The organism is Luteimonas salinisoli (assembly GCF_013425525.1).
In the GTDB taxonomy this organism is placed as follows: domain Bacteria; phylum Pseudomonadota; class Gammaproteobacteria; order Xanthomonadales; family Xanthomonadaceae; genus Luteimonas; species Luteimonas salinisoli.
The window spans coordinates 1-57,671 of the sequence record NZ_JACCKA010000085.1; the positions used below are offsets into that span (position 1 = coordinate 1).

The 57,671-nt window shown below is 63.4% G+C and carries 54 protein-coding genes and 1 pseudogene (1 of these 55 running past the window's edge); 3 read left to right on the forward strand and 52 right to left on the reverse strand.

Annotated features, from left to right (window positions below):
* Window positions 1-64 precede the first annotated feature (64 nt).
* Window positions 65-1,033: an IS5 family transposase gene (locus tag H0E84_RS15010; RefSeq protein ID WP_180677693.1), complete on the forward strand. Its 969-nt coding sequence runs from the start codon at window positions 65-67 to the stop codon at window positions 1,031-1,033.
* Between the two features lie 523 nt (window positions 1,034-1,556).
* On the opposite strand, the gene H0E84_RS15015 is transcribed toward H0E84_RS15010, so the two are convergent.
* Window positions 1,557-1,988: a tetratricopeptide repeat protein gene (locus H0E84_RS15015; RefSeq protein ID WP_180679459.1), complete on the reverse strand. Its 432-nt coding sequence runs from the start codon at window positions 1,986-1,988 to the stop codon at window positions 1,557-1,559.
* A 269-nt stretch (window positions 1,989-2,257) separates the two neighbouring features.
* Between H0E84_RS15015 and H0E84_RS15020 the strand changes: the two genes are divergently transcribed.
* Entirely contained in the window at window positions 2,258-2,434 is a 177-nt protein-coding gene (locus tag H0E84_RS15020; protein ID WP_180679460.1) for a hypothetical protein, read from the forward strand.
* 69 nt (window positions 2,435-2,503) lie between these two features.
* On the opposite strand, the gene H0E84_RS15025 is transcribed toward H0E84_RS15020, so the two are convergent.
* Complete coding sequence (locus H0E84_RS15025) at window positions 2,504-2,920, reverse strand: DMP19 family protein (RefSeq protein WP_180679461.1); 417 nt, start codon at window positions 2,918-2,920, stop codon at window positions 2,504-2,506.
* Between the two features lie 722 nt (window positions 2,921-3,642).
* Here H0E84_RS15025 and H0E84_RS15030 point away from each other — a divergent pair.
* Window positions 3,643-3,909, forward strand: coding sequence for a hypothetical protein (locus tag H0E84_RS15030; protein WP_219339768.1), 267 nt, complete (start codon window positions 3,643-3,645; stop codon window positions 3,907-3,909).
* A gap of 437 nt (window positions 3,910-4,346) precedes the next feature.
* Here the strand turns inward: H0E84_RS15030 and H0E84_RS15035 are convergent, their stop codons facing one another.
* From H0E84_RS15035 to H0E84_RS15285, 50 genes and pseudogenes are all read right to left on the reverse strand, one after another.
* The gene (locus H0E84_RS15035) at window positions 4,347-5,054 is read right to left on the reverse strand and encodes a M24 family metallopeptidase (protein ID WP_219339769.1); all 708 of its coding nucleotides are present in this window, start codon (window positions 5,052-5,054) and stop codon (window positions 4,347-4,349) included.
* Between the two features lie 782 nt (window positions 5,055-5,836).
* Complete coding sequence (locus H0E84_RS15040; protein WP_180679463.1) at window positions 5,837-6,538, reverse strand: hypothetical protein; 702 nt, start codon at window positions 6,536-6,538, stop codon at window positions 5,837-5,839.
* Window positions 6,539-7,446: 908 nt separating this feature from the next.
* On the reverse strand, window positions 7,447-7,839 hold the full coding sequence (locus H0E84_RS15045; protein WP_180679464.1) for a hypothetical protein: 393 nt from the start codon (window positions 7,837-7,839) through the stop codon (window positions 7,447-7,449).
* A gap of 141 nt (window positions 7,840-7,980) precedes the next feature.
* A complete protein-coding gene (locus tag H0E84_RS15050) occupies window positions 7,981-8,175 on the reverse strand; it encodes a hypothetical protein (RefSeq protein ID WP_180679465.1) in 195 nt (64 codons plus the stop codon).
* A 490-nt stretch (window positions 8,176-8,665) separates the two neighbouring features.
* Window positions 8,666-9,031, reverse strand: a complete 366-nt coding sequence (locus H0E84_RS15055; RefSeq protein WP_180679466.1) for a hypothetical protein — start codon at window positions 9,029-9,031, stop codon at window positions 8,666-8,668.
* A gap of 104 nt (window positions 9,032-9,135) precedes the next feature.
* Entirely contained in the window at window positions 9,136-9,507 is a 372-nt protein-coding gene (locus H0E84_RS15060; protein WP_257644240.1) for a hypothetical protein, read from the reverse strand.
* Window positions 9,508-9,773: 266 nt separating this feature from the next.
* A complete protein-coding gene (locus H0E84_RS15065; protein WP_180679467.1) occupies window positions 9,774-10,157 on the reverse strand; it encodes a YchJ family protein in 384 nt (127 codons plus the stop codon).
* Between the two features lie 21 nt (window positions 10,158-10,178).
* Window positions 10,179-10,625 (reverse strand): Hsp70 family protein, encoded by a 447-nt coding sequence (locus H0E84_RS15070; protein WP_180679468.1) that lies wholly within the window; start codon window positions 10,623-10,625, stop codon window positions 10,179-10,181.
* 1,051 nt (window positions 10,626-11,676) lie between these two features.
* Window positions 11,677-12,339 carry a hypothetical protein gene (locus H0E84_RS15075; RefSeq protein WP_180679469.1) on the reverse strand — a complete coding sequence of 221 codons (663 nt, stop codon included), beginning with the start codon at window positions 12,337-12,339 and terminating at the stop codon, window positions 11,677-11,679.
* Window positions 12,340-12,475: 136 nt separating this feature from the next.
* On the reverse strand, window positions 12,476-14,287 hold the full coding sequence (locus H0E84_RS15080) for a HEAT repeat domain-containing protein (protein ID WP_180679470.1): 1,812 nt from the start codon (window positions 14,285-14,287) through the stop codon (window positions 12,476-12,478).
* 16 nt (window positions 14,288-14,303) lie between these two features.
* Window positions 14,304-14,729, reverse strand: a complete 426-nt coding sequence (locus H0E84_RS15085; protein WP_180679471.1) for a hypothetical protein — start codon at window positions 14,727-14,729, stop codon at window positions 14,304-14,306.
* A 29-nt stretch (window positions 14,730-14,758) separates the two neighbouring features.
* Entirely contained in the window at window positions 14,759-15,127 is a 369-nt protein-coding gene (locus H0E84_RS15090) for a hypothetical protein (protein WP_180679472.1), read from the reverse strand.
* A gap of 69 nt (window positions 15,128-15,196) precedes the next feature.
* Entirely contained in the window at window positions 15,197-15,613 is a 417-nt protein-coding gene (locus H0E84_RS15095) for a hypothetical protein (protein WP_180679473.1), read from the reverse strand.
* Window positions 15,614-15,817: 204 nt separating this feature from the next.
* The gene (locus H0E84_RS15100; protein ID WP_180679474.1) at window positions 15,818-16,237 is read right to left on the reverse strand and encodes a hypothetical protein; all 420 of its coding nucleotides are present in this window, start codon (window positions 16,235-16,237) and stop codon (window positions 15,818-15,820) included.
* Window positions 16,234-16,632, reverse strand: coding sequence for a hypothetical protein (locus H0E84_RS15105; protein ID WP_180679475.1), 399 nt, complete (start codon window positions 16,630-16,632; stop codon window positions 16,234-16,236). Before H0E84_RS15105 ends, H0E84_RS15100 begins: the two co-directional genes overlap by 4 nt.
* Complete coding sequence (locus H0E84_RS15110; protein ID WP_180679476.1) at window positions 16,629-16,895, reverse strand: type II toxin-antitoxin system Phd/YefM family antitoxin; 267 nt, start codon at window positions 16,893-16,895, stop codon at window positions 16,629-16,631. Before H0E84_RS15110 ends, H0E84_RS15105 begins: the two co-directional genes overlap by 4 nt.
* Window positions 16,896-16,907: 12 nt before the next feature.
* On the reverse strand, window positions 16,908-17,195 hold the full coding sequence (locus tag H0E84_RS15115) for a HigA family addiction module antitoxin (RefSeq protein ID WP_257644241.1): 288 nt from the start codon (window positions 17,193-17,195) through the stop codon (window positions 16,908-16,910).
* Between the two features lie 381 nt (window positions 17,196-17,576).
* On the reverse strand, window positions 17,577-18,050 hold the full coding sequence (locus tag H0E84_RS15120) for a RipA family octameric membrane protein (protein ID WP_180679478.1): 474 nt from the start codon (window positions 18,048-18,050) through the stop codon (window positions 17,577-17,579).
* A 13-nt stretch (window positions 18,051-18,063) separates the two neighbouring features.
* Window positions 18,064-18,522: a DUF1851 domain-containing protein gene (locus tag H0E84_RS15125; RefSeq protein ID WP_219339770.1), complete on the reverse strand. Its 459-nt coding sequence runs from the start codon at window positions 18,520-18,522 to the stop codon at window positions 18,064-18,066.
* Between the two features lie 271 nt (window positions 18,523-18,793).
* A complete protein-coding gene (locus tag H0E84_RS15130; RefSeq protein ID WP_180679479.1) occupies window positions 18,794-18,979 on the reverse strand; it encodes a hypothetical protein in 186 nt (61 codons plus the stop codon).
* Between the two features lie 445 nt (window positions 18,980-19,424).
* Window positions 19,425-19,832 carry a hypothetical protein gene (locus H0E84_RS15135; protein WP_180679480.1) on the reverse strand — a complete coding sequence of 136 codons (408 nt, stop codon included), beginning with the start codon at window positions 19,830-19,832 and terminating at the stop codon, window positions 19,425-19,427.
* A 917-nt stretch (window positions 19,833-20,749) separates the two neighbouring features.
* Complete coding sequence (locus H0E84_RS15140) at window positions 20,750-22,858, reverse strand: Atxe2 family lasso peptide isopeptidase (protein ID WP_180679481.1); 2,109 nt, start codon at window positions 22,856-22,858, stop codon at window positions 20,750-20,752.
* Between the two features lie 282 nt (window positions 22,859-23,140).
* Window positions 23,141-26,044, reverse strand: coding sequence for a TonB-dependent receptor (locus H0E84_RS15145; RefSeq protein ID WP_180679482.1), 2,904 nt, complete (start codon window positions 26,042-26,044; stop codon window positions 23,141-23,143).
* A gap of 71 nt (window positions 26,045-26,115) precedes the next feature.
* Window positions 26,116-26,493 (reverse strand): STN domain-containing protein, encoded by a 378-nt coding sequence (locus H0E84_RS15150; protein WP_180679483.1) that lies wholly within the window; start codon window positions 26,491-26,493, stop codon window positions 26,116-26,118.
* Between the two features lie 182 nt (window positions 26,494-26,675).
* Window positions 26,676-27,755 (reverse strand): FecR family protein, encoded by a 1,080-nt coding sequence (locus H0E84_RS15155; RefSeq protein WP_180679484.1) that lies wholly within the window; start codon window positions 27,753-27,755, stop codon window positions 26,676-26,678.
* Window positions 27,752-28,387, reverse strand: a complete 636-nt coding sequence (locus H0E84_RS15160; RefSeq protein WP_180679485.1) for a sigma-70 family RNA polymerase sigma factor — start codon at window positions 28,385-28,387, stop codon at window positions 27,752-27,754. Before H0E84_RS15160 ends, H0E84_RS15155 begins: the two co-directional genes overlap by 4 nt.
* Window positions 28,388-28,551: 164 nt before the next feature.
* Window positions 28,552-28,764, reverse strand: coding sequence for a hypothetical protein (locus tag H0E84_RS15165; protein ID WP_180679486.1), 213 nt, complete (start codon window positions 28,762-28,764; stop codon window positions 28,552-28,554).
* A gap of 220 nt (window positions 28,765-28,984) precedes the next feature.
* Window positions 28,985-29,284 (reverse strand): YrhB domain-containing protein, encoded by a 300-nt coding sequence (locus H0E84_RS15170; RefSeq protein ID WP_180679487.1) that lies wholly within the window; start codon window positions 29,282-29,284, stop codon window positions 28,985-28,987.
* Between the two features lie 62 nt (window positions 29,285-29,346).
* Entirely contained in the window at window positions 29,347-29,682 is a 336-nt protein-coding gene (locus H0E84_RS15175) for a hypothetical protein (RefSeq protein ID WP_180679488.1), read from the reverse strand.
* A gap of 207 nt (window positions 29,683-29,889) precedes the next feature.
* Window positions 29,890-30,210 carry a type II toxin-antitoxin system RelE/ParE family toxin gene (locus tag H0E84_RS15180; RefSeq protein WP_180679489.1) on the reverse strand — a complete coding sequence of 107 codons (321 nt, stop codon included), beginning with the start codon at window positions 30,208-30,210 and terminating at the stop codon, window positions 29,890-29,892.
* Window positions 30,198-30,455 (reverse strand): type II toxin-antitoxin system prevent-host-death family antitoxin, encoded by a 258-nt coding sequence (locus H0E84_RS15185; protein WP_180679490.1) that lies wholly within the window; start codon window positions 30,453-30,455, stop codon window positions 30,198-30,200. The genes H0E84_RS15180 and H0E84_RS15185 overlap by 13 nt, the downstream gene beginning before the upstream one ends.
* Window positions 30,456-30,528: 73 nt before the next feature.
* Complete coding sequence (locus H0E84_RS20530) at window positions 30,529-31,059, reverse strand: hypothetical protein (protein WP_257644242.1); 531 nt, start codon at window positions 31,057-31,059, stop codon at window positions 30,529-30,531.
* Between the two features lie 86 nt (window positions 31,060-31,145).
* Window positions 31,146-31,325: a hypothetical protein gene (locus H0E84_RS15195; RefSeq protein ID WP_180679491.1), complete on the reverse strand. Its 180-nt coding sequence runs from the start codon at window positions 31,323-31,325 to the stop codon at window positions 31,146-31,148.
* Between the two features lie 28 nt (window positions 31,326-31,353).
* Entirely contained in the window at window positions 31,354-32,502 is a 1,149-nt protein-coding gene (locus H0E84_RS15200) for a hypothetical protein (protein ID WP_180679492.1), read from the reverse strand.
* Window positions 32,503-32,516: 14 nt separating this feature from the next.
* Window positions 32,517-33,383 (reverse strand): hypothetical protein, encoded by an 867-nt coding sequence (locus H0E84_RS15205; RefSeq protein WP_180679493.1) that lies wholly within the window; start codon window positions 33,381-33,383, stop codon window positions 32,517-32,519.
* 2 nt (window positions 33,384-33,385) lie between these two features.
* Window positions 33,386-34,585, reverse strand: a complete 1,200-nt coding sequence (locus H0E84_RS15210; RefSeq protein WP_180679494.1) for a hypothetical protein — start codon at window positions 34,583-34,585, stop codon at window positions 33,386-33,388.
* Window positions 34,563-35,954 (reverse strand): ATP-binding protein, encoded by a 1,392-nt coding sequence (locus tag H0E84_RS15215; protein WP_180679495.1) that lies wholly within the window; start codon window positions 35,952-35,954, stop codon window positions 34,563-34,565. Before H0E84_RS15215 ends, H0E84_RS15210 begins: the two co-directional genes overlap by 23 nt.
* Entirely contained in the window at window positions 35,938-37,797 is a 1,860-nt protein-coding gene (locus tag H0E84_RS15220) for an ATP-binding cassette domain-containing protein (protein ID WP_180679496.1), read from the reverse strand. Before H0E84_RS15220 ends, H0E84_RS15215 begins: the two co-directional genes overlap by 17 nt.
* 54 nt (window positions 37,798-37,851) lie before the next feature.
* Window positions 37,852-38,697, reverse strand: a complete 846-nt coding sequence (locus tag H0E84_RS15225) for a transposase (protein WP_257644243.1) — start codon at window positions 38,695-38,697, stop codon at window positions 37,852-37,854.
* A 125-nt stretch (window positions 38,698-38,822) separates the two neighbouring features.
* Window positions 38,823-39,592: pseudogene (locus H0E84_RS20535) on the reverse strand (ATP-binding domain-containing protein); the annotation flags it as partial.
* Window positions 39,593-39,720: 128 nt separating this feature from the next.
* Window positions 39,721-40,959 carry a sensor histidine kinase gene (locus H0E84_RS20770; RefSeq protein WP_219339771.1) on the reverse strand — a complete coding sequence of 413 codons (1,239 nt, stop codon included), beginning with the start codon at window positions 40,957-40,959 and terminating at the stop codon, window positions 39,721-39,723.
* Window positions 40,959-41,636 (reverse strand): response regulator, encoded by a 678-nt coding sequence (locus H0E84_RS15245; protein WP_180679519.1) that lies wholly within the window; start codon window positions 41,634-41,636, stop codon window positions 40,959-40,961. The genes H0E84_RS20770 and H0E84_RS15245 overlap by 1 nt, the downstream gene beginning before the upstream one ends.
* Window positions 41,637-41,677: 41 nt before the next feature.
* Window positions 41,678-44,062, reverse strand: coding sequence for a TonB-dependent receptor (locus H0E84_RS15250; RefSeq protein WP_180679499.1), 2,385 nt, complete (start codon window positions 44,060-44,062; stop codon window positions 41,678-41,680).
* Window positions 44,063-44,168: 106 nt separating this feature from the next.
* Entirely contained in the window at window positions 44,169-44,312 is a 144-nt protein-coding gene (locus tag H0E84_RS15255) for a hypothetical protein (RefSeq protein WP_180679500.1), read from the reverse strand.
* A gap of 52 nt (window positions 44,313-44,364) precedes the next feature.
* Complete coding sequence (locus H0E84_RS15260) at window positions 44,365-45,861, reverse strand: sulfatase family protein (RefSeq protein ID WP_180679501.1); 1,497 nt, start codon at window positions 45,859-45,861, stop codon at window positions 44,365-44,367.
* 201 nt (window positions 45,862-46,062) lie between these two features.
* Window positions 46,063-46,314 carry a virulence RhuM family protein gene (locus tag H0E84_RS20235; RefSeq protein WP_219339773.1) on the reverse strand — a complete coding sequence of 84 codons (252 nt, stop codon included), beginning with the start codon at window positions 46,312-46,314 and terminating at the stop codon, window positions 46,063-46,065.
* Between the two features lie 28 nt (window positions 46,315-46,342).
* Window positions 46,343-48,253, reverse strand: a complete 1,911-nt coding sequence (gene recD, locus H0E84_RS15270) for an exodeoxyribonuclease V subunit alpha (RefSeq protein ID WP_180679502.1) — start codon at window positions 48,251-48,253, stop codon at window positions 46,343-46,345.
* On the reverse strand, window positions 48,250-51,882 hold the full coding sequence (gene recB / locus H0E84_RS15275) for an exodeoxyribonuclease V subunit beta (RefSeq protein ID WP_180679503.1): 3,633 nt from the start codon (window positions 51,880-51,882) through the stop codon (window positions 48,250-48,252). Before recB ends, recD begins: the two co-directional genes overlap by 4 nt.
* The gene (gene recC, locus H0E84_RS15280; protein WP_180679504.1) at window positions 51,879-55,463 is read right to left on the reverse strand and encodes an exodeoxyribonuclease V subunit gamma; all 3,585 of its coding nucleotides are present in this window, start codon (window positions 55,461-55,463) and stop codon (window positions 51,879-51,881) included. Before recC ends, recB begins: the two co-directional genes overlap by 4 nt.
* 77 nt (window positions 55,464-55,540) lie before the next feature.
* On the reverse strand, window positions 55,541-57,671 hold the 3' end of the coding sequence (locus H0E84_RS15285) for a putative Ig domain-containing protein (RefSeq protein WP_180679505.1). It continues 3,602 nt past the right edge of the window; 2,131 of the gene's 5,733 nt are visible here — the last part of the coding sequence; its start codon lies off the right edge, out of view; the stop codon is at window positions 55,541-55,543.

Below are 57,671 nucleotides of genomic sequence, written 5' to 3' on the forward strand. Positions count from 1 at the left end.
GGAAGGTCTGAACAACTCGTCCGTTCCGCGCGACAATAGCGCAACTTGATTGGGACAGCGATCGATGCAGCTGACGTTCGGTGACGCCGAGGGCTTGGGCAAGGGCAAGCGGACCCGCAAGGAGATCTTCCTGGCGGAGATGGACCAGGTGGTGCCGTGGAAGGCGCTGCTGGCGCTGATCGAGCCGCACTACCCGAAGACGGGCCGCCCCGGCCGCCAACCGTACCCACTTGCCACAATGCTGCGCGTCCACTTCCTGCAGCAGTGGTACGCGTTGAGCGACCCGGCGATGGAAGAGGCCTTGTACGACACTCCGGTGATGCGCCGGTTCGCCGGGCTCGGTGGGCTGGACGGCATCCCGGACGAGACGACAATCCTCAACTTCCGGCGATTGCTCGAGACGCACGACCTGGGCAGGCAGATCTTCGAGCAGGTCAATGCGCATCTGTCGCGTAAGGGCCAGAGCTTGCGCGCGGGCACGATCGTGGATGCGACGATCATCGCGGCCCCGAGCTCGACGAAGAACCAGGATGGCGAGCGGGATCCGGAAATGCACCAGACGAAGAAGGGCAACCAGTGGTACTTCGGGATGAAGGCGCACATCGGCGTGGACGAGGAGTCCGGGCTGGTGCACCACGTGGAATGCACGGCGGCGAACGCGGCCGACATCAGCCAGGTCCACAAGCTGCTGCACGGCAAGGAAGGCACGGTACGCGGCGACAGCGGCTACGCCGGCATGGACAAGCGCGAAGAACTGCAGGAGGTCCGGGCGGCTTTCGTGGTGGCGGAGAAGCCTTCGAAGATCCGCGCGATGAAGAACAAGCGCGACCGCCGGTACGCGGAGCGTTGGGAGCAGTACAAGGCGAGCCTGCGGGCGAAGGTCGAGCACCCGTTCCGGGTGGTGAAGCAGCAGTTCCGCCACATCAAGGTGCGCTACCGCGGATTGATGAAGAACACCGGCCAGATGCTGACGTTGTTCGCGTTGTCGAATCTGTGGATGGCGCGCCGGCACTTGCTGCCGGCGACGGGATAGGTGTGTCCCCCGGGCGGGGAACCCCGCCCAAATGCGCCGAAAACGGCGCAACGAGCGTCGCAGAGCTTGTTGACCCCGAACACTGGAATCACTGCGTCAAGCCACGTTGTTCAGATGATCCCTAGACGGGGCGTAGCCCAAACTCTGCGCTGCGTTCCTTGGGTCGTCAAATGAAGTTCGGACAGACGCTTGGGCCACGGCCCTCCATGGCCGATCGTGGTGCCGAGGCCGTAGCCAGCGACGGGCGAGCTTGCGGTCGCAGGACCGTGGCTATTGCCAGCGCCTGGCGGTCCGGAGTGGTACCCCGATCGGACGAATGCACCTTGGCTTGCCGCCCTCGCCGGCCCGTCGCTGCCCGCTTGGCCTACCGGCCGGAGCTTGCCTCCTCCGGCTCCACGGCGAATCTGGTCTCCAGCCCCTCGATTACCCCGCCCAGCATCTCCGCGACGGCCTGGCAGCCGACCGCGAGGTGCGGGAGGCAGCACACCGACCAGATGCCCACCGACCGGAACTGGACTCCATCTCACGACACCGGCTTGGGGCGTCGCTCCGAGAACTTCGAATCCAGCAACTCAAGCCAAGCATCCACGCGATAGTGCTCCTCCGGAGCGAATTTGAGCATTCCCTTGAGCACTTGCTTCGCTTCCGACAGCTCACCCAGCTGGTAGTGGGCTTTGGCTAGTGCCCAGTGCGCCTCCGGACTGAGCGGCTGAGCCGTCACCCACTCCAGTGCAGTGAACTTGGCGGCCTTGCTTTCCCCCGATGCGAGCATCTCGTCAAGCTCGGACCTTCTGTTGTTGCTCCGGTTGATACTCCGCCCTTCTTTCACCGCGCCCAGTAGATTGACCGCGATTACGAAGAAGATGACCAGCATGCCGAGCACGCCGAGCGCAATGGCGATCAAAAGCCACTTGATCGCCACGAGCTGGCTCAGTAACAGTGCAAAGGATTCCACCGAACTCTCCATTGCGGCCTAGCGTTTGACATGAGCGGCGGCTGAAAGCAAGAGAAGCTTGCTGGAGGACGTTCGCTCGATGGAAGGGCCAGACATCTGGTTCTGGTTGGGGATTGAGTGCTTCATGTGCTTCACACGGATGTGCTCTACAACCATTGCAGGGACTAGCGACTTCGCTCTCAGCGAACCTCGACTTCAGTACAGATACCGCTCTGGAACCAAACTTCGGCAACTAGCCGCCCTGCTCGCCATTGGGCAACATCTCGACCATGATCCATGCCGCCAAAGAACGTGCACGGCCCTGCTTTGCTGACAACGTACTTGAAATCCCTCCCGATGAGGTCTCTGCCTGGCTCAAACAAAGCGCGAAGAGCCAATTCGGCCTTCTGGCGGCGCCTGCGACGGCGGACTACCAAAGCGCCAAGCACCAGCGCGAGAAGAACTGAGATGGCGTACATGATGGCTAGCGTCTAAATTAAGCCGAGCCGCGAAGCGGCTTCGGCTTGAATGAATTGTCAGGCATCGTACCCGTGCAGCCTGAGGTACGCAGACAGCAATTTCGAGATGTCGTCCGGGTAGGCATAGAAGGCTCTATCTAGCTCATCCCAAGTAGAAAACCGGTTTGTCAGTGCGAAGAGCTGCTCTTCGCGCGCAAATCTGTCCGGGGAGGGGCCGCTGGGCCCAAAGAGGGCGTTGGCTCTTTTGACTATATTGCCCATTTGTGTTGCACCGATAAGATCGAGCGCGGTTGGCGCGTACCTAGCAAGATCTCCAGAGCTATTGAAGTAGTACTGGTCAAAACCGCCGTTATTTACGTCGCCCTCCAAGCCCCAAATTGTGGCGAGCACACGATCTGGCTCACTTAGCGAGTTGAAGCCAGATTCGCTCAGTCTCGTGAGAGCTTTATCGAAGAGAGGCTGGAGTGTGTCCATCGATGCCTAATTACGGTTAGACCCCTAGATGGGGCAAAGTACGAACTCTGCGTCGCGTTCCTTGGGTCGTCAAATCGAGGGCGAACGGGCGGTTGAGCGCCTTCCAGGCAGAACGTATAGGCAACCTGGCGCGTGCTCCAGGGGCCGGCGTCGGTTCACGCCACTGGCCGGGTCATGGTGGAGGAGGTCGTCCGTCGCCGGCGACTCCAACCGCGGCACCAGGCGGTGGTTCCGCATCACCTGCCGCCAGCTGCCGGCGGGCTGCGCAGGCACCGCCACCAGCATGCGCGGATTAGTGCCGAAGCGCGCGGGCCGCATTGCTAGGGTGGGCAATCGGCCGTCTCCATGCTGCCGTCGGCCCCGAGCTGGATTGCCCCGCCGCCGATGATCGAGATCACCAGCCCGTTCGACGTGTAGGACGACGTCGCGGGCGCGCCCGGCAGCACGCGCCACGAACTCGCTTGCCATCGACCGTCGGGTCGGCGCTCCAGCGCATGGCCATCACTGGTAGTCCTCGTAACGCAGAACGCAGGCGTTCCTATCCTGGAATTCGAACGTCAGCCTCCGCTAGCCCTTGGCCTTGATCGCCACCAGGTCGTGCTCCGACGCGAAGCGATGTTCGACCCCAGCCACCCGAGTGCTCCGCTAACGATTGAAATGGTCACAAGCTCAACTGGTAGCGAGATTGCAGTCGGTCGTTGAGCGACTGCAGAGCCGTGAAGATGAAGCTGAAAGATCGCCCACACACCGACGAAAAGAAGGACGGTTGCGGTGTTCAACCGCCTGCCGCCCAGAAAGCATGTCAGGAAGGCGAGTGGAGCGGTGGAGATGGCGGCCGCCAACGACGCTGCGAACAGGAACGCCAGGAGCGAGCCTGTGGCGCTGATGGCTTTGGCCCCCAACCCGGCGCCAAGGAAGGCCATTGCATAGACGAAGGCAAAGGCATGCGCGACGGCGACAAGCACGACCACCAGCAGTCCGAGAAGTGACGGCCTCATTCTGCTAGCACCCCCGCCTGGGGCGAACGCCGCAGCGGACTGGTCCTGGACGAGCTGCCGTCACCCAACGGCCAAGGCGCGAGCCATCCGTGCAGCGCCATGGCTGGCAGCAGGATCAGATAGGCCGGCATGCCGACCTTGAGGATACTCAAGGCGAAATGGAGTACGCGCCTCACTGGTACGTCGAACTGCGATTCGGCCCCGATGGGCCCCCGCCGGCACTCTGCGCCTCGTGCTCCGGGTCGTCAAATCCGGCCGCGCGGTCAGCCTTCCGCTTCCAGGTGCGGGTACGTCCACGGCCGCAGTGAATTGCCAGCCGGCGCCCGACGCAACTGGCGCCTCGTTGCGGTGAGCATTGCGTGCCGCCTGGCGCTCAGGTTCAGGGGACGGTTTCGACAAGGGCGACGAGGTCCCACTGCAATCTGTTGTCAGAGTTCGACTGCCTGACCATCCGGATCGAAGTAGTAGATGTTCTCATGCTTGAAGCCCCAGGCACCTCCGGTCTTCCGGATGTGCGGCTCAAAGGTGAATAGACCGACCTCCCCCAGGCGAGCGTCGTTACCCTTTTCGATGTAACGACGATGCTCACGGGCTGACTCGATGCTATGCCCGACGTTCCCGAGGAAGTCCAGATTCTCGAAGCCCTCAGCACTGATCATTGCGTTGGCGAATTCGAACAGCTCCATAAAGCGCATGCCTGGCTTCACTGCGGCAAGCATACGTGCATGAAGCTCCTGTTCGAACGCAATGCCCTCCTGAAACTCCAGCAGGCTGGGGCTTGCAGTACATCGACCGTTCTCCACCACGAAGCTTCGCGCACAGTCGCCCCAGACACCGTCTATCGACGGACTTAGATCGACCGTGACGAGATTCAGCTGACCCACAACCTCGCTGCTCGGTTGGTACTCGCGACCAGATACTGAGAGGCAGCTCCGAGAGCCCAGTAAGACAAGCGCGGGGCAATTGTAGTACCAAGTGTCATTAGCGCCACGTCTGGCCATCATTTGCGTGGCTCTCTGAACGATGCTCGCCTCTGTGTCGCCGGGAGTGATCGTACTCGCCAGTTCCGCCAGCACGTTCTTTGCAATGACTTGTGCTGCCTGATGCGCGTGAATGCTCGACACGAGATCTAGCACCTAGATTGGGCCGCGCCGCGAAGCGACGTCGGCTTGGACGAGCTGTTGGGCGCGCTACGTGTCCAGTGACACATGAGACGGGCGGCCGCCAACGAAGTAGCAGGTGAAGATATGCCCCGTGTTGTCAGTGAGGCATTCGAAGGAGATGTCCCATGGATGGGACTCGACTCCGTGAAGCGGGACGCCTACGCCACAGAGTTGAAGCGCCAAGCGCCACTGCCCCGGAAACGTGCGCCCGAAGTGCTGCTCGTATCTAGGGATAATTAGCTCAGCTGCCTGTGCAAAGGCCCTGTCTGGATCGAGTACGATCTTGTTGAAGAACTCGGCTTGGGACACCGTGGGAGGGGCTTCACCGAGAGTGTCGATTGATACGGCGAGCTCATTCTCTGCGCATGCGTCATGCATCCAGTAGGGGCCGTCCCTGCCCTTCTCCAGAGTGATATGCCCGAATACCGGATCCTCGATGCTGATTGGTTTCCGCCAAAGGAAGTCTAGAAATGACATGCGCGCCCATCGCTTGAGTTGAGGCGTGCCGCGAAGCGGCATCGGCTTGACGAACTGCCACTAGAACCACCGCAGCCATGCAACCAGTCCTATACGTAGGTTACGAGGCCCAACGGTACCCGCGACCAGGGACACAACTGCGACTCCGCCACCGCGCCAAAAAGCAAGAGCAAGCACGACGCAGGTCACACGCGGAAATGTCGATATGAGGCGTTTGAGCTGAGCCGACTCGAGCGAAGTTGGGCGCCACTGCTTCGCCAAGCGGGTGCAACTGCTGATCAAAGGCGCTGCTCAAGTTGGTCCCAAGGTATTGGACAAGGGCACTCCGCATCAGGCCACTCGGCAGGCTGGGCCGTTAGCTCCAAAGGCGGACCGACGCTCAGCTCGGCACCAGACGGCTGGCTCTTCAGTACACGGCCACTGCTTGGCGCCCGCACTACCAGAAGCTCCGTCTGCGGCCTATAGCTGCTCAGTAGAGGATCTTTGTCATCTACCCCCAATTCTTGGCTCTCGTAGTCGTAGACGGTGAAGACCTCGTTCTCCGTACTGCGCAGGAAGTAGATGAGACCACCGTGCTCTGGTTCCTGAAAGCGCTTGGCTTCCGAGAACACGTAGCGTTCCTCGTTGACCTCGGCGCGCGTGAGATCGTCTCGCAACTGGGAGCGATAGTCGGGCCAACTGCGAACCCACCTGATGCTGGATAGAAGTGCGATGCCTGCACAGACAGGCGTGGCTACTGCGACCAACCAAACTGTCGTGGAACTTTGCAGGCCCAGATTCAGGTTGAACGCTTTGCCGAGCACCCAACCCACTACGAGCCAGGCCACTACGACGAATAGCAAGCTCGCGGCCCACAGCACAAGGGCATTACCTGCGCCGCGCATCAATCGCTTGAGCGTATTCGGGGCCTCTGTAAGAAGCTTCCGCAGGGATTCGACTTCGTCCGGAGTCGCCTTGCGACGAGAGGTGCTTGTGGGCACAACTGAATCCTGTGGCGCCTAACGGCTTGAGCTAGGCCGCGCAGAAGGCGTCGGCATGATTGACTAGCTGGCCAGATGATGCCACGACAACTTCTGCCAGCACGACTACTACTTGAACTCGTTGCCATCCCTGATGATCCCCATGACCGCATCGTGGCAAGACGTGCATACGAAGCCACGCTCCAAGCCAGACTTCGGGTCCGTATTCTCGTGCACGCGGACAGTTGGACCAAAGCTAAACCGGCTTTGAAGCGCGATCACGTCTAGCGCCTTGTCGAAGTACACCCACTCTCTGCAGTTGATCGACCATGCTTGGCCGCGGTACGTTACGGATGCGCCGCTCCCGATCAGCGCTTCTTCCAGAGGAGCCAGGTGTTTGCAGACCATACTTTCCGCCCAACGCTTTAGTTAAGCCGCGCCGCGAAGCGGCGTCGGCTTGAATGACTGCTAGGCCGCATGCGCATGACTATCATCATGCCCAGCTAAGGCCAAGAAGCCCGCCCCCGATGTAGCCTACAAATACCGCGGAGAGAACTGCTACTGCCAATGTGCTTCTACGCCGAGCCAGTATTGGAAGGTAGACCAGAACTGGGGCAAGTAATACGTAGTGGATCGTCCAAGAGCGAGATAGCCAAAGGCCAATGGCGAGTGCACCTGCGAATCCCAGAGTGACGCCTATGAGGAAGGGAATGGCTTTGGCGGAAATCATTTCTGCGGCCTAACGCCTAGATTGAGCCGACCCGCGAAGCGAGTTCGGCTTGAATGAATTGTTGTGCGCCAACAGACTTGCCATGGCGCCCAGCCTCTAACTTGCTGCCGCAATGTAGGTCCGCTGGTCTACCTACCGGCACTTGCGCCCTCCGGGATGACGTCGGGCCGCGCCCCCGGGCAGGACACGTCGACGTTCGTCAGGCACCGCGCCGCTGCTCTGGAATTGATACCAGGCGAACCCCGGCAAGAAGTCCCACGCCGATACATCCCGGAAAGACCCAAGCCCAGTCACCTTGCTCTTGAAGAAGACTGGCCAACAGTAGTGCAGCCGCGCCCGCCACGAAGGACCAGCCGGACAGGTGGAACCCTTCGAGCGGCCTGCCAATGTCGAAGGGATTTGCACGCCAGCTCGGGGCTACCCATTCCTTGTCCGTACGGAAAACTGACAGGGCAACCACCGAGAACGTCGAGAACCCGATGAAAATGAGCGGGAAGTCCCAGCTCGGCGGCGCCGAGAAGTCATCTTGCATTGCAGCCTTGATCCCGAGCCATGCGGGCAGGGACAGCACGATGAAGCCAATGCGAATCATCAACCAGGTATCCGACCTACTCTCCATAGCGTCTCGATAGCCTCCTGTCAAGGAATTCCAAGAAGCCGCGAGCGAGCTGGTTCTTCATGGCCCAACGCTGAACTAAGCCGCGTCACGAAGTGGCGTCGCTTGACCGAATGGCTAGGCCTGCGCACCGGTCATCTCCGCCAGCTCTTTGGTGATCTCAGCAGGCCGCACGCTCGACGCAAGAGCAATGGCATACCCTTCCCCGGAGTGTAGCTTTAGAAGCAGGGCACCAGGCAGCACCGTCCGTGACACACGGAACGATGCAATGGCCTCCCATGGGATCAGCAGCATCTCGTTCGCCTTGGTCACGACTATGCCTCGGGGGCCAGAATCAACTCTTCGCGGACTAAGATGCCACATCAGGTAGAGGACAACTGACATCGCGGGTTAGGTGCCGAGCTGCGCTAGCAGCCAGGATCCGAGCAGAAGGGCCGCAGGTAGCACCAACCAACTTCCGGCTAGCCATTGAACAGCACCGCGATCCGGCCAGCGCCTGGAACGTGCGACCGCTGCGGCGGCGCACAGCCCGGCAGCCGGCACCAGGTAGCCGAGTGCGAAGATCGGAAGGAGTGCCCCGGAGTCGACATTGCCGGGGTGCTGAGACACAGAATTTGCGTGAAGCAGCGTCGCCGGGACAGCCAAGGTCAACATCACCGCTGCACCTCCGAACAGGCGAGTCACGAGCTTTTCTGGATCGGCAGATGTACCCATGGCCCCTAACACCGCATTGGACGGCTGCGGGCCAAAAGAGCGCCAGTCGATACGATGGGTTGTCCCCGCAGTTCACTTGAACACACAACTATATTGCGCCGGACGTTGGTTTACCGGTGTTGACTTCAGTTTGCCTGCGAACTGCATACAGCCAACCGACGAACAGCAGCAACAGTGGGGAGAACCAAATGAACCCGCCGTAGATGATCTCTTGAGGTCCTGCAAGCTGCAAGTAGCAAGCGATGATGGAAAGTAGCAAGACAACCGGACCAGCAACGCGGGCCGGGACCCACCGAAATGCGGTGCCAATCACTGTGAGAACAATGCCCGGCCAGGCCAAATACAGGCCCACAAGGTACGGTGGTTCCATGATGGCGGCTAAGACGAATGTCGCTCCGTGCCCACCAAAAAGTGGCACCGCAAGAAACGCTGGGATCATCAGCAGCGCGAGCACTGCCTCCGCGATTCTCGCTCTTCTGGAAGCCATAGGAAGCGGCCCTCGCAATCTAGCGCCTGAATCAAATCGACTTGGGAAGCGAGCGCGGCTTGGATGAACTGTTAGCCAGCTGCGCCAAGACCAAACCTAGCCAAAGCGAACGCTAGCGCGAAAGCATAACCGTAGGCGAACTTGTCCAGTCGTACCAGCCCCGATCCCCTCTTGGCGCGCCAAGCGCCGATGGCGCCCAATGCCAGGCCCACAGCGATGGGGGTGACAACCAGATTTGCTACGGCGGCGTAAGGGTGGGAGATCAGTTGCTGGGGAAGAACCAGGAACGACAGCCAGCCGAGCAGCCCACCAAGGATGACGTAGCCAGTGACAGCTAGAGCGGGATGAACCGGCGCTCGATCTCGCTTGAACGCGTGAGCGCCTACCTCAACAAGGCCCTCCAGCACGAATTGAATAAGGAACTCAAGGAGCAGCTCTACCAAGAATGACAAGGATCCTTCCCCTGCTGGCCAACTACGGTTAGATCCCCAGATGGGACGGAGCACGAACTCTGCGCTGCGTTCCCTGGGTCGTCAAATCCAGTTTGGACAGGCGTTGGGCCGCTGCCTCGCCGTGGCCGATCGCGATGGTGATGTGGGGAACTCCTTGTCCGGATTGTGGCGACCGCAGCGTGTCTGGGGCCCAGCATGCCTAGCCGGGCGTCAGGTCCTGGAGAAGAGTATTCGCGCTGCTCGTGCGGCTCCTACGCTCAGCGCGGAAAGTCTCCGTCCACGTACAGCCAGCGCCCGTCCACCCGCTCGAAACGGCTCACCTCATGCAGGCGGACGGCCCGCGCACCGCCCGCCTTGTAGCGGGCGACGAACTCGACCACGGCGGTGCCGTCCCCGATGTCCACGTGGCGCTTCACGTCCAGACCCAGCCAGCGCAAGCCGGGGGTGTCGTCCAGCTCGAACGGATCCGGCCGGGTGGCGGGATGCCACGTGTCCACCAGGTAGTCGCGCAGGCCGAGCACATAGGCGCTGTAGCGCGAGCGCATCAGCGCCTCAGCGGATGCAGCCGGCGCGCCTTCGTGCAGAGGTTTGCAGCAGGAGGCGTAGGTGGCTGAAGGATTGCAGGGGCAGGCTGTCGCCATGGGGAGTCGACGATTGAATTTCTAGGGGGCAACGCGGGCAATGGACAGCCGAGATTTTCCACGTCTGTCGGTCGCCTTGAGAGTGATACCGCCCTGGTCCGCCTCGAGCTCTACGAGAATGCTGGGCTCGCCCCGTGGCATAGGCGAAATGCCAGAAATCTTGAAGGTGCCGAGGGAGTGAGCGGACCTTGCTAGTGCTGTCTCGCCACGGAGGAGATGGATCAAGATTTCCCCCTGGCCATCTTCGGCAGTGCTGAACGTTTGCGAGACTGCGCATGGCAATTCGCAGCCCTTTTCCAGTAACGTCGTAAACACGCCGCCCAGCGTTTCAATCCCAACGGGCTCGCGCAACGTGCCGTCCGGGGAAATTGCCTCGGAGCGAGGCTCTACCACCAGCGAGGCGTCGTCGGCATAGGCGCAGCCGGCGAGAAGAAGAGCTAGCAAGCCATGCGAGAGTGCCACTGTCATGGCGACGTATACGACGCTTCGCCGATCCGCGGGAGAGTGAGGCCATCTCCAGCCGATAGATCTACACGACCCGGATCGATGCTAGATATCACTCTTGCCCGGCGTGCAGAACGATGCTTCATTGAGCGCCTCGCGCCTGAGTTAAGCCGACCTGGCCCGCGCAGCCGGACAAGTTCAGCTTGAACGAATCGTTAGGCGACGTCGCGGCGCCATAGCACATGCGTATCTCCATCTACGAATCCGATCCCGACACCCGCTTTGCTGCGAAGTACGCCCGATTTGGAACCTTCGGCGATGTATGAACTAGCCAAATCAGTCAACGTCTCGAGCCACGCCCGCCAGTCAGGACCAGCCACTGTAAAAGGTACCTCAAAGATATCCTCGCCCGTCGAGAACGTCTCGGCAGAAGGCCTGTAGTCTGTGCTCGGATCTGCCCCAGGAAGAAATGCCTCGGTTCCGACGAGCTGCACGTGAACAGAGTCCGCGCCCTCGTATAGGTTGAAGTGAAAGGCTTCTGTGCGAGCTGGTATGGGCTGAGACAGCACCCTGTCGAGCCAAGAGAACAAGCCTGCGTTGGTCGAGCTACTGGAAGGTGTCATAAGCCACCTAGCGCCTGAATTCGGCCGACTCGCGAAGCGGGTTCGGCTTGAACGAATTGCTAGGTCCACTGAGCCGATCAGTGCAGAACCACAAGTAGATTGGCACAGCCGCAGGCCATGCCAATAGATTGGCTGCTGACCAGGCGATCCGGCGCGAAGCGCATGAGATCGCGCGATTGAAAAATGGTTCTGCCGTGGCCCAGAGCATATGGATGAGTCCAAGTAGGAGAAGTGGGAGCCACCACCAAGCAACAATACTGACCCGCGTTGAGGCGCCACTCCAAGACAAGAAGCGTGCGAACGCGAGTGCCGCACCGTCACCAAATGCAAGCAAGGTAAGACAGGCCACAGGGAAGACCGCGACTACTAACCAAATGACTCGGTGATTCAAGGTGTGGGCCTAACGCCTGAATTAAGCCGACCCGTGAAGCGGGTTCGGCTTGAATGAACTGTTAGCCCCCTGCGGCGTGCCAGCTTCTAAAGCAGTGCTGACATTGCTTTGCGCGAGCAGTCCTAAGTGGCTTTCCGCAGTAGGGGCATGGGATCGGTTTCTCAGTCATGCGTGCGACAATTTCTGGCTTCATGGGAAACGTAAGTGCCTCCGTTTCAGTTCGCCAGAAGTCATCGGAAGCAACATTTGCTCCGTACTCTGAAAGATATTCAAGAAGCAAGGCTCTATCTACCCTCTTATGCTTCGGAAGAACCTTGTATTTTTCAGTGTTTTCGAAAGGAAAGGGTTCGCCATGCTCCCAAAATTGCCATCCTGGATCTCGCATCACTCGTACTGCGCGATTAAGTTTTCCGTTCTTGTAATGGATCATCTCCTGAATTGAATCCTCACCGACTCCTAAACGTGAGCGAACAGAAAGCGTTTCAAAACTGAAATCAGTTTGCACCCAAGCATTGACGTAGCTTGCTGCTGGAAGTGAGGCTGTGAGGTGCGGCGACGAGATTGGAGACCAAAGTATTTCCGTTGTTGAGTCGGCAACTGATAGATCGAGTTCTATCCACTGACTATGGACTCTTACGGCTCGACTCGTTGCATCAAATGCGTTTGCTATCTCTTGGAGCGATGCTCTAATGACCGTCAACGAGAAGTATTCAGTGTCAATCATTGGAAGGGCTAGCTGCGATTAGACCCCAAGATGGGGCGTAGTGCGAACTCTGCGCCGCGGTTCTTGGGTCGTCAAATCGTGGTCGAACGGGCGGCTGGGCGCCTTCCAGGCGGAACACACAAGCGACCTGGCGCTGCTAGGGCGGGCAGTCGGCCATCTGCATGCTGCCGTCGGCCGCAAGCTGGATTGCCCCGCCACCGACGAGCGCGATCACCAGCCCGTTGGACGTCTCGGACGATGTCGCGGGCGCGCCCGGCAGCACGCGCCACGAACTCGCTTGCCATCGACCGTCGGGTCGGCGCTCCAGCGCCACGACGGTTCCGCGGTTGAGGGCCATGTGCGCGAGCCCGGTCGTTGCGACGACCCGGTCTCCAAGTCGGTGGATGTCCTGCAAGTTGACGTCGAGGATCTGCTGGAAATGCCCGTCGTCGCCCACGAACCCCAGTTCACCGCCCCACTCGCCGCGGTTGCCGCCCACCAGCCAGCCGTCGTCCACGCGCAGTGCGACATGCGGTGTCTGCTCGATGGATTCCCTGTGTTCCACCAGATTGCCCGGATGTACCTTGATGACGTCGGCCCCGGCCTGCCTCTGCTGGTCTTCGTCCGCCGCGCCATAGCTGAGGACCTGGGCCGAGTACTTCAGCTGCTCGAGTTTCCTGCTCGCGGTGGCGTAGTAGAGCTTGGTGCTCGATGACTCCGGTTTTGCGTCGTAGTCCGGCTGGCACTCGGGCAGCCCCTGATTGATCGACTGGAACGCGAAGAACTCGGATGGAAAATGGCTCCGGGGCGAATCCCGCGTATCGCTCGCGCCCGAGCGGATGGCCGTGACCGCCTCGGCCGCGGCATCGCGAACCGGCGCGTACCAATGCGCTGCAGACGTGCGGTCCAGCGCCGCGAGCGCATCACGCGCGCCGATCCGACCAAGCGCACGCGCCGCCGCCCAGGCCAGCGTGACATCGGCACGATCGTCGAGCGCCTCGATCAGCGCAGGCGTCGCCTTCGCGTAGCCGATGTAACCGAGCGTCGTGGCGGCTGCGGCGCGCAGCTCCGGCTCCTGCTCGAGGATCGCGAGCACCGCCGGGCCGGCATCGTGTCCGGCCACCCCGACTTCAGCGAGGTCGCGCAGCGTGACCTCGTCATGTCCGTCGGCGAGACGCTCGGCGAAGATGCGGCCCGCCTGCGTCGACTGGATCCCGATCAGCGCTTGATCGATCCAGGGCGAGAGATGCGGCGCCTCCTCACGCTCTCGCAGCAGGTCCTGTTCCAGCGCCCGTCCGTCGGTTCCAAGGTCCGCGATCATCGACAGCGCACCACGTGCCACCTGTGGCGATGCCTTGCGATCGCTGGCCATCCGTATCAGCCCCGGGCCCGCGGCGGCGCGTTCGGGACCCATCCGGCGCAGCACCGCGCCCAGCAGGTAATGGGTATCATCCCGGCACGATGGTGCGCAGGCCGCACGTTCGAGGATGAACGGAATCGCCTGGCCCCCGAAAAGCTGCAACGCATAGGCCTCCTGGTTTTCGGGAGCGCTGTCGGACACCAGATAGCGATCCACCGCTTCCTTCGCCGCTTCCTCGGTGCCGATCCGCGCCAGCGCTGGCGCCAGCCATCCCAGGTCGCGGTCCAGCCCTTCGATGATGTCCGGCAGGTAGGCCGGGGCGATCGCCGGCGCATCGCGCAACATGAAGGCGGCCAGGTCTGCGATTCGCTTGTCAGGATCCTTCAGCAGCGGGATCAGCGCGTCGACGGCACCTTCATGAGCCAGGATCCCTCGCTTCAGCGTGTCCGCATCCAGCCCCATCCCGCCCATTGATCCGTCATTGGCCTGCGCCTTGTCCCGCAGTGCCTGTACGCATGCGGACAGACCACCGCACTCGCGCGATTGCACGTCACTGCAGCCAGCGAGGATGGCAAGCACCAACAGTGCCGCAAATTCCCAACGTTGCATTCGATACCCCGGCGAATTATGGCTCGACCAGCTTGAAATCACCGCCCGCCGCCGCGAACGGCCGAGCAAGCTGAAAGGTCCCCTTGGTATCCCTCGAGTACGGTACGAACACTTCGACGGTCTCGCCCGATACATGAGCCAGTCGCGTGCATATCGCATCCGTACTCTGCTGTTGCTCCGGCGGTACCACGTACGTATCGAGGCAGACGCCTGCGGCCCGGATGGAGCCCAGGTTGGCGGACTGCGCGAAGGAAGACTGAAGCAGCTCGACCATCGCGACAGAATCCGGATGTTCGGTGCCGAGGTCCCCAGCTACCTGGGTAATCGCTCCGTCGGGGCTCATCGAGACGCCAAACGGGATGAACTCGCCATGGGCGAGCAGCATGTACTCGGCAAAGACGCGAGCCTCGTTGTACAGAGCGTTGAGATCTTCTGAAGCCACTTGCGATCCCTCTACTGCGATTCGATTCGTTAGCGCCCACAGGCACTGCCATCTACCGATCCAGGAAGTTGCTCAAAAGTAAGAGAGATCGACACGATCTTGTCTTTGCGAGCTGTCAGCTCAATCCGCTGCCAGCATTGATCCTGCGGCAGTGGCGGACGGCTACATTGGATGGTGCGCGATTCTAGATCGGGAACGCTGCCTGGAAGAGGCTTTGCCACTACCGCGGAACAGTCGAGTTCGAGACCTCCCAAGCTGGCCTCGGCCGCGGAAAGCGACTGACCAATCTTCGCGCGAGACAACACGGTTTGAGCAAAGGCCTCGTCCGACATAGAGCCGGAGGTCTCGGCTTGGCTGCATGATGCGGCGAGCACTAGTAGCGGCAAGAAGCGGTGCATGTCTGCATGGTCGCTAACACCAGAGTGAAGCCGTGAAACGGCATCGGCTTGAACGGACCGTTGGGTGCGTCAATCCGGATAGCCACGAACATACCCTTTCCATTCAAGGATGTTTGTGGAGATCGACTGCTCATTGAACTTCTTTCCTTCAATTGTTTTTTCGGACCGACGAAGTATGCGAACGATCCCATCCGGGTCCGCGATGATTTGCAACCCACTCTCATGCGAGCAGCTAATGACTCCTGGCCCACCGACAAGACAGAGCCCAAGGTCGAGGCCAGTGCGCTCTTTGAACTTACCGAGTTCGTCGCCGATGGCAATGTAGTCGGACAGCGCCTGCAGCATCTGTTCCTCCGGCAATGCGGAGTAGATGATGCTTGCAATGTCATCAGAAGAAGCCGTGTCGCGTGATTGGCCATGTGAATCAAAGGGCGCAATCGAAGCGAAGACTGCGGCAGTCAACAAAAGGACCTTCGATACTGTCATTACGAACCCAACTACGGTTAGACCCCTAGGTGAGGCATAACACGAACTCTGCGCTGCGCTCCTCGGGGCGTCAAATCGAGTTCGCGCAGGCGGTTGGGGCGCTGTTTGGCCATGGCCGATCGCGGTGGGCTGCCGAGGCCATAGCCGGCGACGGGCCACACCTTGGTTCGTCGCTCTCGCCGGCCCCGTGCTACCCGCTTGGGCCTACCTGCCGGCGCTCGCCTCTTCCGGAACCACGTCGAACCGCGCCTCCAGCCCCTCGATCACCCCGCCCAGCATCTGGGCGACGGCTTGGCGGCCGGGCGCGAGGTCATCCGCGCCATCGGCGCGATGGGCGGCGGCGGCCTTCATCTCCTGCCGGAGCGAACGCGCATGCGGCAGGCGGGCATGCAGCTCGCTGGCGAATGCCGGGTGATCCGCCTGCGGCACGGTAGGCGCGTCCACGGCGGCGGCCGGCGCGAGCCGCTGCGCATAGACCTGATCCAGAAGGCCGCGCACCTGGCGGGCCGCGCTGAAGATGACCTCCCCAAGCGCAGGTAGGCTGTGGTCATCCAAGGGGGCGGTGCCGATCGCGATCACGTCGCCAGTGGCGGCGCTGTCGGGCGGCGCGCTGCCCATTTTCACTCGACAGACTGGAGCTCCAGCGGGATCGCACCCAAGGGGCTTCCTACGAACAGATACCGGCCCTCCCGCTTGCGCAAGAACACGACATACGCACGGCCTGCGGCGCAGCAGTCGGTTGCGTGCTCCGAAATCGTACGGTCAATGAGGATTTCCACCCGCTCCCCTGCTCTGGCATCACCCTTCAGGACGCCGGCAATGCGAGCGCTGACGCGGTGAAGCTCGGCGAATTCTCGATCTGTCCGTGGAAACGGTTCGATGGCGTCCACCACGGCCACCAACTCAGCTGCCGCAACCCGTTGCTCCACGGCGGGATTGGGCGACTCGACGGCATACGCGTTGCCCGCCAGGGCGACCAATCCAAAGAGCCATCGGTTCGGGCTGGATACGGCGTTCATCGCGCATCCGCAGGCCGGCACCGCAGCTTCGTCCGAGCTAGGGTATGCGTGGCCACACGGCCTTCGGCGATCGCCTGCTCCCCGCCGGCGATACCTTCCAGAATGGCTAGACGCCGCTGCATGAGCTGGAACGTCTCGGCATCCACCAGGTACGCGCGCGGCAAACCATCGTGGGCGATCAGAATCGGTCGCCTGTCCCGTGCGATCTCCGCGAGAAGCTCCGTGGCATCTCGCTGGATCGTCACAACGGACGCGGTGCGCATGATGGTGGTCGCTCAGGCCGCGGCCAGCCTGAGCTTGCCCACCCGTTGAAGGTCGACGTGTTGCCGCGCCACCCAGAGATCATGCGCATCCTGCATGGCCAGCCAGCTCTCGGGGGAGCGGCCGACCGCCTTGGACAGGCGGAGCGCCATTTCCGGGGTGACCCGGCTGGTGCCCTTGAGGATCCGGCTGAGGGTGGACGCCGCCACGTCCAGCATCTCCCCCAGCTCGCGGCCGCTGATGCCGTTGGGCGCGAGGTAGACCTCAGTGATGAACTCACCAGGGTGAGGAGGGTTGTGCATGGCCATCAGTGGTAGTCCTCGTAAGCCAGAACTTAGGCGTTCCCGTCCTGGAACTCGAAGGTAAGCTGCCAGGTGCCGTTGACGTTGTCGGTCAGCATCACCAGGGTCTTCCGAAGAGCCTGCGCGTCTTGGTGCCACTAGCAAGACGCACGAACAATAGCGTGAACAGCACGAAGACCGAACCGAGGATCCAAGGTGAATCGACGCGTGCTGAGAGGACGCGCATCAGTACGACTGATGCGACTGGATAGGCGACGAACAAGAGCGCCGCCTGCAGTGCGACTCGACGTTTGCTTTGCCGCTCCACGGGCCGCCTACCGATTGAGAGTTGAGCCGGGCCACGAAGCGGCGCCGGCTTGAACGAATTGCCAGGCGCGTACCCTACCACTGCAGCACCCCTGCTAATCGAAGCCCGGACGCGAAAGCCGCAAGAACGCCGAACGCGCCAGTAGTGCAGAACGTAACCCGGAAGGAACGACCGTAGGTCCAATGGCGCGTCCAAACATTTCCCGACATGCAGGCCTCAGCGGTCAGCGGCGGCTCGCCACTAAACAAGCGGGCAGCGTCATTTGGAAGATGCGGTTCAAGCAAAGCCATAGCAACTTCAGCTCTTTTCATCAGAACGCTTACCCTCTGGTCCAACTTCCAGAAGATGAAAGAAGTGAATGCTAGAAGCAGCCCGAGAAACAGGCTCAGTAGCGCGAGCTCTTTAGCCGCTTGAGCAGACGTAGCGATCCCGGCACCAACAAGGCCGACCAGGAAGAGGAAAAAGTTAAACACAGTCATTCTCTGCTGGGCATGCAGTTCGAAGTAGCGCCAAGCGTGCTCGAATGCCTTTGTACTAAGATCGTCCATGCTCGTTTAGCACCTAAGTATTATTAGGGACCAGCGCGCGCCCCTGGAGCTGCCGGTGGAGCTGGCTCATGAGCGACTGATACACAAGCATGTCAAAGAGTTGCAAGTTGGATGGCTCAAAAGCACCGCCAAGCAGCGGATGTAACCGCCAACCAAGGCATTGATTCTCGTCAGGGACGAGGCCGTGGCGGGCAGCAATGGGCAACCAGCTTGCAATGAATATTTGATCTAGCCACTCGGGAGACTTGTTGAGCGTGTTGTACTCGCCGGAGTCACGGGCAACCTGAGCATAGGTACCTTCCAGTACCGACAAAGCCCACAAGCTACCGTCCGGATTGCCAAAGACCCAATCACCAAATGCCGTAAGGAACAGCGGTGTGTCCGTTGCGGGAACAAGCCACGACCATTCGGCAAGGAAGGCAGCAGAGTCATAGTGGGCTGCTTCAACCATCAACGGACGAAGTTCTGTCATGTGGGCCCTGACTACGGTTAAGCCCCTAGATGGGCATAGCACGAACTCTGCGCTGTGTTCTTTAGGTCGTCAAATCGAGTTCGACATGCTGTTGGGCCGCTACCCCGCCCTGTCCGATCGCGATGGAGTGACGGTTCCATAGCCGGCGGCAGGTCACCTTGCGGTCGCAGGACCGAGGTCTCCGCCAGTACCTGGACGGTCCGGGGCGGAACCCCGATCAGACGAATGCACCTTGGCTCGCCGCCCCTGGGCGCGTCGCTGCCCGCTCGGCCTACCGGTCGGAGTTTGGCTCCTCCAGAATCGTGCCGAATCTTGTCTCCAATGCATCGACCACCCGGCCCAGCATCTCGGCGACGGCCTGGCAGCCGGCTGCGATGTCTTCCGCGCCATCGGCGCGATGGGCGGCGGCGGCCTTCATCACCTGCAGGAGCGCGTCGGCCGCGTATCCGATCAGCAAGAAGGGACGCTCATGGCCTGAATCAGGCCGAACCGCGCAGCGGGTTCGGCTTGAATGAATTGTTGGGCCTCACTTGTTCAACCCGACGGTACAAGCTCTGCCTTGGAGTCACGATCCCCGATAAGAATGAGCGCGTCACAGTGCAAACACCATGGGTCTTTGCGATAGCTCACGAACCATACTGGACGATCCTCGAAGCATTCGTAGCGGGCTTGGTGCAGCTTGTACTCGGAAGTATCGACTTGGTGAGAAGCCAGTACCCGCTTAGCAAGCGACAGAACCTCAGCTTGTGACCGTAGTGGAGCTTCGGGACAGACAGCCTCCGTCTCGACGGCGCCGCAGGTTAGACCAATAGCAAACAATGTGGGCAACCAAAAATGCTTCATGTGAGTCCTAGCGCCTGAACTGAGCCGACCCGCGAAGTGGGTTCGGTTTGAATGAATTGTCAGGGAGCAACGCCCTCTCCCCCGCCAAGAGAAAGAGCTTCCTCTGCGTACTGCAAGGAATCAGGCTGAGGGAACTGGCGGTAGTAGATGCGAACTTTGGCGATGTCATCGTAGATGGTCTTGTCGCGTCTTTTGAGCGGAATGTCTCGCTCGTAGTTGGCCAGAGAGATCAGGTTTCCGACTAACATTGCATCGAGCGATCTAAGGGCGGTTTCCTTGTCGCCTGAACGCAGGTGAGAAAGCGTGAGCGCCAAAAAACGTGCTTCAGATGCACTGCGCACGTAGAACCTCTCTAGTGACTCCCGGCCGCTTTCCTCCTTGGCGTAGAGATAGCCAGAGAAGGCGCTGAATAGAGCAACTGCGACGAGGGCGGCTGTCGTTGCGATGTTTCGAGTGCGAGGTAGCATCGGGTGGTTCCTGACTGGCATTGTAGATAGTAGCGACCTCGCTCTCAGCGAACCTGGACTTCAGGGCAGATGCCACTCTGGAACCAAGCTTCGGCAACTAGATCCGCGACGCTTAGCCAAGCGCGGACTGAGGCGTGAGCGCTCCCACCCGGATGAACGAAGCCGTCGGTGAACTCCACCTGCCCATGAAGTACTCGCCGGTTCGCGGTTGCCTATGGTTAGGCCGATAGCCCGACCGCTTCTGGGAGGCAGTTGGCAGCAGCGCAATCTTGACTTCCAATTCAGCGACGAGTGCTTCCATGGCGCCAGTTCCTGAGTCAAGCCGACCGCGAAGCGGGTTCGGAATTTGAAGGGATTGTTAGCCGCTCACTAGAACCAGTGGCGGCGCATGGCAGACAAGAAATCCTTGTTGATTGGGTACCCGGATGCTGAGCCAATAACTGCATCAATACCGCATTTGGGGCATAGGGCGGTAGCGCCTGTGGAAAGCTCGAGCTCTTCCGGCGTTCCCTCAGGCCAGTCGACCCAATCCGTCACCTCCGATGGCTCGAAAGTTTTTAGACAGTGGAAGCAGCCGCAGAGGGCGCTGCCCTCAATCTCCCTTCGGTGATTGGAGGAGTTGGAGTGTGCAACTACGACGTCCGGGGCGAGCGACATGAGCGGCACACTACGGCTAGAGCCCGAGATGAGGCAAGCACGAACTCTGCGCCGCATTCCCTGGATCGTCAAATCGAGTTCGGACAGGCGGTTGGGACCGCCCTCCCATGAGCAAATGAGATGAAGTACCGAGGCCATAGCCGGCGTCAGGTTGCCTTGCGGTCGCAGGGCGATGTCCGAGAGGAGCTCGGTGGCCTGACGCTCGAGGAGCGGTTCACGGCGGCGATCCTCCAAATTTCATAACACGCTCCAGAGTCAAATCACGCGTGTATGGCACAACCGGGCGTCGGCGTCAGCTTCCGCAGCGAGCGCCAGCGCTCGTATTGCTCCTGCTTGGCCGGAGCTGCATCTTCCACACCGCGTAGCCAGAAGTTGAACCAGTCCAGATTGCGTTCATTAATCTCGAGCAGGTGCCTGGGCTGGACCTTGAAGTGCGGTTCTTCGTAGTACACGAACAACTCGACAGGCTTGTTGAGTTCGATGAGCTGCCGGAACAGCTCCACGCTTAGCAGTATCTCCGAGTCCGGAGCATGGAGCAGGAGCGGCGCGCGCGTACGGTGAGCATTGAGAGCGGGCGACAGCTCCAGCCAGTTCTTCCAGTAGGGCCCCTGTGGGTCGGGGTAGCCGAGTCCGTGCGCCGTCAGCCAGGCCTGCAACTGCTTGTCCTGGAGAATGAAGGCAGTTGGATCGATTGAGCCTCCAGATATCGAAGCCGCCGCAATCCTCGTAGAGTGCGTGATGACGTACGTGCCCTTGTCGGCCGTGTCGCTCATGCCGGTGAGCCCGACGCACGTCTCCTCGATCAGACCACGTGCCTTGAGAAGATCGATAGCCGATTCCACCGTGCGCTGGTACGCCTCGTAGCCGTACTTGTGGCGCTGGTACGCATTGCCTCCATCGTCCGGCTCGATCCCGGCCAGATTGTTGTACATGTAGGACAATACGACGAAGCCGTTGCGCGCCAGCAGCTGGGTCGGGTACTCGTCGCCATCCCCACCGCGCAGAAACCCGCGCTGGCGATTCGGAATGAGCACCACCGGATACTTTCGGCCGGCGACATACCCTTCCGGCTTGACCAGCCAGCCGTAGGCCAGCTCCTTCTCGTCGACCCTCCAATCGATCCTTTCGGCGTCCAGTAGCTCGATGTTGCGGAACTCGGGATTGAGATCGACGAGCGTCGTCAGGGTGCCGTCCCGCAGAGAAATCGAGACCACTTGTGTCGGAACAGTCGGCGCCTCCCGTATGCATACGGCGCGGTCGCCGACGAACGGACATGCGCCTCTGAACCAGCTCCAGTCGCCGACCAGCATGTCGGTTGTCTTGAGGATCGTGCGCACGCGTCCGGTAGCGGGGTCCGCGGCATAGAACCCCATGGTGTCGTAGTGCGTTCCCTCACGGCGCTGGAAGTAGATCTGCGATTCGTCACGACTCCAGCTCAATGCGGTTATCCGCCCGCTGCACGCCTCGGCCTCGCACAAACGCCGAACCGAGCCGCCCGCGTCGCGAATGTAGAGATAGTCGTTACGTACGAAACGGGGAGTTTCATCAATGGGCTTGGTGAAAGCGGCTTGCTGGCCATGAGGCGCTACTGAGATCAAGGTGGCGGTCGGCTCGAGATCGAAGCCCGTCTTGGGACTGCCGGACAGAGCTTCGATCTCCTGCGGCGTTGCCTTCCGCTCCTCTCGCGATGACACATCTATGGACCAGAACTCCTCGACCTTCGGCAGGTAACGGCTGTGCTCCCAACGCTGTGCCAGCAGCGGTGAATAATCGTCGCGCTTCGCGTCCCAAGTCTCCTCGAGCGCCTTCGCTTCATTGTCGCTGAGCTGGGTGGGCGGCGTGGCGCCGTTCTGCAGCCGCACCCCGTGCATCTGCTTGTCACGGATGGCCGCTTCGCGCGCAGCTCTCGGCAAGCCCGTCATGAACACGATGCGGTTGGTTTGTGGCACCCATGCGAACCCTGAAACGTCCGCTGGATTTCGCGTTAGCTGTTCGGATCCCGAGCCATCCGTGTGCGCTACCCAGAGTTGCAACTCGCCGCTGCGTTTGGCCAGATAAACCAGCTTGCGACCGTCGGGCGACCAGCCCGCCTGCGTCAGCAGCAATCGCTGATGGGACTCGTTGGTAATGAATTCCCAGTCCGGCTCGCCGCCATCGCCGACATACAGAAAGTGCCCGGGCTCATCGATGTCGGCGACGTACCAGGCAGCCCTTTCCGTGTTTGCCTCATGATCGAGCTTTCGGACGCGAAACGCGACGCGCGAACCATCGGGCGAGACCGATAGCGCGGTCGCGTCGCGCATCTCAACGACATCCATGAGCTCGATTGGACGCTTCTGGCTCGTGCGCTCGACGATGGGGATCGGCACGGCCGGTTCGGCGCTCGCTGTCAACGCCACGCTTGCGCAAAGCGACGCTGCTGTGACGCACGTAGCTACAGCCCTGATCGCGCGCATACGTTCACACCTCCCTTCGGGCTGACTTCGACGAAGCGGCCGTGTCTGTCGGACTGCAAACGTCGTAGCCGGCGGTTCGTGCGGGCGAAGTGGCCCTGCTTGCCAGTGAAATTCGGCGAGGCCGAATGGCGCCTCGAGGATCTGGAGCCCCGGATGCGGCCAGCAAGACTCGCGCAGATTCTGGATGCCGGCCCATTAGAAGCGCTTCCCGATTTCGAGGTAATAGAACCGCCCTCGCATGTCGGTCTGAGACGGATCGTAGCCAGAGAAATTGCTGACGAAGTCGGCCTGCTTGTTGGTCAGATTGACCACCCCCAGCCGGCCACTCCAGCCTTCTCCCAAGTGGGGGATGCGGCCATCCGCGTAGCTGAGCTGGACGTCCAATATCGTCTGGGCCGGTACATCGCGTACCCCGTCGGTGTCGTTGTAGGAGTCGCGGTGGCGGGCGGAGAGGCTGGCGCCGAAGCCCGAGTCCCCAGTCCACGACAGGACCGAGGTCGTCTTCAACGCCACTGGAAACCCGCTGTCGTTGGCGATCCCCAGCACGTCCTGGGGCGGCGCGCCTGGCACGAGCTGCAGGAGGTAGCTGTCGACATAGCTGCCCAGCACCTGGATGCCGAAGGCCCCGAACCGCTCGGATCGCCGTCTATAGGCCATCTCGAAATCCACCCCCTCCACCGTCACCTGGCCGAAGTTTCCTGCTCGAGCGTCGATCGAGATCAGCCGACCTGGCGCCCCTGCGGCAATGTCCTCCGGGGTTGGCGTCGCGCGCACGATACGGTCGGCGAAAACGTCGGGGTTGGCCAGGATCAGGTCGGTATCGAAAGATGCCTGGACGAAGTTCGTCTGCTCGATGCGAAACCAGGAGGCGGTGAGCGTCAGGCCGGCCAGCGCTCCCTGAGGCGGCGCGAAGATGAAGCCAGCGCTCCATGAGCGGGCGCGTTCGGGCTCGATGTGCTGGTTGCCCCCGAGCTCCACTAGAACATCCACGGGCTCGTCGCCTCTCTGTGGATCAGCCACGACTGTGGTGAATGCGTTCGTCGGCGAGAACAGGTTGTAGAGCGACGGGATCTTGAATGCCTCGCCGTAGGTCGCCCGCAGGGAGAAGGCGGGCGTCAGCCCCCACAGCAGGCCGAATTGGGGATTGCTCGTGCCGATGCCGTTGCTGAAATGGTCATAGCGGATCGCCGCCGTCGCCTCGAGCCGGTCGGCCAGGGCCTGGTCCATCTCCGGCGACACCAATGGCACGCTGGCCTCGGCGAATAGCGCGTGGGAGTTCCGCTCGCCGGTCACGGCGATGACCCCCGGCGCGGAGACGTCCAGGGATTCCCGCCTGAGGTCACCGCCGATCGCGACCTTCACGGCGCCTGCCGGCAGCTGGAACAGGTCGCCGCGCACGACGAGCTCGACGGTGTCGGCGGAGGACTCGAACCGGTCGGTCCGATCGCCCCGGATCGAGTCCAGAACGGTCTGCGAGTTGCCGCCGGTAGTGAACAGATTGAGCGCCGTCGACGGATCGGTGGACGCCAGGGCAACGAACACCTTGTCGTAGTCGACGTAGTTCCGGTTCTCGATGGTGGTGTCATCATGGTCGCGCCACCAGCTCAGGTCGAAATCGAACTCGCCCGGTAGCCTTCCCTTGACGCCTGCGGTGAAGCGTGTGAACTGGGTATCTGCATCCGTGATACGCGGCCCCAGGTCCACGAAGCGATGGTCGACCGCGACATCGACGCCGAACGGATTGAACGGGTTTCCGGCCGGGACGACAAACAGGCCGAAGGCGGCGCCGAACAGGGCGTCGGGTGGGGACTGAAGGGATTGGCGCACGTGAGAATAGAGCGCCTCGCCGTAGACCTCGAGATCGGGGCTCAGCTCAACCTGGCCGGCGGCATAGATGCTCTCGCGGCGCGTCTCGGGAATCAGGCTGACGTAGGGCGCGGGCTCGAACAAGTTGATCGCGCCGTCGGTCGCCGTGAAATCCCCGGGCGTCAGCGACCTGCTCGACGGATTGTCCGGGATGCCGGCAAAGCTGGCGGTCAGGCCTGGTAGCGGCTGGCCGTCGACGGAATAGACCGTGCCCGGATAGGCCAGCGTACTGCGTAGGTCCAAGCCGCCGAAGCGGCTGAAGTCGCTGTCGGCGGTGAAGGGACGGTCGCCCTTGAAGACCGGGTCGCGCTCGAACCAACTGGCGATCAGCATACCCGAGAAGGGTCCCCGGTAGTCGCCCGCCACCACCGAGCCTTGCCATTCGGTGGCGTCGCCGGCGGAGCTGGTCCCCGTCCGGGCGGTGACATCCAGCCCTTGGAAGTCCTGCTTGAGCAGGATGTTGATTGCGCCCCCGATCGCGTCGGCGCCGTAGATGGCCGTGGCGGAATCGGTAAGGACCTCGACTCGGTCCACGGCCGCCAGCGGAATCTGGTTCAGATCGAAGAAGTTGCTGGCGAACTGGGCGCCGGAGACGTTCAACCGCCGGCCGTTCAACAGCATCAGCGTCGATCCGGCGCTCAAGCCTCGCAGCTGAGGCGGGGCGGCGCCGATCACGCCCTGGGCGCCCGACTCGTCCAGGATGGTGGAGGCCTGGGGCAGCAGGCGCAATACGTCGCGCACCTGCGTCGCGCCGCTGCGGTTGATGGCGTCTTGGTCGAAGGTGATGACCGTCGCCGGGCCGTCGGCGCTCCCTGCGACGCGCGATCCGGTGACGGTGATCGTCCCAAGCGTGGAAATGTCTTCCTCTCCGGTTGGCACGTCTGCAAGCTGGAGCGGAGGAACGGACGCTGCTTTGTCACCAATGACAACCGTGTTCTCGCCAATGTTCTGGTAAGAGAGTCGTGTTCCCTCCAGCATCCTCGCCAGACCTTCGGCAACCGGGTAGTCCCCTTTCAGGGGGTTGATCTCGGCGCCATCGACGACGTCCTGGGAAAAGACCAAGGTGATATCGGCCTGCTCAGCGAAGGCATTCAGGCCCGTTGCTGCAGGCTGGGCGGAGATGTCAAAGGTCTTGACCTGCCCCTGCGCCTGGACAGCGGTCATCGCAGCACTGAGCATCAACGAGGCGATGAGCGCGTTGCGGAGCACATTGCGCCTGAACTTGGACGCCATAGGACAACCTTGCATACGCCGCTCCCTCCCCGGGGATGTGTCTGGGTATCTGGCATTGCGTCGCCAGCCTGTCATTGAGACGGGGCCGACGATGTTTTCCGCCATTCGGTGTCGGATTCCGACCTTTGCTCGGCCCAGTCATTGACTTGCGCTGGGCTGGATGGCCCACACGACGGCATCCTGCAAATGGAGAATATGTCGTCGTCCAGTTGCTGGTAGTCCAGTGCGGTCCCGACCAGCAATCGCCTCAACCCTTCGCCCACGCTGTACTCGCCCTTCAGCGCCCGCGTCTGTGCGCCGGCGACCAAGTCGTAGGAGAAGATCAGTGTGATGTCGGCCTGGCGCGCGAATTCATTCAGCCCGGCGGCGGCAGGCTGGCGGGCAATTTCGAAACGCTTGCGGGCCACATCGGCTTGGACGCACGCGGTGGCCGCCAACAAGGCGAGCATGAGTGCAAAGAAGTTGCGGAATGATTCACCGCATTTCCACATACGGCATGCCTACAGGGTGGCGACGCGCCAGCGTCCGGTCCCCTGCAAGACGGGAGGGAAGTCTGAATCCGCCACCGACGAGCGCTTGATTGCGTGACTCGCGAGACTCGCGAGACTCGCCTCACCGCTCGAGCAAACGGCTACTGGAGTGCGGAGGACGCTGGAACGCGCGCTTGGATGTAGACGAGATTGTCGGACGTACGACGCGTGGTTACCGGAAAAGCTTTGGTCAGCGCCTCCAGGAAACCATCGATGTCGCCCGTGCGGAAGCGGCCGCCGACCCGTAGGTCATGGATACTGGAATCGATGATGATCAGGCGGGTGTCGCTGTAGCGGTTGAGCTCGGCGATGGCCTGCCCCAGCGGCTCGCCGTCGAAGACGATCGCGCCCTCGCGCCAGGCCAAGGTATTGGATAGCACGACAGGACTGATCGCGACCACCGGCACGGCCGCCGCAGTAGTCTCCAAGCGCTGCCCCGCCGCCAGCTCGCGTCTGGCTGGAAGCGCGGGTTCGGGTCCGTCGCCGGACGCTATTCGCGCTCCCCCCTCCCCCTGTGGCCCCACCGTCACCTTGCCCTCCGTGACGATGACCTCGATATCGCGCGTATCGCGTACGCGCACATTGAACTCGGTACCGACAGCACGCACCACCATGTCGCCGGCATGCACCAGGAATGGACGCTCGGGATTGCGCGCCACATTGAAGGAGGCCTCGCCCTTGCGCAAAACGACCACGCGCCTTTCACGATTAAAGCGCGTTTCCAAGATGGTGTTCGTATTGAGTTGTACGGTCGAACCGTCGGCCAGCATGGCGCTGCGCTGCTGGCCGACTGCGGTGGACAAGGTCTGCGCTTCGTTGCCACGCTGGAACCACGATACGACGCCGACAGCGATGGCAAGCGAGGCCGCCATCGCCCACGGCGCCGCTTGGCGCAGCCATCCGCGCGTCAGCGTCGGCTTGGCCACGGTATACAGGCGTTTCTCCTCGGCGACGAAGGTGGCCACCCGTTCCTCGCGTTTTGCCTCCGCCAAGTCGTCCAGCGAGCGCCAGACGCCGCCTAGTTCCTCGAACGCGCGCCGGTGGCGCTGATCGCGCCGCAGCCACTGCTCGAAATCGTTGCGGACCTCTACGGGCGCATCCTCGTCGTCGAGACGCCAGATCCACCTGGCAGCCTCTTCTTCGACCTCCGTAGCGCTACGGAACTTCAGCACGTCGCTCATCGGCCGCTTCCTTCATCCTCGATCCGGCGCGGCCCGGCCGTCAGTCCGATCATGTCGTGCTCGCGCAGATGATCCCGGCAGCGCACCAGTCCCTTAGCGACATGCTTCTCGATGGTGCTTTGCGTGATACCCAGCACCGCACTGATTTCGGATTGCGACAGCTTGTACACTTTTCTCAGCACGAACACGCGTCGACAGACCGGCGGGAGACTATCCACCGCCGAGCAGAACGCCTCGAAACGGCGGCGCGCATCCAGTTGCTCTTCCAATTGGGGGTTGTTGGATGAGACGCCCAGCGCGTCGAAATCCGCCACCGCATCGGTGGCGCGGCTGGTGCGGCGCCGGCCCAGTTCCACCGCCAGGTTGTGGGCGATCGTGATCAGCAGCGCCTTGGGCGACTCGACCGTGCTGTAGTCCTGGATGCCGTAGATGCGGATATACGTGTCCTGGATGACATCCTCGATGTCCTCCTCCGCGCTCAGATACTTCCGCAGATAGCCCCGCAGCATCGCGCGATGGCAGAACACCTGGTTGAGGAACCATTCGTGACGATCGGGCGACATAGGGAGGGCGGCGGCCTTGCTTGCGTCACATCTATGGAACGCCGATGCCACACGGAAGTAAAGCTGCACCGCGGCTTCAATTGCTTGTTCCTGCAGATCAGCGCGACGGATGGTGGAAATATTCTACTGGCCCGTCTTTGCCAGGTTGCGAGCCGCGCTGACCATCAAGCGACAGCGGCACGCCGTTGCCGGCTGGACCGACTCGATCCGATAGTCGGCGCCATCCAGCCCGGTCATGCGTGCGATCTGCTCATGCGCGCCACATTGGCCATCATTTGCGCGGCTCTCTGAGCGACGCTCTCCTCTGTGTCGCCGGGAGTGATCGTGCTCGCCAGTTCGGCCAGCACGCCCTTCACCGTGGCTTGTACTGCCCGATGCGACTCAATGCTCGTGTGGGAGCGGTGTTCGTCGTCCAGCGCCTGCCATCCATTCTCGATCCGCAGCATTCCCAGCCCGGGAACTCCCGATCGGGATGCCGGATCAACGGCGTGTTGGTCTGGTCTGAAAGGATCTCGATGTTCTCGACGCGCATCATCTTATGCCTAGCGTCTGGATTGCTAGGGAGCAACACGGGCAAGAGACAGCCGAGATTTTCCATGCCTGTCCGTCTCATGCCGGGCGGTCCGCCTGCGGCACGGCAGGTCAGTTCACGGCGGCGGTGAGTTGCTAGTCGGCACCAGAAGCTAGTGACGCCTCGTAGCGAGCAATGTACTCCTCCACCGGCTCAGCCGTGCCAGTGACGCTGATCCGCCCCGAATGCCGATTGACGATGAGGGGCGCATTCCCCGCAAGCCGCGATGAGCTATTCCCCGTGAGCAGGAACTCCCTGGACTGATAGAAGAACACCCATCCGAGGGGCCGCTCCAAGGTGGCGGAGTCGATGATTTCCACCTCGCAGCCGATCTCGGCTGTGCAGCCTTTGAGCTGCGACCGTACAAGGTGCCTTGCTTGGTTGCGGGTGACCATCGTGTGTCGCCTAGCGCTCGAGTTGGGCCGACCCGCGCAGCGGGTTCAGCTTGAATAAGTCGTCAGGTACCCACCGGACCTTGCCCAATGTGCGCGCGGATCTCGGCGAGGGATGAAAAGTACGGATTTGGCTCAAGATGTGCCACCTCATCTAGTGCCTCAGCGAGTTCTGCATGATGGTCCTGCGTAGCCTGTACCAGGCAGTACGTTCCACTCTGCACAGAGATCCAACCGCACTTGTTTGGAACAGTGAACTTTGGCTCAAGCGGCGTGCCGTCATCGCTCCAGAACAGGTACTGAGCGGCCTCTACATCGATTCCCTCGTGCTCTTTGACAGCGGTAGCCTCGTCACCGTGCACGGCAAGAACTCGTGTTTCGGTCTCGACGACAAAGATCATGGCCGCTAGCTACGCTAGACCCCTAGATGGGCATCGCACGAACTCTGCGCCGCGATCGCTGGGTCGTCAAATCGGGTTCGCACAGGCGGTTGGGACGCTGCTCTGCCATGGTCGATAGCGGTTGAGTGCCGAGGCCCTAGCCGGCGGCAGGTGAGCTTGCGTCGCAGGCCCCAGGCCTTTGCCAGCACCTGAGCTTCTTGCGTCTCCCTAGGCCCTCGGCTGCTTGTCGCGCCCCTTCAGCTGCGCCACCCGGAGCAGCCGTTCGGAACGCATGACATGCAGCACGTACACCCGCTCGCCATCGTAGCGATAGAAGACACGGCGCGGCGGCTCTACGAGCTGGCGATAGCGGGACCTCTCGAGTTCCTGCGGGCGGCTGCCGCTCTCCGGATGCTCCGCCAGCTGTTCCACGTGGCCAATAATCCTGGCCACCAGCTCAGCCGCGGCAGCAGGGTGTTCCAATGCGATGTAGTCGGCAATCGCTTCCAGGTCGCTCAGGGCCGGCTGCGACCAGACTATTTCAGCCATCGCGCGAGGCGCTTCTTCGCTTGCGCATGCGTGGCCACCCGGCCCTCGGCGATCGCCTGCTCGCCACGGGCGATGCCCTCCAGCACGGTCATGCGCTGCTGCATGAGTTGGTAGGTCTCCACGTCCACCAGGTAGGCGCTCGGCAGGCCGTGCTGGGTGATGAGGATGGGCTGCTTGTCCCGCTCGATATCCGAGAGGAGCTCCGTGGCCTGACGTTTGAGGGTCGTGACGAGTTCGGTGCGCATGAAGTGACACTAAAGTATCACTCTCCGTTGCGCAAGCGGCCGTGCACAAGGCCCGCGGCCCCTCCCCTGCCGGTCACGTCCCCGCCTCCTCCGGGGCCATGTCGAACCGCGTCTCCAGCCCCTCGATCACCCCGCCCAGCATCTCGGCGACGGCCTGGCAGCTGGCCGCGATGTCTTCCGCGCCATCGGCACGATGGGCGACGGCAGCCTTCATCACCTGCAGGAGCGCACGCGCATGCAACAGGCGGGCGTGCAGCTCGCTGGCGAGTGCCGGGCGGTCCGCCTGCGGCACGGCAGGCGCGTCCACGGCGGCGGCCGGCGCGAGCCGCTGGGCATACACCTGATCCAGGAGGCCGCGCACCTCGCGGGCCGCGCTGAAGATGACCTCCCCAAGCGCAGGCAGGCTGTGGTCATCCAGGGGGGCGGTGCCGATCGCGATCACGTCGCCAGTGGCGGTGATCGTTCGAAGCAGGCCGTCGAGCTGGTCGACCTGATCGAGGGTGATGCCGAAGGTCAGGCGGCTGGTCGGGCTATCGGCGACGTCTGTCGTCGGCCCCTCGTCGGCATACGCATAGGGGGAGGGGTTGCTGACTGCGTTGGACATGCTCGCGCTCCTTCGCTACGGGCCGTCATTGTTGGTGGTTCCGGGTTGCTTGTCGTCTCCGCGTGGTTGACGTCCGAGGTGTCCACTCACGACACAGAAGAATGGGCGGCATTTCTGGCGCTCTCCCGCGTTGGCGTCGCGGCAAGCATGGTCGGCTCCAGGTACATGTCGGTGACGCTGCTACGGGCTGCCGTGCGGCTAATCGCCCGACCGGCGCTGCGTCCCAGCATCGAATCAACAAAGACATCAAGTTGGAACACTGCCATGACCGTGATCATTGGACGCGGCAGAGCTTTACAAAACTTCCTCGAGCACTCCTGAGTCATCAAGTTGCGAAACGGTAATCGGCCCATTGCTGGGGTCCAAATCAGCCAATCTGGATTCTTCGATAACTTGTTGCATCACGTTCACCACCTTTCTCGGTGTGCGAAATGTCAATTGCCCGAGAATTGCTTCAAGCGCCTCTCTGGTGTAGGGAAATGCGCCAGATTGCTGGGTAGTGGGATCTACTCTGTTTTCATCCATCACGTGTATTGCAAATTCGACAGCCGCATCCCTGTCGAATGGCTTGAACTCGATCTGCCGGCTTACACGCGTTAGAACATACTCAGTAAAAATCGAAGGAAGAATCTCCTGCTCCGCTGAAACAGCGAGAACGAGACCGAAGCAACTTGGACATAGGTCGTATAGGTGCCTGATTAAGTCGTTTACTTCCAAGACTTCCTTTGTGGACGCCTGTACCAGAGCATCTATCTCGTCGATCATCAAGTGGACAGATTGCCGAAATCGCTTTGCCTCGGTGTCAAACTTCATCTCATGAACGAACAGATTTACCAAACGGGTAAAAGTTATCATTGCCTGATAATCAGTCTGTCCCTTAGGCGACAGGAACGTCTGCATCTCGTCGCGCTTCTCGTATCGATACAGCTCCTTTGCAAAATTGTAAATTTCAACCGAGGGGATTAGGGCTTGAATTACCTCATCCGCGGTGACATCGGCCCCCGACGATTTCTCACTTGTATATTGATTAACGCATCTACTTAAAAACGTTCGATAGTGAAGAGCGTCGTCAACTAGCGATGTTTTCTGAATAAGATCATCGTGAAATGCACCGCCAAAAGACAGGCGACCCTTGTCCTTCTTGAGAGTCGGAACATAGTAGGCCGCAGACTTTCCTGGGTCGGTAATTCCCCTCAGCCAATGAATTCCCCAAAGCAGAGCGTGCGACTTACCGGTTCCGTAAGCGCCGTAAAGTAACGTCAGGTTAGTGTTGCCAACTTGCTCAGCTCGAGACCGAATAAGAAACTTCTGCAATTGGTTCTGTTCTTTGGTCTGGCCGGCCCAGATCGCAAGTCGAGGATCGTCGTCAAACAATGCATTCGACCTAAAGGGATTATCCTTCAGATTGCACATTGCATAAAAAGTAGAGTTGTTCACCGGCATGAGGTCCACCTAAGCTAGTTTGAGCGTCTAATGTGCGTTTCTAGATCCAGCGCTTTGTCTGCCAGATGCAGGATGAAATGAGAGGATCCGTCAAGATCATCCGGACCAATTTGGTAACAAAGCTCTTCTTTTATCGCTCCAGCGGCACCATCGCCTAGGCCAGCTTGTGTGAGTTCCGCGGAACCGATAATAGCTATGGAGTCAATGTGTCGCATCTCTTGATCCAAGTTCGAATGGTCTACTTCAAATAGTAGAAAGCGAACATTGAGTTCAGGATGCACCAGAAGATCAACCCCCCTTTGCACAAGCCATCGATATGATCTCAGTTCACGCTCTGAAGGCGGGGCGGTGATCAGCGTCACCGATCCGCCGAGTTCAATCACCGAGGAAATTAGCCGGCCGATGAGGCCTATGGGACTGAAAAGCTGATCAGATATCCTTGGCGTGACGAGCGTCAAACTCCTATGCGGAACCAGGACCCTGGAAGCGATAACCTCTCGTAATAGCCGCTGCTCCGTGGACTTGAGATAGTTTGGGAACGCATATTGAGCATGAAGATCAACCAATTGCGGAGCCGCACGGACTTCAATCGCCCTATCTAAGCGCGTTGGTGGTTGCAGCCGATCCTCAATCGAATGATTCCCCGCGCGGTACCAGTAAATATGGCCGTCGCGTCGAACGAAAATTGCCCTAAACGCTGTTCGACCTCGGCTAATATAGCGGATTCTAGCGTCCTCGATTCCGTCGTAATCATGGTCATCGGCATCTGGCACAAAGTCACCGGATCCGTCAACTATCTTGCTCAATACGCGCGACGCGAAGTGGGCTTCGTTGTGCTCAACTAGATCCCGCAGGAACTCCAGGCAAATGTAAGTAGACATCGTTATTTATGGGTAGATAGTGCGGATTCAGCAATCCGAGACTGCCTAGCAACGATCCTAGGGGATGGAAGCAACTGTTCCTGCTCGACTACTTTGGGAAGATCTGGAAGGAACCGCGATATCGTAGCGTAGCCTGCGATACATCTGTATGCCACCCGTGCCGGCAGTTCTGTCCTAACAATACTTTTTGACTGATTCAACGCCTTATATACATGCATTATCCGTTCCAACAATTCGAACACCTCGTCACGCTGTTCGTCATTGCTGTAAACAGACGGGAGCAAGTCAAGACCTCGGCCAACGAGAACTAAGAACTCCCAAGAATTCAGTACGGGAAAGGCGCCCGATCTAATCTTTGAGAACACATGACTCGAAATTTCATGCTGCAAGGGCCAGAGCGAGAAGCATCCAGGTCCAGCGTACCCCGCAGACATCATTGACTCCAGCAGCCTTGTACCACGATCGGTGATGGCGCCGGAGCTATCTACTAACCCAAGAGATACCGCCCATGCTTTCCTGCGAGGCAGAGCTTTATTCAAGTACGCGGACGTAACAGCAGTTTCAGGACGAGCAACAGCCGCAGAAAGTGGAGGCCGAATGCTGTTTAGTCGATCCAGATCTGGAGACTGAGACAGAGACCTCCTGCCGCGACTCCCAGGGTTACTCGTTTGCGCTTCAATGTTTACAGCGCTGTATAATAGTCGTCGGTGTTGATCCGAAGCGAAATAGTGTTCAAGTACAGACCACTTGTGCTCAATTGACGAAGCTATTCTTGTTGAGAACTCGTCTACATCAAAGCCGGAAGCGAGAGCGTTAAGAAATACATCGCCATCTGCAAGCAGCAACGAATGACCAAAGACAAGAGTGGCGCATGCCCTGAACTCGGCGTCATCAGGGATGGTTCTACTGAGAATGCCAAGGGCATCCCCAGCTTCAAGCACAGCCACCTCCCCTTTGCGAACGTCGACGATTCCCAGGCTTCGAAGCACATCAAGTATGTGCTCGTTACTCGGATCTAGACCCCAACCAATCGGCCTCTTTTCATGCAGCAATCGACTGATGTCCCCATAGCTTAAGGTGTCTTTTTCCGAGTACATTCGCGAAAAATCGATCAATCTATCAAGCGTATGCTCGAGACCAACTGAGAAGCCGATCTTTCTCATAAAAATTGAAAATACGTTAGAGCGGGCTTTGTCCAGCATGAGTCGTGATTCTTGGTCTCATTTGAACTAGGATAGTTCGACTCGTCGCATGATCGCCTATGAAGCACTGGCCAGCTTCGACAAGTCGGAGTATGTCGCCAAAATCGGAGATCTTGGTTCCGCTGAATCGCAGTCCTGACAGTGTCTTTGTTGGAATTCTTGCGACCGCGGCGTTGATATCACTTTGAAACGTCAACCTATGCGAGAAGGATAAGTTGACTTGACTAAGAACGCGATCATCAACGGCTGAAGGTTGCTGTGTTGCAAGGACTAGCGATAGGCCTGCATCACGGCCGCGTTTCACGTATTCGACTAGCGCCTCGCGAGCCGGGGAGTCTCCACTGCTTGGACAAACGACGTGCGCTTCATCTACAAGCAGCCACACACGGCTAGGAATTCTCGACTCCGACGCCGATGTGCCAAAGAAGCTTGAGACCCGACGCTGTTGGTGATGTCTCCCCATTATCGTAAACAGCTGTCTGGCTAGAATGGCCGTCACCAATGCCTTATCTTCATCGCGAAGATCTCTCAACATGAAAATGTTGCATCGCCCGGGAATCAGTAGTTCTTCCACCTTTAAGCCACTCGGGTCAAAGATTCCGGTCCTTGCATAATCTGCAAGGCGATACAGCAGTACGTTCCTCGAGCTCTCCGCAACGCTGGCTGACAGGCGCCCTTCTCGGAGATTACGGATCATGTCATCGAGGGAGAAATCAGTGGTCGCAAGCTTCTCTAACACTTCTGCAAGCAAGTGGCCCTGTGGACTATACACCTCTTGCCCGAGTAAGCCACACCATTCTTCATGCAGAACATCTCGTGGCCGAAGAGTTAATGGAAGTTCGTCCCCTATGAATTTAGTGGAATCGCGAGGAACAAAGATCTTCGCATCGGCAAGCGCGTTGGGCTGTAGGTTCCAGGCTTTTAGTTCTTCAAGTTGCTTCTTGCAGTCGGAGCCCTTCGGCTCATAGCGCAGAGTCCAGAACTGGCTTTGCGTATCAATCAAGAATGTTGTTACTGGAGTTATGTCCTGTTGCACAGGAGAGCTCTGATCGAGCTGAGAAAGCCCTTCAATGAGTATTCCGAGATCCATACTTTTGCCGCTCCCCCTAGTACCCGTTATGTACAGAACATGGGGAAATCTAGTGTCGAGCCAGGCATCCGCCCCTAAAAAGCTGCTTCCCGAAGCGGTCTCAAGAATCTTGCCTATATATAGTAGGTCACTGGGCGCGCTGTCATCGTCACCGCGTCCGAAAATAAAATTCTTTCCCTTCTGTACATAGTTGCATTTGACGATTGGGTCTATCGCGATGTACTGGGTCTTCTCGATTGATTTCCCAATGTAGTCGGCAAGCTTATTGGAGAATCCCATGAGAATATTCCTTCCAAGTTAGGTCCTCGCTTCCGCCGCCAGTACTTAGAAAAAGAACCTTGTGAGGGCGAAGCGCAGAAATAAAATGTGAGTGATTAGCAGCTGCTACGAAGGCTATTCTCCCTTCGGCTTGCACGGTCTCTCTAAGCTTGTGTGCCACTATTTTTGCCGTGAATGGATCAAGATCAGAGCAAAACTCATCGAGCAACCACACATCTGCATCTCCCAACAACAGATCCGCAAGCATGGCCCGGTATCGTTGCCCTCTGCTTAGCATTTCAAATGGCTTCAGAAAGAGTAGCGCCTCGGTGAGCCCTACCCGAGCCAGGGCATCAAAGGTCCGTTCGGGCCCATGCTTGTTAGAGAGGTGCTCAAATAGCGAAGCTTCCGATGGCGGCTGCTCAAGCCATCCCACCCTATACCGCTTCGGGCTTACTTCTCCTGTTTTGACTGCGGATTTGGATTTCCACCGGGGGTCTAAACTTGCCAGCAAAAGGCTTTTTCCGCACCCGCTTGAGCCCGCCACAAAGTTAACGGTTCCTGCGGCTGCGCTAAAAGATAGAGGGCCTATTATGCGAGTTCTGATTGTCTTGGTTGTTATGCCAAAGCCATCCATGATCAGGCGGCTATGCTGAGTCATGGGTATCTTGAACTTAGAATTTACTTCTAGATTTGACACGTGAATTTCGTCGATGCTCCGCTGAGGACTCGCTGATCCATTTTTTTTACGTGTATACGCCGCTTCTCGGACATATGCGTCCGATGCCTCGTCCAGTCCAATCATGTAATAGGGGATTGGTGATCGGATAACGGGCCGAAGTGCTAGCCATTCTTCGAGATCCATATGTTTCCAAGGATCTTCGTACTGAAGGACTTCCGCAAGACGCGACCGTAGGTCTTCGAACGTTAATCCGGTTCGATCGCGATAGCTTTCAAAGAAGGCGTGGTATTTCCGCTGCAGACTCATTATTCCGGACGAGCCTTTGGCGCCGTTCTTAATGCTAACTAGATCCTTGGCGAGCCGGGTTCTGTTGCCCTCTGTGTCGCCTAGGTAGTGAAATCCACAGCCCGATACGAAATCGATGTGGCGCAACATCTCCGCAGAGATTTCCAGGAAAAGCGGTCGCTTACCCCCGATATGCCAGCGCTCACGGCTAAACTTTATTGCAGCGTTTACCAACGCTGACGACAAGTTTGCACCGCGCAGCTCTGGGTTCACGACGACACGCGCGATACGCGCTATTCGATTGACTAAGGACTGTCCGCCTTTCTGCCACGACTTCCATTCAACAGCGCGCTCTCGATGAGAGAATGGTCTGGAGAATGCGTTGTGTCGCGGCTTTGCCATCATCAGTGGCATTTGAATTTCGATGTATCCAGCTGAAATCCATCGACTGTGGAGCTTGATCTGCATTAGGAGGACGGCGCGTCTGCCACCGGTTCCCTTTCGTGTCGGTTTGTCTGCCGAGGACGGGTCTTGAGATAGATCAACTCCTTTGTAATGGAACGATTCCAGCGATATGTACTCTCGAAAGTCGGAATCCGAAGAAAGTTCTGATATGCGTAGTTCAACCTCATTGCCCGCGAAAATGTGTTTTGTCTGCCAGCTAAAGTGCGGCGATACATCGATAAGTTGCTTCTTTTCTCCAATGACCCAGATGCGCTTCTCAATCCCATCGCCGATAACTATCCGATCGTTCTCGCCGATCATTGCGAATCGATGGAGATCTAACGGGGTGTTTGTCTTCCTACCTTTAACGATTGCTCGTTTTCGTATACCTTTGGTTGACACAGAGACAACCTGGAGGCCGCTCTTGGCTACATCACTTTTCAAGTTGACCATGACATCTGGAAGTTCGTGTTGATCGTTGAAGAGGCATGTCCGTGACATTATTTTCTAAGCTCTAGGAAAGGGCGACAAGCCGCCGCTCTGAGCGGCGCGTCCAAGCCTGCTGTCGCGTTCCGGCATTCGATGCGAGCGCACCTTGCCTATGATCACCAACAACTTGCGCGCCATCCACTGGTTTGACCAGCGAAACAAAACGCTCAGTTGCCCCGCGTTTTTAGTCAGATCCCTATAACGCGCCATCGCGTAGCCAAGCTGGCGCTTCACCACCCGGAACGAATACTCTACTTTCGCGCGCATCTTGGCGTTCAGGTGCTGGAGCAGTTCGCTGACATCCTCCAGTTCGCCTGCCGGCAGCGCCTTGAACTTATTGGGACGCTCGGCGATGTGCCACTCGAGTTCCTTGTCCTTCAGTTTCTCGCGCTTGTCCGCGTCCATGTAGCCGGCATCGGTAAAGACCGCCCGCTCCTGACCTTGCAGCACTTTATCGGTCAGGGTCGCGTCCGCTACGTTCGCCGTCGCCGCCAGTGCCGTATGCCCCAGCTCCGAGTCCCCGCCCGCCCCGATTTGCGCCTTCATCCCGGAGAAACGCTGGTCACCCTTCTTAGTCCGGTACCTCCCCGGGTCTCGCGTGCCGCTGCGGTTCTTCGTCGCACTGGACGCATCGATGGTCGTCCCGCCCTCCACGCTCGTGCCCACCCGCACTATGCTCTTGCCGCGCGGATGCCGATTCACCGCGGCCAGCAGCGGCAGCCGGGCGAACTTCCGCATCGAGGCGATCTCGTACAATCCTTCCTCCATCGCCGGATCGCTCAATCCGCACCGCTGCTGCAGCAGATGGATGCACGGCATGCGCTTGCCGACATGCTCGGCGTCGGAAAAGCTCAGTTGGGTCATCGCACCGCGCCTTCGATCAGAGGCTGATAGTGTCGCCGATCAGGACGGGCTTGTTCACATGCTTCCTAGTTGGCACTTTACAGCGTCAAGTGGACGTTGCCCGTGTGTCTTAGCGCTTGGGCCGGCTAGCCGAGCCTCCAACCCAGCCGTGACCACTTAGCGGCATGCCGCACCAGCGAATCCGCAAGCACGCCCGCTGTTCCTGCCACATGCAGCGTATTCTGCGCCCGCGTCATCCCCGTATACACCAACTCTCGCGACAGCACGCGGTTGAAGCGCTCCGGCAGCACCAGCTACACCTCGTCGAACTCGCTTCCCTGCGCTTTTTTTGCGCGGTCATCGCGAAGGCGCTGCCGTGTGCGGGCGGCGCGGCGGGGTGGAAAGGGCGCGGATTGTGGGGGTCGTCACCGGGGAACCACGCCATCAACGTGTCGCTGCCATCACGGAGGCAGATGCCGATGTCGCCGTTGAACAGGCGGTGGCGGTAGCTGTTCTCGGTAATCAGCAGCAGGCGGCCGTGGAAATGGCCGGGGCCGGCGGCGCGGCACTGGGGGCTGGCTAGGCCGGCTTCGGCCAGCAGGCCCTCGATGCGGGCGTTGAGGCCGCGGGCGCCCTGCGGGCCTTCGCGCACCGCGGTGAGGATCCGCAGGCGGGCGGCCTAGGCCAGGGCCTCGGCCGGGCTGGTGGCTTCGGCCAGGGCGGCCCAGTGGGCGAGCAGGCGGTCGCGGTGGGCCTGCAGCGGGTCGGCGAGGTTTTCGTGGAAGTGGACGCCGGTGAGGGTGCCGCCGCATAGCAGGGAGAGGGCGGTGGTGGTGTCGCCCTGGCGCACGGCGGTGGCAAGGGGGGCGAGGTCGAGGGATTCGGATTGGCGGTAGCCGCGGGTTAGGTGGACGCGGCGGGCGGGGAAGAGGTGGGTTTGGTACCGAGGTGGGCGTGATTGGGGCCGCCGGCGGGCGCGGTTTGGTGGGCACCGGTTGGGTGTGGGCTTCGCGGCCATGGGGCGCTCCTACGAGGATGCCGGGCTCACCAGGAAAGGCAGGCGGTCACGCTCGCCTCGTCCTCGTCCTCGTGCAGCGTGAATACCCAGCCGTTGCGTTCGCACAGTCGTTGGACGATGCCAAGACCCAGGCCAGTTCCATTGGAAGAAGAGGCGCTGGCTGGCGGGCACCGGCCAGTATCGTCACCGTTCAAGCGATTGGTGACCCGCAGCTCGTGCTCCTTGATGAGGACCGTGATCGGTCCCTGCCCACCGGGAGTCTGTTCGAACGCGTTTCGCACCAGGTTGCTGACCGCGATCAGGAAGGCCTGTGGATGTCCGTGAACGACGGGTGCCGCGACACTTTCGACGTCGACTTCGACGCACTTGCCGTTCAGCAGGTAGCGCTGCTGCTCTATCGCCCGGGCCACCAATGGGGCTACCAGGAAATGCTCGCCGTACGACCCGTCGTCGGCTTCGCGAGCGATGCACAGGAACATTTCGATGGTGGACTTCATCTCCAGCGTCGCACGCCGGATCCGGTCCACCGCCCTCGCGTCTTCACCCGACAGATCGCTCTGCTCCAGCAGCTCGAGCGCGCCTGTGATCACCGTGATCGGCGTGCGCAGCTCGTGACTGGCGGCACCGGTGAAGTCCCGCTCTCGCGCCATGAATGCGCTGATGCGCTCGAGCGTTGTCTCGATGGCGCCGGCGAGGACGCCCACTTCATCCCCCCCGAACCGGCTGGACTCGATGAGCTTGTGGTCCCCGGCCGACAGATGTTCCAGGTCGATCCCCGCGACCGTTTCGGCCAGCTGCACCACCGGGGCGACCGCCCTGCGTATCACCAGAACGCCCAGCCCGAAACCCAGCGCACCGAGCGCGCCCACGACGGCGGTAATGACGAGGAGCCACCACCAGTCCTCGGAGGAGGACGCCTCGATCCCGGCGACATCGAACACCACGAATGCGCGCCCCTGCGCATTGTCGGCAGGGATCACCGCCACATGCAGCTCTTCGGCGACGAACTCGTACGTGCCCTCATCGGGATCCGTGAGCGCCCATGCCCTCAGTGGTTCCGGCAGGCTCCCGGCGTCGTCGTAGCCCCGAAGGGGCGTCGTGATATCGGGATAGCTGTCGCTGGCGCGCTGCAGCTGGTTGACCACCACGCGGTCTTCGCTGAGCCTGATTGCGCCGAAGAACGCGAACCCCCAGGCCAGGCTGAGCCCGACCACGCACAGCGCGAACGCAACCTCGACACGCTTGCGCAGACCGTGCCGGGGCACTACTGGTCGTCCTCCGCAATCCGGTATCCGATGCGGTGCACCGTGTGGATCAACGGTCGGTCGAACGGCCGGTCGATGGCCTGCCGCAGCTTGTACATGTGCGAGCGAAGCGCATCGCCATCCGGCCGCTCGTCGGCCCACAGCAGCGTTTCGAGCGCATCGCGATCCACGACGGCCGGGGACTCTTCCATCAACCGTCGGAGCAACTTGATGCCGGCAGGGTTGATCTCGACGCGCCGCCCCGCCCGGTGCACCTGTAGCGTGGACCGGTTCAACGTCAGGTCGCCGACCGTCAACAGATTGTCGCCATTGCGGTGGCTGCGCTTGTACAAGGCCCGCAGGCGCGCATGCAGCTCCTGCAGTGCGAATGGCTTGACCAGGTAGTCATCGGCGCCGGCGTCGAACCCCTTGAGCCTGTCGTCGAGCGTGTCCCGCGCCGTCAGCATGAGGACTGGCGTTTCGATCTGGGCATCGGCCCGCAGCCGCTGGCAGAAAGTCAGGCCGTCCATCCTCGGGATCATCAGGTCCAGCACGATGACGTCGAACGGATTGGCCAACGCCAGGTTCATCGCGGTCACGCCGTCGTGGGCGAAATCAAGCACATAGCCGAGCTTTTCGAGGTACGCGGCGATGTTGGCGCAGATGTCGCGGTTGTCCTCGACGATCAACGCCCTGATCGGCGCAGCATCAAGAACGCGTGCCATCCGCCGCCTCCCGTTTACCAGGCGTAGTCTAGCCGAAGCCCGATCAGCGGCTCGGCCTCGCTTTCGTCCTCCACGTTGACGCCCCTGCGGTAGTCGAACTCGGTGTCGTCGGTCGACGACGCCGAGGTGAGGTTGATGACATCGAGGAAGGCCGTGACGTCGATGGGGCCGAATGCGCGCCGGTAGTCGACACGGGCGTTCAGCACGCCGTAGCCGGATTTGCGGCCGACGCCGCGCTCGGTCGTCTCCCTCGAGTAGCGCAGGGGCTGCCCGGGGCCCAGCACGTCTTCGTGGATGAGGTAGGCGTCCTCCGGCCTGCCGGACAGGTACTTGTAGCGCGCGGCCACCTTCCAGCGGTCGGTGATTTCCCAGGTCAGCCCGAGGGTGGCCACGTGGTCGCGACTGAATTCGGCGGCGACGGCGCCACGGCCGTCCTTCCGGTCCACTTCCGCATCGTTGTAGGAGTAGGTCGCGGTGGCGTAGAGGCCTTCGCGGATCGTGCCTTTGACCACGACATCGAGGCCGTACGACGCGCCATCGCCGATATTGGCGAACGTCCCGCTCGCCCGGTCCAGATCGACCACGAGGTTGGAGTGGTCCTGGTAGTAGGCTTCCGTCAACACCGACCAGCGGTCGTTCGGGAAGTACTCGAGGCCGAAACTCCCGTGTGTGATCTCCTCGTTCTCGAGGGTGTTCGCCGCGTTGGCCGCGAGGTCCAGGAACCGTGGCGACTGGTGGAAAAGCCCTGCAGTCGCGAAGTACCTGAAGTTCCGGCTCGGCTGCCAGGTCGCCCTGAGTCTGGGCGACACGAGGCTTTCGTCCGTCAGGTCGTCCCGCTCCAGCCGGACGCCCGTGCGCAGCTCCCACGCGCCGCGCTTGAAAGCCTGGTCCACGTAACCGGCGTAGTTCGTCGCCTTCCGGTTCAGCGAGGCGTTGATGTTCTCCGGCGTCAGCACGATGTAGCGCTGCTCAGGGTCGGGCCTGAAGTCGTCGCTGTCGTAGACGTACCGGATCCAGTCGCCATCCAGCACGGTGCTGTAGTCCAGGTCGAGCTGCGTCACCTGGACGCCTGCGTTGAATGCACCCCATCGATTCACCGTCGCGAAGTCGCTTCGCCAGCCGATCTCGGTTTCGTCTTCGGTCACGGTGAGGATGTTTTCCCGCACCGGAAAACTGTCAGCGGGCGATCCGGGGGGCACCAGATCGGGAAATGCTTCGCCCTCCGAGCTGATCTTGTTGCTGGCCCGGTGGTAGACCTTGTTGGTCCAGACGGCGTCCTCCCCGATCAACGATCGCAGGGTAAACCCGTACAGGTCGCTGTCCTGTTCGAAATCGAGCAGCGCCGCGTCTTCGAAGTTGGGCGACTCGAAGACGTGAGTCACGTCGCGCGTGTACGTCTCGCGCGTGTCGATGAGCAGCACCTCGAGCGTGTTCGACTGGTTGATCGGCACGGCCGACTTGACGATGACATCCCTCAACACGGGGTCTCCGATGTCCAGTTCCTCGATCGTTTCGAAGAAGGCACCGAAATCCAGCCGGCGGGCGGACACGAGCACGGTGGCACCTTCAGTGATGCCGAGCGGCCCGTCGTAGCCGACCTCGGCGCCTGCAAGGTCGAGGCGCAGACTGGCCGACGGGCTTGGATTGCCATCGGCGACTTCGAGCTTGAGCAGCGATGCCGCCCGGCCGCCATACGCAGGGCCCCAGCCGCCCGGCGAGAACTCGGCGCCACTGATGACGTTCGGTGCGAAGATCGAGAAACGGCCGCCGCCGCCGATGTCTTCGTCCTCCCCCAGTGTCGCGTCGAAGTGCACCGCTTTGTCGAAGGGGAACTCGTCGACGAAGATCAGGTTATCCCGGGGGCCACGGCCGCGTACGCTGAAGCTTGCGAACTCGCTGGCGGAAGCCAGGCCGGGCAGGCCGTCCAGCGAGAGGAGCGGATCCGCGCCACCGCCGACAGCGCTTCGCAAGGCTTCCCGATCGAGGTAGGTGCTGGAAGGCGATGCCAATCCATCGATTGGCCGGCCTTGAACCACCACCGCCTCCAGCAACGGAACGCCCAGTTCGAATTCGACCCTGGAGTTCTTCCGCGTGATCACGCGCACGCTTGGCTCGTAGATTGGAGCGAAGCCGGCCTTTGCGATGTTGACCGTGTAGAGGCCGGGGTCGAGCTGATCGACGAGGATGCGACCTTGTGCGTCGGTTTCCACGGACCGCGCGGCGTCGGTTTCCCGTTTCGTGATCGTGACCCTGGCGTTTGGAAGTGGCCGGTCGGTGGTCTGATCCTTGACGATGATGGTCAGGGCACCGGGTGCCTCCGCTGCGTGTGTGACCAGTGGGACGCCGATCAAGTGCGCCGAAAGCGCCAACCCCAATGCCCGTCGCACGTGCCTGCTCATATCGCTCCGCCTCCAGGAATGGGCCGTCTCGCTTCATGAAGCGATGCGAGATTAACGAGGCAAATGTCGCCAAAAGGTCGCCGGCACGGCGAGTGCGGGCACTCGGCTAGCTCTCGAGCCGACGTCCCAGGCCTGACCACCGGCTCGCATGCAGCGCCAGCGCCTCGGCGATGAGCTCGGCGCTGCCGGCCAGGTGCAGGGCGCGGCGGGCGCGGGTCAGGCCGGTGTAGACCAGTTCGCGGCTGAGCACGCGGTTGACGTGTTGATCCAGCGCCTGCAGGCAGGCCAGCGCAACGCGGCGATCACATATCTAGCTGTTCCCGTTGCGATTGCAGCGGGAACGCTGGCGCGTCCCGCGTTCCGATCGGACGTCGGCCACTGCCTTCCATGCCGGTCAGCGAATCGCCAAGCTCCTTCCGCACCCCCGCCGCGTGCCGCTGGATCTCCGCGACCACTTCAGGATGCCGCGCAGCCAGATCCACGCGCTCGCCGGGGTCGCGCTCGACGTCATAGAGCTCGATCGATTCCACTACGCGCGCACCATAGGCGACCGGCACTCCGTCCTGTCCGCCTGGGCGTCCGTTCAGCGACTGGAACCGGTGCGGGAAATACAGCTTCCACTTGCCATAGCGCACGCCCTGCAGCTCGTTGTCGCCGTAGTAGAAGAAATAGGCCGGCTGCACCGGTCGATCGGTCTGCGCCGAAAGCACGGGCCAGGCGTCACGGCCATCGATGGGCAGTGGCGGCAATGACACGCCGGCCAGGCGCGCGATCGTCGGCAGCAGATCGATGCTCATCATCGGTGTGTCGATGGTCGCGCCCGCGGGCAGGTGCCCCGGCCAGCGCGCAATGAAAGGCACGCGCACACCGCCTTCACGCGTCGTGCCCTTGCCCTCATCGAATGGACCGGTCGAGCCAGCATGGTTGCCGTAGGCCAGCCACGGCCCGTTGTCCGAGGTGAATACCACCAACGTGTCACGGTCCAGGTCGTTGCGGCGCAACGCGTCCAGAATCTCGCCTACCGACCAGTCGAGTTCACCGATCACATCCGCGTACAGCCCGCGGCCGGATGCGCCCTGGAAGGCCTCCGAAGCATGAAGCGGCACGTGCGGCTGCGGATGCGCCAGATACAGGAAGAACGGCCGCGCGCGGTGCTGTTCGATGAAGGCCACGCTGCGCTCGGTGAGTACGCGGGTGAGATCGCTCTGGTCGTCGAGAACCCGGGCAACCTGCTCGTTGTCGAACAGTTGCAGCTCGTCGAAATCGAACAACGTGCCCTGCTGCGGATGGTGCGGCCACATGTCGTTGGAATGCAGGATGCCGTAGAACGTGTCGAACCCCTGCCGGTTCGGGCGGAACTCCGGCGCATCGCCCAGATGCCACTTGCCGAAATGACCGGTGGCATAGCCAGCCTGCCGCAGCAGGTCGGCCAGCGTGGTCTCCGAGAGGTTCAGCCCCTTGCCGCTGTGCGGCATGAACGCCCCGGACACGCCCACGCGGTTGGGATAGCTGCCCGTCAGCAGTGCCGCGCGCGAGGCCGAACACACCGGCTGAGCGACATAGAAGCTTGTCAAGCGCACACCTTCCGCCGCCATCCGGTCGAGACGGGGCGTGTGCAGATGATGACCGCCGAAGTTGTGCAGGTCGGCATAACCCTGGTCGTCGGTGAAGACGATGACGATGTTCGGCGGCCTGCCTCGCTCTGCAGCATGCTCGGGGTCGGGCGCGGGCACATGTGTGCAGGCAACGAGCGCAAGCAGCGCGGGCAACAACACGGCGCGCGTGATCGACGATGTCATTCCTCTACTCGGACCTGGACCGGCGACAGTGAAGCACAGCGCTTGTGGGCAGGCCAGCCGGCCCCGCTCCGATGGCGTTCTTTCCCGCGCAGCCGATACTGCACGCCGGCAGCCGAAGAAGCGCGCCGGCTTCAGCGGGCCGCTTCCCCGATGCCGACCAGGCGGCCGCCGTCGAGTGGCGACTGTTCCGCCGGACCATGACTATCCCAGAACGAGGTCAGGTTCCCGCGTGAGCATGATGTCGTCGACCTCGCGCTGGCTGCCGGAGCCCAGGTCGACCATTTTGTTGACGCCAACAAAATGGTCTGAGACCTCATGGCCGGAAACCGCCATCTGGCGTTGCGTCAGCCAGACGGCCTGGCCATCCAGCCGCACCTGGATCCGGGTCTGCGCATCGTCGGTGCGGTAGAGCACCAGTTCCGACGTCGGCACGGTCTCGTCCTGCGTGTTCATGTCACTCCTTGCGCGATCGCGCGGCTCGTCAGCGTAGCGTTTCCTGCGGCGCGCCCAGCCGCCACCCCAGTCCCGACCAGCGACCGGCGTGTCGCGACAGTGCTTCGCGAATCACGTCCTCGCTGCCGGCGACATGCAGCTCACGCCGTGCCCGGGTCATCCCCGTGTACAAAAGTTCCCGCGACAGCACGCGATTGTGGCGCTCCGGCAGCACCAGCCACACCTCGTCGAACTCGGAGCCTTGCGCCTTGTGCACGGTCATCGCGAAGGCGCTGTCGTGCGCGGGCAGCGCTGCGGGGTGGAAGGGGCGCGGGTTGTGCGGGTCGTCGCCGGGGAACCACGCCATCAGGGTGCCGCCATCGCGCAGGCAGATGCCGATGTCGCCGTTGAACAGGCGGTGGCGGTAGCTGTTTTCGGTGATCAGCAGCAGGCGGCCGTGGAAGTAACGGTTGGCGGTGGCCGCGGGGCCGGCGCCGCGGCGGGTGCCGGCCAGCAGGTCCTCGATGCGGACGTTGAGCCCGCGCGCGCCCTGCGGGCCTTCGCGCACGGCGGTGAGGATGCGCAGGCGGGCGGCGTTGGCGAGGGCTTGGGCGGGGTCGGTGGCTTCGGCGAGCGAGGCCCAGTGGGCGAGCAGGTGCTCGCGGTGGGTCTGCAGCGGGTCGGCGTTGCCTTCGTGGAAATGCACGCCGGAGAGCTCGCCGTCGCGCAGCAGTGACAGGGCGGTGGCGCTGTCGCCTTCGCGCACGGCGGCGGCCAGGGGGGCGAGGTCGAGTTCGGCGCTCTGGCGCCAGCCGCGGGTGAGGTGGATGTGGCGGGCGGGGAACGGGGTGGGTTTGGTGCCGGGTTGGGCGTGAATGGGGTCGCCGGCGGGCGCGGGGGTGTGGGCGTCGGTGGGGGTGTGGGTTTCGCGGCCATGGGCCGCTCCTATGGGGGGGGTGGCCTCGAGGATGCCGCTGAGGACGTCACCCGCTTCCACCGAGGGCAGCTGGTCGGGGTCGCCGAGCAGGACCAGGCGGGCGCCGTCGGGCACGGCTTCCACCAGCTTGGCCATCAGCGGCAGGTCGATCATGGAGGCTTCGTCCACCACCACCACGTCGAGCGGCAGGGGGTTGTCGGCGTGGTGCCGGAAGCCGGAGCTGTCGGGGATGGTGCCGAGCAGGCGGTGCAGGGTGGTGCCGGTGGTGGGCAGGTGGGCGCACAGGGCGGGGTCGATGCCCAGGGCGGTGAGCGCCTGCACGGCGTTGCGTACGCTCTCGGCCATGCGCTCGGCGGCGCGGCCGGTGGGCGCGGCCAGGGCGATCCGCGGCGGCGCGGTGCCGGCCTGCAGCGCCTGCGCCACCAGCAGCACCAGCATGCGGGTGATGGTGGTGGTCTTGCCGGTGCCGGGGCCGCCGGTGACCAGCAGCAGGTTGTGGTGCAGGGCGGTGCCGGCGGCGCGGGACTGCAGGTCCTCGCCGGTGGCGGCATCGGGGAAGAGCTGGGCGAAGAGCTCGGCGAGGTGGGCGGGAAGCTGCGCGTGGTCGCGATCGGCTTGCTCGCGCGGATGCGGGTGGGCGCTGCCGATGCGGCGCAGGCCTTCGGCCAGGCGGCGCTCGTACTCGCGGTAGCGGCGCAGGTAGACCAGGCCGTGCTCGAACACGAGCGGGGCGTCGGCGGCGGATTCGGCGTCGCCAGCCTGGGGGCAGGCGACCCAGCGCGAGGACTCCAGCGCCTGGCACCAGGCCTCCGGCGTGGGCCAGTCGATGGGCGCTTCCACCAGGCGCTGCGGTTCGGCCGGGTCGAAGCCGGCGTGGCCGTCGACGACGGCCAGCGAGGCCAGGGCGGCGGCGGCCAGCACGCTATCCGGGGTGTCCGGATCCAGCCGGCGCAGGCTCTGCGCCAGCGCGTGGTCCAGCGTGCGCAGGGCGCCAGCCTTGGTGAGGGCCTGCAGCAGGTTCACGCGGCGGCCCCGCTGGTCTGGCCCGCGAACAGGGCGTCGAGCGCATGCACCAGCGCGGGATCGAAGCGCCAGGCCTGGATGCCCTGCCCGTCGCCGCGGCTGGCGTCGATGCCGCGGCAGAACAGGTAGCGGGCGCCGCCGAAGTCGCGGTCGTAGTCGTAGCCCTCGCCCAGGCGGAAGCGCAGCCAGCGGTGCAGGGCGAGGGTGTAGATCAGCGCCTGCAGGTGATATTCGCTGTGCGCCATGGCCTCCTCCAGCTGGGCGGGGGCGTAGCCGGGCAGGCGGTTGGATTTGTAGTCGAGCACGTACCAGCGGCCTTCGTGCAGGTAGGTCAGGTCGATCAGGCCGGTCATCAGGCCTTCCAGCCTGCGGCGCAGGCCGAAGCCCTGGCGCGCGGCGAGCAGGCCGTGGCGGTGCAGCAGGGCGAGCAGCGCGTCGACGCGGGTGGGCGCGAGGGCGAACTGGAACTCGATCTCCGGGCGGCGCTGGTCTTCCGGCACGGCGGCGAGCGCGGTGCCTTCCGGCAGGGCGGTGGTGAGGGTGTGGCCGATCATGGGCACGATCACGGCCACGCCGTCATCCATGTCGTCGGCGGCATAGCCGCCTTTGCCCAGGGCGATGGTGATCTTGTTGCGCTCGCCTTCCGGGGCGTCGTCGCCGGGGCGCCAGGCGTGCCAGGCGGCAAAATCGGCGTTCTCGAACACCTCGTGCAGCACCACGCCGAAGCGGGCGCCGCCAAAGCGCGGGTCGATGTCGGCGGCCTCGGTGGGCGCGGCTTCCGGGTTGTCCTCCGGCTCGTCGCGGCCGCCGGCGGCCGGCTGGGTGGCTGCGGTGGAGAGGTCGTGGCCGGCATCGGCGTTGGCGAGCTGGGTGAAGCTGTAGACCCACCAGTCGCTGGCGAGCGGGCGCGTGGCCGTGCGGGCGGCGGGGACGGCTTCCACGGTTTCGGCGCCGAGCCAGGGCAGCTGGGCGGGCGGCTGCGCGGCATCGATGGCGATGGCGTCCGGCGCGCGCGCGGTCAGGGCTTCCGGGTCGGAGACCATCGGCCACAGCGGCGACCTGGTGTGGCAGAAGAAGGTACCGGTGGCCAGCCACAGCGCGTCGCGGGTGCGGGTGAGGCCGACGTAGAGCAGGCGCGCGTCCTCGGCGCGCTCGCTGCGCTGCCAGGCTTCGCAGGCGTCGTTCCAGCCGCTGTCTTCCTGCTGCAGCTTCCAGTGCAGCACGCGACCGTCGTCGCCGTGCACGGTCACCTTGCGGCCGGGGCTGCGGGCCTGGCTGCCGATGCCGACGTAGGGCAGGTACACCAGCGGGTATTCCAGCCCCTTGCTCTTGTGCAGGGTGACCACCTGCACGCGGCGGGCGTCGGACTCCAGCCGCAGCTGCTGGGCCTCGTCGTCGGCGCTGGCCTCGGCGATGGCGCGCGCCAGCCAGTCGAGCAGGCCGTGCAGGCCAAGTGCGTTGCGCTGGGCTTCCTGCAGCTGCTCGGCCAGCTGCAGGTAGTTGGTGAGGCGGCGCTCGCCGTCCATCAGGCCGAGCAGGCGCGGCGCATGCTGCGCGCACAGCTCGCCGACCAGCGCCAGCGGGCCGCCGCGCTGCAGGCGCTCGCGCCAGGCGAGTGCTTCCATCTGCTTGCGCTGCAGGGTGGCGCCTTCGGCGTCGAGCGCGGCGATCGCGTGCGCGTCCTCGCCCACCAGCACGGTGGCGAGCGCCGCGCGCAGGCGGCGGTCGTCGGAGCCGTGCACCAGCGCCTGCAGCAGGGTGTGCAGTTCGCGCGCCTCCGGGGTGGCGAACAGGCTCTGCTTGCCCGCGGCCACCGCCGGGATGCCCACCGCGGCCAGGGCGTCGCGAATCAGGATGGCTTCGCTGTGCTTGCGTACCAGCACCGCGATGTCGCCGGGGCGCACCGGCTCGCCGTTGATGGTGGCGCGCCCGGCGCGCGCGTCGGTGAGCACGCCGTGGATCGCGGCCACGCAGGCCTGGGTGGCGAGGTCGCGCGAGCGCGGGGAGGGATGGGGCTTGGGGTTGCCCTTGGCATCGCGTTCGGTCGGCTCGGGCGCCTGCCACAGGGTGAGCGCCGGCGCGGGCGCGCCGTTGCGCTGGTACTCGGCGTCTTCGCGCGCGCCGCCCGGCTGCACCGGGTGGAACCGGATGCGCGGGTCGATGAAGGGCGGGGCGATGTTGCCCGGGTCGTCTTCGTGCGCGGACTGCGCCTGGCCGTACAGCGCTTCGAGGCTGCCGAGCACGGCGGGGCGCGAGCGGAAGTTGTGCGCCAGCGGCGGCGCCATGTGCGCGGTGTGCTGGGCGGCCAGGTAGGTCTCCACGTCTCCGCCGCGGAAGCCGTAGATGGCCTGCTTGGGATCGCCGATGAGGAACAGCGCCGGCTCCGGGCTGCCGGCGCCGAACACGCGGTTGAAGATCTGCCACTGGCGCGGGTCGGTGTCCTGGAACTCGTCCACCAGGGCGATGCGGTACTGCGCGCGCAGGCGCCCGGCGAGCGCGTCGCCGTGCTCGCCCTGGAGCGCGTCGGCGACGCGGTCGATGAGGTCGTCGTAGGTCAGCACGCGCGCCTGCTGCTTGTGCTGGCGCAGGCGGCGGCGGGCGTCGCCGCGCAGCCGGTGCAGCAGGGCGGCCTGGCGCGCTTCGCGCAGGCGGTCCACCTCGGCCAGGGCGGCGGCGTATTCCTCCACCGCGTCGCACAGCGGGGAATCCGGGGTGCGGCCGGCGCCGGCCTTGCTGGTGCGCTTGAGCAGGGTCTCGCGGTGCAGCTGTTCCAGCTTGGCGTGGTGGAAGCGCGAGCCCGGCTCGGCGCGGTCGCACCAGCGGGAGAGCTGGGCGAACAGGTCTTCGATCCATTCGGCCTTGTAGCTGCCCCCGTGCAGCACCTTGCCTTCCGCCGCCCGCAGCAGCTCGTCGCGGAAGCCATCGCCGTGGGTGCGCGCGGCTTCGGCGAAGGCCTGTGCGGCCGCCTGCAGCATGGGACCCGGATCGGGCAGCGGGCCCGGCGGCGGCGGCAGGAGCACCGGCTCGCGCACCAGCGCCGACAGGTCCCTGGCCAGCGCCTCCGGGCCCTGCGGCCACAGCGCATGCAGGTCGTCGACGGCGTCGGCGTCCACCGCGTGCGAGCGCCACAGGTCGGCGGCGATCCCGGCGCGCAGTTCCGCGTCGCTGGCCAGGAGCTCCGGCGGATCGAAGCCCTGCCCGCTTTCCAGCGCGTGCTCGCGCAGCACCCGGGCGCAGAAGCCGTGGATGGTGAAGATGGCGGCCAGGTCGATCTCGTCCACGGCCTGGCGCAGCCGGCGGCGGACGTCTGCCTCCGGTTCACCGCTGCGCTCCAGGTGCGCCTGGATCAGCGTGCGCATCAGCTCCGCCTCGGGCGAATCCTCCATGGGCAGGCCAGCCGCGACCTCCGCCGCCAGCAGCAGCCGTTTGCGCACCCGCGCGCGCAGCTCCTGGGTGGCGGCCTCGGTGAAGGTCACCGCCAGGATCTCGCCCACGCGCAGGCCGCGCTCGAGCACCAGCCGCGCCAGCAGGGTGGCCAGGGTGAAGGTCTTGCCGGTGCCGGCGGAGGCCTCGATGGCGAACACGCCTTGCAGCGGCTGGGTGAGGTACGGATCCCGTGGCGCGCTCATTCGGCGTCCTCCGGCTCGAAGCGCTCGGCCAGGCCGTCGAGCGTGGCGGGATCGGTGCCACCGTGGACCTTGCCGTCCTGCAGGGCCAGGAACACCAGCATCGCGGCGTCGACGAAGCGCTGCAGGCTGTCCTGGTCGCCGAAGGGATCGCAGCCGCGCAGGGCCTGGCGCAGGGCGTCGCCGTGCCCTTCGGCAAAGCCGCCGCCGCTGCCGTGCCACTGGCTGCGCGCGGCCTTGACGCCGCGCTCCGGGTTCCCGGCGCAGTCGTAGTACGCCCAGGCGCTGTAGGGCGCGTACGGCAGCGGTGCGCGCAGGCCGTGGGCGCGCAGCGCGAGCAGCTCGCGCAGGGCATTGCGGGCATCGGCGGGCGACAGCTCCGGGCGCTCGAACGGGCCGGGGCCGGCGCGGCCGCCGTCGAAGAATTCCACCAGCGGCAGGTCGATGCCGGCCGCGCGCGCCAGCAGCCAGTCCAGGCCGCTGCGTACCGCGCTTGGCCCGTTGGGCTTGCCGAAGCGCAGGCGGGGGATGCCGTGCGGGTAGACGTCCTGGATGCGGCCGTGCACGCGCACGCCGTCGATCTCGACCTCGGCCAGCACCGACCCGGCTTCCGCGTCCCCGCGCCACTGCGAGAACGCCTCCAGCCACGGCGCCAGCAGTTCGCGCTGGTCGACAAGCACGCGGCGGCCGGCGGCGCCGGACGGCAGCAGGCCGCGTGCGCGCAGCGATGCGTGGATGACCGGGTCGTCCAGCCCGCGCAGCAGCTCGTTGAACAGCGCGCGCTGCAGCACGCTGCGCTCCAGGCCGGCGCCCGGCGCGGCCAGCGGCTCCAGGTCCGCGCCCTGCTCCTCGATCTCCACCAGGCGCATGCCCATGCGCGCGAGCAGTTCTTCCGCCGGGTGCAGCAGGAAACGGCGCAGGGCGCTGATCGGCAGCTCCGGCTCGGCTTCGCCCGGCGCGAACGGTTCGCCGGCGAACCACGGCGGCAGCGGCTGGCGCCTGTCGGCGGCGCCGGCGGCGGCCTGTTGCCAGCGGGCGTGGTAGGAGAAGCGGCGCGGCTCGGCCTCCGAGCCAAAGGCCTCGGCCGAGAACGGCTGCAATGGATGGCGCACCACCAGCGCATCGGCCACGTCTTGTGCGCCCGCTGCGTGCTGGTCCACGGCGGCGTCGATCAGCTCCGACACCAGCACGGAAGGCTCGCGCCGGCTGCCGTCGCGCGGGTCGGCGCCCTGCCAGCTGGCGTAGAACACGTCCTGCGCGGCGGTGAACAGCTGCAGGAACAGGAAGCGGTCGTCGTCGCGGGTGGAGCGGTCGCCGGCGCGGCGCCTGTCGGTACCGAGCTCGGCGGTGAGCCGGTTGAGCCCGGCGGCGGGATCGCGGCGCGGGAATTCGGCGTCGTTCATGCCCAGCACGCAGATCACCCGGAACGGCAGCAGCCGCATCGGCACCATGCGGGCGATGCTGACGCCGCCGGTGAGCAGCGGTGCGCGGGTGTCGGCCTCGGCCAGCACCGCGCGGAAGTGCGCGCGCACGGCCTCCGCCGGCACCGGGTCTTCGAAACCGGCGCTGCCGGCGGTGCTGGCGAAGCCGTCCACCAGGGTGCGCAGCCGGTCCAGCGCGCGCTGGCTCGCAGGATTGGAAGGCGGCCTGGGCAGCAGCGCGTCGAGCAGTTCCAGCAGGCGTTCGCGCCACTGCGCCGGGGGCATGGCTGCGCCCAGCACCCTGGCGTTGCGGGCCAGCACGCGCAGCAGCCGCACCAGGGTGTCGAGCGCGTCCAGGGCGCTGCCTTCCAGGTCCGGCAGCGGGGCCAAGATGCGGCCATCGCTGGCGCGGATCAGCGCCTCGCTGCCGCTGGCGTGGCCCAGCAGCAGGCGGTCGAGGGCAAAGGCCCAGGTGTAGGCGTCGTCCTCGGGCGCGTCGAAGCGGGCGCGGTGCTCGCCGTCCAGGCCCCAGCGCGCGCCGGCGGCCAAGAGCCAGGCCTGCAGGCGCTCGATCGCGGGCGCGTCGAGCCCGTTGGCCTCGGCCAGCGCGGGGCTGGCCAGCAGGTCCAGCGTCTCGTGCAGGCCGAAGCGCGAGACCGGCAGCGCCAGCAGGCGCACGAACACTTCGGCCAGCGGCTCGTTGGCCAGCGGGCTGGCGTCGGCCAGCGCATAGGGGATCGCGTCCTCGCGGCCGCGATCGCCGAACACCGCCTCCAGGTACGGCAGGTAGGGATCGACGTCCGGCGCCAGCACCGCCACCTCGCGGGGCTTGAGCGGCGGATCGAAGCGTTCGTCGTCGAACAGCGCGCGCAGCTGGTCGCGCAGCACCTGCAGCTCGCGCAGGCGGGTGTGGCAGGCGTGCAGCTGCAGGCTCGGGTCGTCGCGGCGCAGCGCCGGCAGGCGGGTGCGCGGGTCGGTGGCGGTGGGCGCGAGCGGCGGCGACGGGCGGCGGTGGAACAGGTCGGCCTGCAGGCGGCGCAGCAGGCTGGGGCTGGAAGAGAAAACGGGGTCAGAGTCGATTTTCCCCCGCCCATTGTCCGGGTCGGCAGAATCAGGAGGAAAAATCGACTCTGACCCCGTTTTTTCCCCAGGATCCGCATGCGCGGCGATCTCGGCCGAGGCATGCACCACTTCGTAGCCACCGAGCACCGCCATGAAGTCCCGGCCGGCGTGGCCCCAGGCCTGCAGCAGCGGGTTCTCGGAGCGGGCGGCATCGTCGTGCGCGGCTTCGATGCCGCCGGCGCGCACCCGCTGCAGGTCGCCCCAGTAGTCGCGGCTGGGCGAGGGCACGTAGAAGTGCAGCGTGCCAACCCGCGCCTGGGTGGCCAGCACCCGCAGCACGTCGGGCGAGACGTTGAGGGTGGCGAAGGCGAACAGTCGCGGCGGCAGGCCGGTGGGCAGCGGCGCGTCGCGCGCTTCGAAGCGGTCGAGATATTGCTGGATGCGCCGCGCGCGGTGGGAGCGGCCGCGGGCGATGCGCCGCCACAGGATCGCCTGCGGATCGTCCGGCTCGGCGCCCGCCTCCCAGCGCAGCAGCCACTCGCGGCGCCAGGCCTGGTATTTCTCGAACACCGAGGCGAGCTCGCCGGCCAGTGCCCAGGCGCGCAGCGGATCATGGCTGTCGCCGTGCTCGCGCAGGGGGTGTGGACCTTCGACGCGGGTGCGCTGCGGATCGGGCCGCTCGCCGTGCGCGCGCACCGGATCCGATCCATCGACGTGCGTGCGATACGGTCCGTCGACGTGTGCGCGCAGCGCCGCCAGCGCGGGTTGCGCCATGAACTGCGCGTCGGTCAGCGCGGCATAGAGATGCCAGTGCAGCGTCGCGACGTCGGGCTCGTCGGTGGCCGGGCCGAGGTTGGCGGTGAGCGCGCGGGCGACGAATTCGCCCGGGGTCAGGAATTCGAGGTTCGCGGCCACCCCGTGCGCGGCGGCCAGGGTGGCCTGCAGCCAGCGCCGCATCGCCACCTGCGGGATCAGCACGGTGTCCGGCGCCAGCAGTGCTTGACCCGGCGCCGGGATGCGCAGCTCATGCGCCAGCAGCCCGGCAAGCACGTCGAGCGCATTGGAGTGGTAGAGGCGGAAATCGGGCGCGGCGGCGGGCATCCGGCCATGATGCCCGAGCGCCGTCGCAGGCCGCGATATCGCGGCGCCGGACGTCGTGAACGCCCGGCGCCGCTGGGTCAGTAGCTCTTCTCGATGTTCAGCAGCAGGCCGTGGTCGCGGTCGGAGCCGTTGCCGACTACGCCGCGGTACTCGATGCGGGTGGAGACGCCGCTGTCGTGGCCGAACATGGCGCCGATGCCGAGCATGAGGCGGTTGCGGTCGAAGCCGTCGAGGGTGGTGCGGTACAGCGGCCCGGTCAGCAGGTCGGCGTAGCCCATGGTGGCGCTGGCGTCGCCCTGGAAGTCGTGCTGGTACTCCATCCGCAGCAGCGGCGCGAACACGCCCCAGCTGGTCTTGCTGCGGAAGTCCAGCCGCAGGCCGACGTTGCCGGTGGTGGTGTCGACGTCCATCGCGCCGTGGCGCAGCGCACCCGGGTCGTCGCCCTGCTCGACGTAGCCGTCCAGGCGCCCGCGCGCCAGGTCCAGGCGTGCGTACGGGGTCAGCTGCAGCCCGTCGCGCAGGCGGATGTCGGCGCCGGCCGAGACCGAGCCGAACCACTGCCTGCCGTCGCGCGTGCCGTGCACCAGCCCGCCGCTGGCGGTGACGCGGCGGCGCAGGTCGTACGACAGGGTCTGGTAGCCCAGCAGCGCGTCGACGAAGAAGGTCTCGCCGGGGTGGTAGCTGCCGTAGGCCGCCAGCGACCAGGCCTCGCCCTCGCTGCGGCTGTCGCGCTCGCCGACCTCGCTGTCGTCGCGGCCCCAGCCGAGCCCGGCGCCCACCGCGAACGCCGGGGAGAGGCGGTAGTCGGCGCCCACGCTCAGGCCGTCGCTCTCGAAGTCGGTGCCGGTGCCGGTGCCGTCGCGGCCCTGATGGCCGGAGCGGATCGCGCCGCCGACCCACAGCGACATGCCGCCGCCGGCACCCGTCTGCGCCGGCGCCGAGCCCGCTGCCGCTGCCGGCTCCGACGCGGCGCCGGGGGCGTCGATGCCGTGGCGGGCGTGGTCGCAGGCCTGGCCGGGGACCGCGCCCACCGGCTGCACGCACTGCGGCCTGCCGGCGCTGAAGCCGAGCTGGTTGCTGAAGCGCGGTGCGGTCTCGCCGCCGCGGTGCAGGCGTTCCAGGCGCTGCTGGAAGTTGGCGATCTGCGCGCCGGCGAAGCGCCGGGTGGCGGCCACCTGCGCTTCGAGCAGCGCACGCACTTCCGGGTCCTGGGTGGGGTCCGGGCGCTGCACCACGTTGAAGGTGATCACCGCCTCGGCCGAGGTGGCATGGGCGTTGTCGAGGGTGAAGCGCGCGCCGGCCTGGCCGGCGAACGCCGCGTCGGCGGCGAAGCTGAGTACGTAGCGCGCGCTGTCGCCGCTGCCCTCGCTGGCGATGCTGGCGCTGCCGGCCGCCGCCGGCGTCAGGCTCAACAGCGTCGCGGCGGTGAACGGGCCGCCGGTGGCGCTCTCGGTCAGCTCCACTTCCACGGTCTGCCCGGCGATCACGTCGACGCTGCGCGAGACCGCCACCGGCAGCGGATTGACCGTGACTGTCACGGTCGCCGGCGCCGAGGTGCCGCCCGGGCCGGTCGCGGTATAGCGGAAGCTGTCGGTGCCGGAGAAGTCCGCCGCCGGGGTGTAGACGATGCCCAGGCCGTCGATCTCGGCGCTGCCGTGCGCCGGCGCCGCATCGATCGCCAGGCTATCGATGGCGCCGCTGTCGTTGTCGGTCACCGCGATGGTGACCGCGGCGCCGCCGAGCGTGGTGGCGGTGTCGTCGGCCGCCACGGGCGCTGCGCTGCTCACCCGCAGGGCGTAGGCGGCGCTGCCGGTGAACCCGAGCGCATCGGTGGCGGTGATGCCGAAGGCGAACTCGCCATCGACCGTCGGCGTGCCCGACAGGCTGCCGTCTGCGGCCAGGGCGAGCCCGGCCGGCAGCGCGCCGCTGCTCAATGCGAAGGTATACGGTGCGGTGCCGCCGTCGGCGCCGAGGGCCTGGGCATAGGCGCTGCCGCGGGTGGCGTCCGGCAACTCGTCCGGGGCCAGCACGATCTGCGGCGCCGCCACTTCCAGGGTGTAGGAAAGGGTAAGGCTGGCCGGCGTGCCACCGGCCGAATCCGTCGCCTCGACCTGGAAGGCGAAGCTGCCGCTCGCGGTCGGGGTGCCCGACAGGGTGCCGTCGGCGGCCAGCGACAGGCCCGCCGGCAAGGCGCCGCCCGCCAGCGCG

Coding starts and splice junctions, on each gene's coding strand:
- H0E84_RS15010 (WP_180677693.1), top strand. CDS start 65: ATGCAGCTGACGTTCGGTGACGCCGAGGGCTTGGGCAAGGGCAAGCGG.
- H0E84_RS15020 (WP_180679460.1), top strand. CDS start 2,258: ATGATCCATGCCGCCAAAGAACGTGCACGGCCCTGCTTTGCTGACAAC.
- H0E84_RS15025 (WP_180679461.1), bottom strand. CDS start 2,920: ATGGACACACTCCAGCCTCTCTTCGATAAAGCTCTCACGAGACTGAGC.
- H0E84_RS15030 (WP_219339768.1), top strand. CDS start 3,643: ATGAAGCTGAAAGATCGCCCACACACCGACGAAAAGAAGGACGGTTGC.
- H0E84_RS15045 (WP_180679464.1), bottom strand. CDS start 7,839: ATGATTCGCATTGGCTTCATCGTGCTGTCCCTGCCCGCATGGCTCGGG.
- H0E84_RS15065 (WP_180679467.1), bottom strand. CDS start 10,157: ATGGCGACAGCCTGCCCCTGCAATCCTTCAGCCACCTACGCCTCCTGC.
- H0E84_RS15070 (WP_180679468.1), bottom strand. CDS start 10,625: ATGACAGTGGCACTCTCGCATGGCTTGCTAGCTCTTCTTCTCGCCGGC.
- H0E84_RS15075 (WP_180679469.1), bottom strand. CDS start 12,339: ATGATTGACACTGAATACTTCTCGTTGACGGTCATTAGAGCATCGCTC.
- H0E84_RS15080 (WP_180679470.1), bottom strand. CDS start 14,287: ATGCAACGTTGGGAATTTGCGGCACTGTTGGTGCTTGCCATCCTCGCT.
- H0E84_RS15090 (WP_180679472.1), bottom strand. CDS start 15,127: ATGCACCGCTTCTTGCCGCTACTAGTGCTCGCCGCATCATGCAGCCAA.
- H0E84_RS15095 (WP_180679473.1), bottom strand. CDS start 15,613: ATGACAGTATCGAAGGTCCTTTTGTTGACTGCCGCAGTCTTCGCTTCG.
- H0E84_RS15105 (WP_180679475.1), bottom strand. CDS start 16,632: ATGAACGCCGTATCCAGCCCGAACCGATGGCTCTTTGGATTGGTCGCC.
- H0E84_RS15110 (WP_180679476.1), bottom strand. CDS start 16,895: ATGCGCACCGCGTCCGTTGTGACGATCCAGCGAGATGCCACGGAGCTT.
- H0E84_RS15115 (WP_257644241.1), bottom strand. CDS start 17,195: ATGCACAACCCTCCTCACCCTGGTGAGTTCATCACTGAGGTCTACCTC.
- H0E84_RS15120 (WP_180679478.1), bottom strand. CDS start 18,050: ATGGACGATCTTAGTACAAAGGCATTCGAGCACGCTTGGCGCTACTTC.
- H0E84_RS15125 (WP_219339770.1), bottom strand. CDS start 18,522: ATGACAGAACTTCGTCCGTTGATGGTTGAAGCAGCCCACTATGACTCT.
- H0E84_RS15135 (WP_180679480.1), bottom strand. CDS start 19,832: ATGCTACCTCGCACTCGAAACATCGCAACGACAGCCGCCCTCGTCGCA.
- H0E84_RS15145 (WP_180679482.1), bottom strand. CDS start 26,044: ATGGCGTCCAAGTTCAGGCGCAATGTGCTCCGCAACGCGCTCATCGCC.
- H0E84_RS15150 (WP_180679483.1), bottom strand. CDS start 26,493: ATGCTCGCCTTGTTGGCGGCCACCGCGTGCGTCCAAGCCGATGTGGCC.
- H0E84_RS15155 (WP_180679484.1), bottom strand. CDS start 27,755: ATGAGCGACGTGCTGAAGTTCCGTAGCGCTACGGAGGTCGAAGAAGAG.
- H0E84_RS15165 (WP_180679486.1), bottom strand. CDS start 28,764: ATGCTGCGGATCGAGAATGGATGGCAGGCGCTGGACGACGAACACCGC.
- H0E84_RS15170 (WP_180679487.1), bottom strand. CDS start 29,284: ATGGTCACCCGCAACCAAGCAAGGCACCTTGTACGGTCGCAGCTCAAA.
- H0E84_RS15175 (WP_180679488.1), bottom strand. CDS start 29,682: ATGATCTTTGTCGTCGAGACCGAAACACGAGTTCTTGCCGTGCACGGT.
- H0E84_RS15180 (WP_180679489.1), bottom strand. CDS start 30,210: ATGGCTGAAATAGTCTGGTCGCAGCCGGCCCTGAGCGACCTGGAAGCG.
- H0E84_RS15185 (WP_180679490.1), bottom strand. CDS start 30,455: ATGCGCACCGAACTCGTCACGACCCTCAAACGTCAGGCCACGGAGCTC.
- H0E84_RS20530 (WP_257644242.1), bottom strand. CDS start 31,059: ATGTCCAACGCAGTCAGCAACCCCTCCCCCTATGCGTATGCCGACGAG.
- H0E84_RS15195 (WP_180679491.1), bottom strand. CDS start 31,325: ATGGCAGTGTTCCAACTTGATGTCTTTGTTGATTCGATGCTGGGACGC.
- H0E84_RS15200 (WP_180679492.1), bottom strand. CDS start 32,502: ATGCCGGTGAACAACTCTACTTTTTATGCAATGTGCAATCTGAAGGAT.
- H0E84_RS15205 (WP_180679493.1), bottom strand. CDS start 33,383: ATGTCTACTTACATTTGCCTGGAGTTCCTGCGGGATCTAGTTGAGCAC.
- H0E84_RS15210 (WP_180679494.1), bottom strand. CDS start 34,585: ATGCTGGACAAAGCCCGCTCTAACGTATTTTCAATTTTTATGAGAAAG.
- H0E84_RS15215 (WP_180679495.1), bottom strand. CDS start 35,954: ATGGGATTCTCCAATAAGCTTGCCGACTACATTGGGAAATCAATCGAG.
- H0E84_RS15220 (WP_180679496.1), bottom strand. CDS start 37,797: ATGGTCAACTTGAAAAGTGATGTAGCCAAGAGCGGCCTCCAGGTTGTC.
- H0E84_RS15225 (WP_257644243.1), bottom strand. CDS start 38,697: ATGACCCAACTGAGCTTTTCCGACGCCGAGCATGTCGGCAAGCGCATG.
- H0E84_RS15250 (WP_180679499.1), bottom strand. CDS start 44,062: ATGAGCAGGCACGTGCGACGGGCATTGGGGTTGGCGCTTTCGGCGCAC.
- H0E84_RS15260 (WP_180679501.1), bottom strand. CDS start 45,861: ATGACATCGTCGATCACGCGCGCCGTGTTGTTGCCCGCGCTGCTTGCG.
- H0E84_RS20235 (WP_219339773.1), bottom strand. CDS start 46,314: ATGAACACGCAGGACGAGACCGTGCCGACGTCGGAACTGGTGCTCTAC.
- recB (WP_180679503.1), bottom strand. CDS start 51,882: ATGAGCGCGCCACGGGATCCGTACCTCACCCAGCCGCTGCAAGGCGTG.
- recC (WP_180679504.1), bottom strand. CDS start 55,463: ATGCCCGCCGCCGCGCCCGATTTCCGCCTCTACCACTCCAATGCGCTC.